Origin of the sequence: Streptomyces sp. NPDC052236 (assembly GCF_044548015.1) — a bacterium.
Taxonomy (GTDB): Bacteria; Actinomycetota; Actinomycetes; order Streptomycetales; family Streptomycetaceae; genus Streptomyces.
The window spans coordinates 55339-113009 of record NZ_JBIUBL010000008.1 but is presented as its reverse complement, the minus strand read 5'-3'; the positions used below and the strand labels follow the sequence as shown (position 1 = coordinate 113009).

Annotated in this window: 43 protein-coding genes (2 of these 43 only partly in view); 30 read left to right on the top strand and 13 right to left on the bottom strand. The window is 69.2% G+C overall.

Going from position 1 to position 57671, the window contains the following annotated elements; translation table 11 throughout:
• From ACIHCQ_RS15820 to ACIHCQ_RS15775, 10 genes are all read left to right on the top strand, one after another.
• Nucleotides 1-384, top strand: the 3' end of a protein-coding gene (locus tag ACIHCQ_RS15820) for a dihydrodipicolinate synthase family protein (protein WP_399662240.1). The gene continues 558 nt to the left of window position 1, outside the view; 384 of the gene's 942 nt are visible here — the last part of the coding sequence; its start codon lies beyond the left edge, outside the window; it ends in the stop codon at nt 382-384.
• Nucleotides 381-2126 carry an L-arabinonate dehydratase gene (gene araD, locus ACIHCQ_RS15815; protein WP_399662238.1) on the top strand — a complete coding sequence of 582 codons (1746 nt, stop codon included), beginning with the start codon at nt 381-383 and terminating at the stop codon, nt 2124-2126. Before ACIHCQ_RS15820 ends, araD begins: the two co-directional genes overlap by 4 nt.
• Before the next feature lie 82 nt (nt 2127-2208).
• Complete coding sequence (locus tag ACIHCQ_RS15810) at nt 2209-3168, top strand: carbohydrate ABC transporter permease (protein WP_399662236.1); 960 nt, start codon at nt 2209-2211, stop codon at nt 3166-3168.
• Nucleotides 3165-4070: a carbohydrate ABC transporter permease gene (locus ACIHCQ_RS15805; RefSeq protein WP_399662234.1), complete on the top strand. Its 906-nt coding sequence runs from the start codon at nt 3165-3167 to the stop codon at nt 4068-4070. Before ACIHCQ_RS15810 ends, ACIHCQ_RS15805 begins: the two co-directional genes overlap by 4 nt.
• Nucleotides 4067-5245, top strand: a complete 1179-nt coding sequence (locus ACIHCQ_RS15800) for a Gfo/Idh/MocA family protein (RefSeq protein WP_399662232.1) — start codon at nt 4067-4069, stop codon at nt 5243-5245. The genes ACIHCQ_RS15805 and ACIHCQ_RS15800 overlap by 4 nt, the downstream gene beginning before the upstream one ends.
• Nucleotides 5242-6102, top strand: a complete 861-nt coding sequence (locus ACIHCQ_RS15795) for a PmoA family protein (protein ID WP_399662230.1) — start codon at nt 5242-5244, stop codon at nt 6100-6102. Before ACIHCQ_RS15800 ends, ACIHCQ_RS15795 begins: the two co-directional genes overlap by 4 nt.
• Nucleotides 6099-7643: a glycoside hydrolase 43 family protein gene (locus ACIHCQ_RS15790; protein WP_399662228.1), complete on the top strand. Its 1545-nt coding sequence runs from the start codon at nt 6099-6101 to the stop codon at nt 7641-7643. Before ACIHCQ_RS15795 ends, ACIHCQ_RS15790 begins: the two co-directional genes overlap by 4 nt.
• A gap of 83 nt (nt 7644-7726) precedes the next feature.
• Complete coding sequence (locus ACIHCQ_RS15785; protein WP_399662226.1) at nt 7727-9064, top strand: ABC transporter substrate-binding protein; 1338 nt, start codon at nt 7727-7729, stop codon at nt 9062-9064.
• Nucleotides 9065-9195: 131 nt separating this feature from the next.
• Nucleotides 9196-9930 (top strand): rhamnogalacturonan acetylesterase, encoded by a 735-nt coding sequence (locus tag ACIHCQ_RS15780; RefSeq protein WP_399662224.1) that lies wholly within the window; start codon nt 9196-9198, stop codon nt 9928-9930.
• A gap of 12 nt (nt 9931-9942) precedes the next feature.
• Nucleotides 9943-11289 (top strand): polysaccharide lyase family 1 protein, encoded by a 1347-nt coding sequence (locus ACIHCQ_RS15775; RefSeq protein WP_399662222.1) that lies wholly within the window; start codon nt 9943-9945, stop codon nt 11287-11289.
• A 371-nt stretch (nt 11290-11660) separates the two neighbouring features.
• Here the strand turns inward: ACIHCQ_RS15775 and ACIHCQ_RS15770 are convergent, their stop codons facing one another.
• Nucleotides 11661-12125, bottom strand: a complete 465-nt coding sequence (locus tag ACIHCQ_RS15770) for a GNAT family N-acetyltransferase (RefSeq protein WP_399662584.1) — start codon at nt 12123-12125, stop codon at nt 11661-11663.
• 281 nt (nt 12126-12406) lie between these two features.
• On the opposite strand from ACIHCQ_RS15770, the gene ACIHCQ_RS15765 reads away from it, so the two are divergent.
• The gene (locus ACIHCQ_RS15765; RefSeq protein WP_399662220.1) at nt 12407-14707 is read left to right on the top strand and encodes a M4 family metallopeptidase; all 2301 of its coding nucleotides are present in this window, start codon (nt 12407-12409) and stop codon (nt 14705-14707) included.
• Nucleotides 14708-14781: 74 nt separating this feature from the next.
• Here the strand turns inward: ACIHCQ_RS15765 and ACIHCQ_RS15760 are convergent, their stop codons facing one another.
• Together ACIHCQ_RS15760 and ACIHCQ_RS15755 are read right to left on the bottom strand one after the other, a co-directional pair.
• Complete coding sequence (locus ACIHCQ_RS15760; RefSeq protein WP_399662218.1) at nt 14782-14937, bottom strand: hypothetical protein; 156 nt, start codon at nt 14935-14937, stop codon at nt 14782-14784.
• Nucleotides 14938-15040: 103 nt separating this feature from the next.
• Nucleotides 15041-17893, bottom strand: a complete 2853-nt coding sequence (locus tag ACIHCQ_RS15755; protein WP_399662582.1) for a glycoside hydrolase family 48 protein — start codon at nt 17891-17893, stop codon at nt 15041-15043.
• Nucleotides 17894-18216: 323 nt separating this feature from the next.
• Between ACIHCQ_RS15755 and ACIHCQ_RS15750 the strand changes: the two genes are divergently transcribed.
• The 3 genes from ACIHCQ_RS15750 (at nt 18217) to yicI (ending at nt 23907) form a co-directional block, all read left to right on the top strand.
• Nucleotides 18217-19692, top strand: a complete 1476-nt coding sequence (locus tag ACIHCQ_RS15750; RefSeq protein WP_399662216.1) for a cellulase family glycosylhydrolase — start codon at nt 18217-18219, stop codon at nt 19690-19692.
• Between the two features lie 13 nt (nt 19693-19705).
• Nucleotides 19706-21442, top strand: coding sequence for a glycoside hydrolase family 6 protein (locus ACIHCQ_RS15745; RefSeq protein WP_399662214.1), 1737 nt, complete (start codon nt 19706-19708; stop codon nt 21440-21442).
• A 197-nt stretch (nt 21443-21639) separates the two neighbouring features.
• The gene (gene yicI / locus ACIHCQ_RS15740; protein WP_399662212.1) at nt 21640-23907 is read left to right on the top strand and encodes an alpha-xylosidase; all 2268 of its coding nucleotides are present in this window, start codon (nt 21640-21642) and stop codon (nt 23905-23907) included.
• Nucleotides 23908-24113: 206 nt separating this feature from the next.
• Here yicI and ACIHCQ_RS15735 read toward each other — a convergent pair whose 3' ends face one another.
• Nucleotides 24114-26957 (bottom strand): glycoside hydrolase family 3 C-terminal domain-containing protein, encoded by a 2844-nt coding sequence (locus ACIHCQ_RS15735; protein WP_399662210.1) that lies wholly within the window; start codon nt 26955-26957, stop codon nt 24114-24116.
• A gap of 446 nt (nt 26958-27403) precedes the next feature.
• Here ACIHCQ_RS15735 and ACIHCQ_RS15730 point away from each other — a divergent pair, with 446 nt between their 5' ends.
• The 6 genes from ACIHCQ_RS15730 to ACIHCQ_RS15705 all read left to right on the top strand — a co-directional run bounded on the left by ACIHCQ_RS15730 (nt 27404) and on the right by ACIHCQ_RS15705 (nt 36215).
• Nucleotides 27404-29071 (top strand): Tat pathway signal sequence domain protein, encoded by a 1668-nt coding sequence (locus ACIHCQ_RS15730; RefSeq protein ID WP_399662208.1) that lies wholly within the window; start codon nt 27404-27406, stop codon nt 29069-29071.
• 5 nt (nt 29072-29076) lie between these two features.
• On the top strand, nt 29077-30150 hold the full coding sequence (locus tag ACIHCQ_RS15725; protein WP_399662207.1) for an ABC transporter permease: 1074 nt from the start codon (nt 29077-29079) through the stop codon (nt 30148-30150).
• Complete coding sequence (locus ACIHCQ_RS15720; RefSeq protein ID WP_399662205.1) at nt 30147-31106, top strand: carbohydrate ABC transporter permease; 960 nt, start codon at nt 30147-30149, stop codon at nt 31104-31106. The genes ACIHCQ_RS15725 and ACIHCQ_RS15720 overlap by 4 nt, the downstream gene beginning before the upstream one ends.
• Nucleotides 31107-31215: 109 nt before the next feature.
• Nucleotides 31216-33417 carry a WD40/YVTN/BNR-like repeat-containing protein gene (locus ACIHCQ_RS15715; protein ID WP_399662203.1) on the top strand — a complete coding sequence of 734 codons (2202 nt, stop codon included), beginning with the start codon at nt 31216-31218 and terminating at the stop codon, nt 33415-33417.
• Nucleotides 33417-35396: a beta-galactosidase gene (locus tag ACIHCQ_RS15710; protein WP_399662201.1), complete on the top strand. Its 1980-nt coding sequence runs from the start codon at nt 33417-33419 to the stop codon at nt 35394-35396. The genes ACIHCQ_RS15715 and ACIHCQ_RS15710 overlap by 1 nt, the downstream gene beginning before the upstream one ends.
• Before the next feature lie 111 nt (nt 35397-35507).
• Nucleotides 35508-36215, top strand: coding sequence for a hypothetical protein (locus tag ACIHCQ_RS15705; RefSeq protein ID WP_399662199.1), 708 nt, complete (start codon nt 35508-35510; stop codon nt 36213-36215).
• A 1-nt stretch (nt 36216) separates the two neighbouring features.
• On the opposite strand, the gene ACIHCQ_RS15700 is transcribed toward ACIHCQ_RS15705, so the two are convergent.
• The 3 genes from ACIHCQ_RS15700 to ACIHCQ_RS15690 form a co-directional block, all read right to left on the bottom strand.
• Nucleotides 36217-36927, bottom strand: coding sequence for a hypothetical protein (locus tag ACIHCQ_RS15700; RefSeq protein ID WP_399662197.1), 711 nt, complete (start codon nt 36925-36927; stop codon nt 36217-36219).
• On the bottom strand, nt 36915-37460 hold the full coding sequence (locus ACIHCQ_RS15695) for a SigE family RNA polymerase sigma factor (protein WP_399662195.1): 546 nt from the start codon (nt 37458-37460) through the stop codon (nt 36915-36917). The genes ACIHCQ_RS15700 and ACIHCQ_RS15695 overlap by 13 nt, the downstream gene beginning before the upstream one ends.
• Before the next feature lie 78 nt (nt 37461-37538).
• The gene (locus ACIHCQ_RS15690; protein WP_399662193.1) at nt 37539-38546 is read right to left on the bottom strand and encodes a LacI family DNA-binding transcriptional regulator; all 1008 of its coding nucleotides are present in this window, start codon (nt 38544-38546) and stop codon (nt 37539-37541) included.
• A gap of 235 nt (nt 38547-38781) precedes the next feature.
• Between ACIHCQ_RS15690 and ACIHCQ_RS15685 the strand changes: the two genes are divergently transcribed.
• From ACIHCQ_RS15685 to ACIHCQ_RS15675, 3 genes are all read left to right on the top strand, one after another.
• Entirely contained in the window at nt 38782-39189 is a 408-nt protein-coding gene (locus ACIHCQ_RS15685; protein ID WP_399662191.1) for a CoA-binding protein, read from the top strand.
• Entirely contained in the window at nt 39186-40001 is an 816-nt protein-coding gene (locus ACIHCQ_RS15680; protein ID WP_399662580.1) for an aminoglycoside N(3)-acetyltransferase, read from the top strand. Before ACIHCQ_RS15685 ends, ACIHCQ_RS15680 begins: the two co-directional genes overlap by 4 nt.
• Nucleotides 40002-40107: 106 nt before the next feature.
• Nucleotides 40108-40971: an alpha/beta fold hydrolase gene (locus tag ACIHCQ_RS15675; RefSeq protein WP_399662189.1), complete on the top strand. Its 864-nt coding sequence runs from the start codon at nt 40108-40110 to the stop codon at nt 40969-40971.
• 312 nt (nt 40972-41283) lie between these two features.
• Here ACIHCQ_RS15675 and fxsT read toward each other — a convergent pair whose 3' ends face one another.
• The 5 genes from fxsT to ACIHCQ_RS15650 form a co-directional block, all read right to left on the bottom strand.
• Complete coding sequence (gene fxsT, locus ACIHCQ_RS15670) at nt 41284-45249, bottom strand: FxSxx-COOH system tetratricopeptide repeat protein (protein WP_399662187.1); 3966 nt, start codon at nt 45247-45249, stop codon at nt 41284-41286.
• Nucleotides 45246-46625 (bottom strand): TIR-like protein FxsC, encoded by a 1380-nt coding sequence (locus tag ACIHCQ_RS15665; protein WP_399662185.1) that lies wholly within the window; start codon nt 46623-46625, stop codon nt 45246-45248. The genes fxsT and ACIHCQ_RS15665 overlap by 4 nt, the downstream gene beginning before the upstream one ends.
• Before the next feature lie 158 nt (nt 46626-46783).
• On the bottom strand, nt 46784-49249 hold the full coding sequence (locus tag ACIHCQ_RS15660) for an FxsB family cyclophane-forming radical SAM/SPASM peptide maturase (protein WP_399662184.1): 2466 nt from the start codon (nt 49247-49249) through the stop codon (nt 46784-46786).
• A 462-nt stretch (nt 49250-49711) separates the two neighbouring features.
• A complete protein-coding gene (locus tag ACIHCQ_RS15655) occupies nt 49712-50266 on the bottom strand; it encodes a YbaK/EbsC family protein (protein WP_399662182.1) in 555 nt (184 codons plus the stop codon).
• Between the two features lie 43 nt (nt 50267-50309).
• Entirely contained in the window at nt 50310-50882 is a 573-nt protein-coding gene (locus ACIHCQ_RS15650) for a helix-turn-helix domain-containing protein (RefSeq protein WP_399662180.1), read from the bottom strand.
• Nucleotides 50883-50975: 93 nt separating this feature from the next.
• Here ACIHCQ_RS15650 and ACIHCQ_RS15645 point away from each other — a divergent pair, with 93 nt between their 5' ends.
• On the top strand, nt 50976-51842 hold the full coding sequence (locus ACIHCQ_RS15645) for a DMT family transporter (RefSeq protein ID WP_399662178.1): 867 nt from the start codon (nt 50976-50978) through the stop codon (nt 51840-51842).
• Nucleotides 51843-51855: 13 nt separating this feature from the next.
• Here the strand turns inward: ACIHCQ_RS15645 and ACIHCQ_RS15640 are convergent, their stop codons facing one another.
• Nucleotides 51856-52599 (bottom strand): acyltransferase, encoded by a 744-nt coding sequence (locus ACIHCQ_RS15640; protein WP_399662176.1) that lies wholly within the window; start codon nt 52597-52599, stop codon nt 51856-51858.
• A 250-nt stretch (nt 52600-52849) separates the two neighbouring features.
• Between ACIHCQ_RS15640 and ACIHCQ_RS15635 the strand changes: the two genes are divergently transcribed.
• From ACIHCQ_RS15635 to ACIHCQ_RS15610, 6 genes are all read left to right on the top strand, one after another.
• On the top strand, nt 52850-54586 hold the full coding sequence (locus ACIHCQ_RS15635; protein WP_399662174.1) for a sensor histidine kinase: 1737 nt from the start codon (nt 52850-52852) through the stop codon (nt 54584-54586).
• Nucleotides 54587-54709: 123 nt separating this feature from the next.
• The gene (locus tag ACIHCQ_RS15630) at nt 54710-55129 is read left to right on the top strand and encodes a roadblock/LC7 domain-containing protein (protein ID WP_399662578.1); all 420 of its coding nucleotides are present in this window, start codon (nt 54710-54712) and stop codon (nt 55127-55129) included.
• The gene (locus ACIHCQ_RS15625; protein WP_399662172.1) at nt 55126-55485 is read left to right on the top strand and encodes a DUF742 domain-containing protein; all 360 of its coding nucleotides are present in this window, start codon (nt 55126-55128) and stop codon (nt 55483-55485) included. The genes ACIHCQ_RS15630 and ACIHCQ_RS15625 overlap by 4 nt, the downstream gene beginning before the upstream one ends.
• A complete protein-coding gene (locus ACIHCQ_RS15620; RefSeq protein WP_399662171.1) occupies nt 55466-56107 on the top strand; it encodes a GTP-binding protein in 642 nt (213 codons plus the stop codon). Before ACIHCQ_RS15625 ends, ACIHCQ_RS15620 begins: the two co-directional genes overlap by 20 nt.
• Nucleotides 56104-57363, top strand: coding sequence for a cytochrome P450 (locus ACIHCQ_RS15615; RefSeq protein ID WP_399662169.1), 1260 nt, complete (start codon nt 56104-56106; stop codon nt 57361-57363). The genes ACIHCQ_RS15620 and ACIHCQ_RS15615 overlap by 4 nt, the downstream gene beginning before the upstream one ends.
• Nucleotides 57364-57449: 86 nt before the next feature.
• A protein-coding gene (locus ACIHCQ_RS15610) for a gamma carbonic anhydrase family protein (RefSeq protein WP_399662167.1) crosses the window boundary here: on the top strand, nt 57450-57671 show its beginning. Its footprint extends 309 nt past the window's final position; only the first 222 of its 531 coding nucleotides appear in the window; the start codon lies at nt 57450-57452; the stop codon falls past the right edge of the window.

Here is a 57671-nt window from a genome sequence, read left to right as displayed (position 1 = left end):
CGGTTCGCGGCGTTCGCGCGCGACGCCGGTGGGGACCGCTTCGTCTGGGTCGCGGGACTCGCCGAGCTGTACGCGCCCTCCTACTGGTCCGCCGGAGCCACCGGCTTCACCTCCGGTCTGGTCAATGTGGCGCCGGAGGTCTCGCTCTCCATGCTGGCCGCGCTCCGTGCCGGGGACTACACCGCCGCCATGAAGGTGTGGGAGCTGATCAGGCCCTTCGAGGAACTGCGCGCCGCCGAGCAGTCCGCCAACAATGTGACCGTCGTCAAGGAGGCGCTCGCCTCGCTCGGCCTGTGCCGCCGCGATGTCCGCCCGCCGAGCCGCACACTGCCCGACGAGCAGCGCGCCCTGATAGCCGGCCAGGTCCAGGGATGGGCCATATGACTCCGCCGACGAGCCCCAGGATCGTCAAACGCCCGGAAGAGCTGCGCAGCCACCAGTGGTACGGAACGGACGGGCTGCGCTCCTTCAGCCACCGCGCCCGCACCCGCCAGCTCGGCTACCTCCCCGAGGAACACCTCGGCAAGCCCGTCATCGCGGTCCTCAACACCTGGTCCGACATCAACCCCTGCCATGTCCATCTGCGCGAGCGTGCGCAGGCGGTCAAGCGCGGGGTGTGGCAGGCGGGCGGCTTCCCGCTGGAGTTCCCGGTCTCCACCCTCTCCGAGACCTTCCAGAAGCCGACCCCGATGCTCTACCGCAATCTGCTGGCGATGGAGACCGAGGAGCTGCTGCGCTCCTATCCGGTGGACGGCGCGGTGCTGATGGGCGGCTGCGACAAGTCCACACCCGCGCTGCTGATGGGCGCCGCCAGCGCCGACCTGCCCGCTGTCTTCGTGCCGGCCGGACCGATGCTGCCGGGCCACTGGCGCAATGAAGTCCTGGGCTCCGGCACGGACATGTGGAAGTACTGGGACGACAAGCGGGCCGGGCTGATCGGCGACGCGGAGATGGCCGAGCTGGAGAACGGTCTGGCCCGCTCCCCCGGCACCTGTATGACCATGGGCACCGCCGCCACCCTGACCGCCGCGGCCGAGGCGCTCGGCGTCACCGTCCCCGGGGCCTCCTCCATACCGGCCGTCGACTCCGGGCACGAGCGGATGGCCGCCGCGTCCGGGCGGCGGATCGTCGACCTGGTGCACCAGGACCTGAAGCTGTCGAAAATCCTCACCCGCGAGGCGTACGAGGACGCGGTCGTCACCGTCCTGGCACTCGGCGGCTCGACCAACGCCGTGATCCATCTGATCGCGATGGCGGGCCGCTCGGGTGTGACACTCACGCTGGATGACTTCGACCGCATCGCGCGTACGGTGCCGGTGCTCGCCAACCTCCGCCCCGGCGGCCGGTATCTGATGGAGGACTTCCACTTCGCGGGCGGACTGCCCGCGTTCCTCTCCCAGTTGACCGACGTACTGCATCTGGACCGGCCCACCGTCGCGCACGACACACTGCGCGAGCAGCTCGACGGCGCCCTGGTGCACAACCCGGATGTCATCCGCCCGCGTGAGAACCCCCTGGCCGAGGAGGGTGGCGTGGCGGTGCTGCGGGGCAATCTCTGCCCGGACGGCGCGGTGATCAAACACATCGCCGCCGAGCCGCGCCTGCTCAAGCACACCGGTCCCGCCGTGGTCTTCCCCGACTACCGGACGATGCAGCGGACCATCAACGACCCCGAGCTCGGCATCACCGCCGACCATGTGCTCGTGCTCCAGGGCTCGGGCCCCAAGGGCGGCCCCGGCATGCCGGAGTACGGGATGCTGCCGCTGCCCGACCACCTCCTCAAGGAGGGCGTACGCGACATGGTGCGGCTCTCCGACGCCCGGATGAGCGGCACGAGTTACGGCACGTGTGTGCTGCACATCGCCCCCGAGTCGTACGTCGGCGGGCCGCTCGCGCTCGTCCGCAGCGGGGACCTGATCACGCTGGACGTCGCGGCGCGCACGCTGCGGCTGGAAGTCACCGACGAAGAGCTGGAGCGGCGCAGGGCGGCCTGGACGCCGCCGCCCGAGCGGTACGAACGCGGCTACGGCGCTCTCTACAACGAACACATCACCCAGGCGGACACCGGCTGCGACTTCACGTTCCTGGCCCGCCAAGGCACCACTCCCGAACCGTACGCGGGGTAGCACCACCCGACCCGCGACACTCCCCCGCCCGAGCTTTCGATCAACTCTGCGAAACACTTCACAGAGGAACGGAGACGCAGTCATGGCCTCAGCTGTGGCGCAGGACTCTTCAGGGGCCCCGCCCCGGGCACCCAAGTCGCCCAAGGCGCCCAAGCGCCGTACCGGATCAACGCCACGCCGTCTCCCGTACCTGCTGATCGCGCCCGCCGGACTGCTGATGCTGGGCTTCATCGCCTACCCCATGCTCAGCGTCTTTTACTACAGCCTGCAGAACTACAACCCCACCAAACCCTGGCGCAACGGTTTCGCGGGGTTCGACAACTTCACGAAGATCTTCACCGACGATCCGCTGTTCTGGGACAGCCTCATCTTCAGCGGCAAGTGGGTCGTCACCGAGGTCACGCTCCAACTGGCGCTCGGCCTGGTGCTCGCCCTGCTGGTCAATCAGACCTTCGTGGGCCGCGGCATCGCCCGCGCCCTGGTCTTCTCGCCCTGGGCCGTGTCCGGTGTGCTGACCACCACCATCTGGCTGCTGCTGTACAACCCCTCGACGGGCGTCGGCCGCTACCTCGCCGACGCGGGAATCGGTTCGTACGGATCGTCCGTGCTCTCCGACACCGGCACCGTCTTCTGGGCCGCCGTGCTCGCGGAACTGTGGCGCGGTGTGCCGTTCTTCGCGATCCTCATCCTCGCCGACCTCCAGTCCATACCCGGGGATCTGTACGAGGCGGCTTCGGTCGACGGCGCGGGACGGATGCGGCAGTTCGTCCACATCACGCTGCCGCACATCAAGGACGCGATCGTACTGGCCACACTGCTGCGGGCGGTGTGGGAGTTCAACAACGTCGACCTGCTCCTCACCCTCACCAACGGCGGACCGGCGGGCATGACCACCACACTGCCGCTGTATGTCGCGGTCACCGGCTTCGAGGGACACGACTTCGGCTATGCCACCGCGCTCACCACAGTTGCCTTCGTGATCCTCCTCTTCTGCTCGATTCTCTATCTGCGCCTGAGCAAGTTCGGAAAGGACGACAAGTGACTGCCGCACTCGCCGAGAAAGGCGCACACGCGGGGCCCGCGGCCGGCAACCCGAAGCGTCCGTCCGTACGGAGGGGGAGGCGCGAGCGCGCCTTCGACGAAGTGCCGCGCTGGCAGATCTATCTCCCGCTGGGGCTGTATCTGCTCTTCACCCTCATCCCGTTCTACTGGATGCTGCTGTTCGCGGTGCGGCCGGCGGGTTCCGACTCGCTGGTGCCGTGGCCCATGACCTTCGACAACTTCGAGAAGGTCTGGAACGAGCGCAGCTTCTCGCTCTTCTTCCAGAACAGCGCGCTGGTCGGCGTGTGCACGCTGATCACCACCACGACCGTCGCGCTGGCCGGCGGGTACGCGCTGGCCCGCTTCAACTTCCGTATCAAGAACGCGTTCATGCTGGCGCTGCTGTGCTCGCAGTTCATCCCGGGCGCGCTGATGCTGGTGCCCCTGTTCCAGATCTTCAAGAACCTCCAGCTGATCAACTCGCTGACCAGTGTCGTCATCGCGGAGACCGTCTTCCAGCTGCCGCTGTCGATCATCCTGATCAGCGGGTTCATCAAGAATGTGCCCTACACGCTGGAAGAGGCGGCCTGGGTGGACGGCTGCTCACGGATGCAGGCCTTCCGGATCGTCGTCCTGCCGATGCTGCGGCCCGGACTGATCGCCGTGGGCTCCTTCGCCTTCGTGCACAGCTGGAACCACTTCCTCTTCGCCCTGATGTTCCTCAGCGACCAGGACAAACAGACGATCCCGGTCGGTCTCTCCACCCTGATCGGTGCGGACAGCGTCGACTTCGGCGCGCTGGCGGCGGGCGGCGTCATCTCCGCCGTGCCGGTCGTCATCGTCTTCGCCTTCATCCAGAAATGGCTGATCACCGGCTTCAGCGCGGGGGCGGTGAAGGGATGAGCGTGCCCGACGCAGGCGTGCCCGTCGTACTGGCCGGTGCGCGCGGCCACGGCCGCTGGCATCTGCGCAATCTGCACCGTCTCCAGCAGGCCGGTCTGGTACGGCTCGCGGGGATCTGCGAGCTGAAGCCGCTGAGCGACGAGGAGCTGAGCGAGGACGGGGTGAGCTTCGGAAGACCCGAGCAGTCCGAGGACTTCGCCGGGCTGCTGGAGCGTACGGGCGCCCGGATCGCCGTCATCTGCACCCCCATCCACACCCACGCCGATCTCGCGCTGACGGCCGCCGCCCGCGGGGTGCACATCCTGCTGGAGAAGCCGACAGCACCGTCGTACGCGGAGTACGAACGGCTGCTGGCCGGTCTGGACGAGAGCGGCACGGTCTGCCAGATCGGTTTCCAGTCGCTGGGCTCCCATGCCGTCGAAGCGATACGGGAGCTGATCGCGGACGACGTGATCGGGCCCGTACGCGGCATCGGCGCGGCCGGAGCCTGGGTGCGCGACGAGGCGTACTACACCCGGGCCCCCTGGGCCGGGCGGCGCACCCTGGACGGGCGGGACGTCGTGGACGGGGTGCTCACCAACCCGCTCGCCCACGCCGTCGCGACCGCGCTGCGCATCGACGGCAGCGACCGGGCCGAGGACATCGCAGAACTGGAGGTGGAGCAGTTCCGGGCCAACGACATCGAAGCCGACGACACCACGTGTCTGCGGCTGCGGACCGCCCGCTCCACTCCGGTCACGGTCGCCGTCACCCTCTGCGCGCGTAAGTCGGCGGAGCCGTATCTGCTGATCCACGGGGCCAGGGGCCGGATCACCTTCTGGTACAAGGGCGACCGGGTGCTGGTGCAGCGCACCGACCAGGGGCCGGTGGAAACCGTGCACGGGCGCACCGACCTGCTGGAGAACCTCGTCGCGCATCTGGACGGGCGCGCGGAGCTCCTCGTACCGCCGCGGCGCACCGGCGCCTTCATGCGGATCGTCGAACACGTCAGGACGGCGCCCTTGCCCCGGCTGCTGCCCGCCGAAGCCTGGTACTCCGAGCCCGGCGCGAACGCGCCGCGCCGGATCGTCAAGGGCATCGACGGTCTGGTCGCGTCGAGCGCCGACACCCTCTCCACCTTTTCCGAGCTGGGCGCGAGCTGGGCCCTGCCCACAGCGGAGGTGTACTCCCGATGAGCGTCGCACAGCCTTCCCGAACCGACGGAGCCACGGTGCTGTCCTGTGGCGGCCGGCCCGTGGCCGGTTATGTACACAGGCCACAGCTGCCGGCGGTACTCTCGCCGCGCCCCTATCTGCATCCCGTACGTACGCTCGGCGGCGTCGTCGTCACCGAACTGCGGCCCGCCGACCACGGCCACCATCTGGGGGTGTCGATGGCGGTGCCGGACGTGTCGGGCGGCAACTTCTGGGGCGGACGCACCTTTGTCCGCGACCGCGGCTCCGTCGAGGTCGACAACCACGGCACACAGGAACACACGGGGTGGCTGTTGCGGGACCCCGACGGCTGTGTGGAGGAGCTGTCCTGGAGCCGCGAAGGACGCGTACTCCTCCAGGAGCGGCGCACGATCAGTACGTTCACGCTCTCCGGCACCTGGGCGCTCGACTTCTCGTCGGCGCTGACCAATGTGTCCGGCGAGGACCTGTCCATCGGCAGCCCGGCGACCAATGGCCGGCCCGGCGCGGGATACGGCGGATTCTTCTGGCGCGCGCCGAAGGAGGACGTGGCCACGGTCGCGTTCACCGAGGCGGCGGAGGGCGAGGACGCGGTGCACGGCCACCGGGCCGACTGGCTGGCGCTCGCCGGACGGGACTGGACGCTGATCTTCGCAGGGGCCAACGAGGAGACCCGTAAGGACCCGTGGTTCGTGCGCACCTCCGAGTACCCGGGCGTCGGATCGTCGCTCGCCTGGCAGGAGCGGCTGCCGGTCCCGGCGGGCGGGACGGTGGCCCGCCGTATCGTCACCGTCGTCGCGGACGGCCGGCTGGACCGGCCCGCGGCGGCGGCACTGGCCCGTAAGGCGGTGGCGGCATGAGCGATACGCCGGGTTTCCCCTGGGCCGCGGACCTCGGGGACGGCACCTACCGCAACCCCGTACTGAACGCCGACTGGTCCGACCCGGACGTGGTCCGCGTCGGCGACGACTACTACCTCACCGCCTCCAGCTTCGGCCGCGTACCCGGGCTGCCGCTGCTGCACTCCCGCGACCTCGTCAACTGGTCACTCGTCGGGCACGCGCTCCAACGCCTCGAACCGGCGGAGGACTTCGCCGCGCCCCGTCACGACTGCGGGGTATGGGCCCCTTCGTTCCGCCACCACGACAACCGGTTCTGGATCTTCTGGGGCGACCCCGACCACGGTGTCTACCAGATCAACACACCCTCGATCGGCGGCCCGTGGAGCACCCCTCATCTCCTCAAGGCGGGCAAGGGACTGATCGACGCCTGCCCGCTGTGGGACGAGGAGACGGGCGAGGCGTATCTCGTCCACGCCTGGGCCAAGTCCCGGTCGGGCGTCAAGAACCGGCTGACCGGTCACCGGATGAGCACGGACGGCCGGGAGCTGCTCGACGCCGGGCGGATCATCATCGACGCGGACCGGCTGCCCGGCTGGTTCACGCTGGAAGGCCCCAAGCTCTATCTGCGGGACGGCTGGTTCTGGATCCTCGCCCCCGCCGGTGGGGTGGAGCACGGCTGGCAGGGCGCGTTCCGGTCACGGGAGTTCTTCGGCCCGTACAAGGAGCGAGTCGTGCTCGCCCAGGGCCGTACGGAGGTCAACGGGCCGCACCAGGGGGCCTGGGTCTCCTCGGCCGCCGGCGAGGACTGGTTCGTACACTTCCAGGCGCGCGGCGCGTACGGGCGGGTGGTGCACCTCCAGCCGATGCGCTGGGGCGCGGACGGCTGGCCGGTCATCGGGAACGACGGCGAGCCCGTCCTCGTACACACCAAGCCGAAGGCGGCGGAGCAGCCACCCGCGGCACCGGCGACCGACGACGACTTCCCCGGCGGGCACTTCGGGCCCCAGTGGCAGTGGACCGCCAACCCCCAGCCCGGCTGGTCGGTCCGCCACCCGGGCGAGGGGCTGCGGCTGGCCTGCCGGCGCACGACCGACGCGCACGATCTGCGCAAGCTGCCCAGCGCGCTGGTCCAGCGGCTGCCCGCCGAGACGTTCACGGTGACCGTCGAACTCGCCCTGACGGGCGAGGACAAGGGCGCCAAGGCGGGCCTGGCCGTGCTCGGGGACGCCTTCTCCTGGATCGGCCTGGAGCACGGCGCCGACGGCCGTACGCATCTGGTGCACCGCTTCGCCGAAACGGTCGCCGAGCTGGAGCGGGACGCGGCACATCCGCGCGAGGCCCCTGACGGGCGGGCGCTGCTGCGCATCGAGGTCGCGCCGGGAGCACGCTGCCGGTTCTTCGCCGACACCGGGGACGGAATGCGGCCCTCCGGTCCGGTCTTCGCGGCGACGCCCTGGCGGTGGGTCGGGGCGCTGCTCGGACTGTTCGCCACCGCGCCCACGGGGGAGGGCGACTCGGCCGGAACCGCGTCCTTCACCCGTTTTCGTATCACTGCCTGATCTGCCTGATCTGCCTGACTGCCTGACCTGCTGACCTGCTGACCTGCTGACCACACACTCCACACAAGAGAGAAGAGCCGACGATGAGAATCTCGAAGACCTACAGAGGGCGTATCGCACCAGCGATCTCCCTGGTCGCGGCGCTCGCCCTGACGGCGACCGCGTGCGGTGACGACGGAAGCGGCGGGAGCGGCGACGAGGGCTCCGGCAAGGGTGAGATCACCTTCTGGGACAACAACACCGGTGACCGCCGTGAGATCTGGACGGAGATCATCAAGGACTTCACCAAGGAAAACCCGGACATCAAGGTCAAGTACGTCGGCATCCCGATCGACCAGGTCCAGGCGAAGTACGACACCGCGATCGACGGCGGCGGGCTGCCGGACGTCGGCGGCGTCGGCACCGCCTACCTGTCCAACCTGGTGATCCGGGACGTCCTGGAGCCGGTCGGCGACCGCATCGAGAAGAGCAGCCTCAAGGGCAAGCTGGTCGCGGGCATGGTCGACAGCGTCAAGGGGGCGGGCAGCTCCACCGATGAGATGTACTCCGTGCCGACCTCGGCGAACAACGGCACGCTGTGGTACCGGACTGATCTGTTCACCCAGGCGGGACTTGAGCCGCCGACCACCTGGTCAAAGTTCTACGCGGCGGCCGAGAAGCTCACCGACGCGGACAAGAACAAGTTCGGCTACACCATCCGCGGTGGCGGGGGCTCCATCGCGCAGGCGCTGGACGCGATGTACGGACAGTCCGGCATCACCTCGTTCTGGAAGGATCACAAGACCACGGTCAACGATCCGAAGAACGTGGAGGCGCTGGAGAAGTACGTCGCTCTGTACAAGAAGGCGACGCCGTCCGCGGACGTCAACAATGACTTCATCAAGATGGTCGCCCAGTGGGACAAGGGCCAGATCGGGATGCTGAGCCACAACCTTGGCTCGTACCAGGATCATGTGAAGGCGCTCGGCGAGGACAAGTTCAAGGGCATACCCAACCCCTCGATGGACGACGGCAAGCGCGTCCAGATCTCGTCGCCGGTGGACGGGCTCGGGCTGTTCAAGAACAGCAAGAACAAGGCCGCTGCCTGGAAGTTCATCGAGTTCGCCGCCTCGCACCAGTCGAACAGCAAGTGGAACGAGTCGGCCGGCTCCATCCCGGCGAACACCGACGCGGCCGGGGACGCCTGGATCCAGAAGGCCGAGCCGACGAGCGCGGCCATGAAGGCGCTGAGCGACGGCACCACCACGATCGTCAACCTGCCGTACTACCTGCCCGACTGGAACACGCTCAGCAAGAAGGGCAACGAGCCGAACTTCCAGAAGGTGCTGCTGGGCCAGATGACGGCGAAGGAGTTCGCGGACAAGCTCGCGGAGGGCCTCAACGCGGCCGAGACGGAGTGGGAGGAGCAGAAAAACAAGTAGGCGCCCCTCCCGCCCCCGCCTCCTCCTCCCCCGCCTCTCCCGCCTCTCCCGCCTCTCCCGCCTCTCCCGCCTCTCCCGCCTCTCCCGCCTCTCCCGCCTCTCCCGCCGCGTACGAAAGAGAGCACACCGTCATGTCGTCCCTCACCAGAACGCTGTATCTGGCCGGTGACTCCACAGCCGCGAACAAGTTCCTCACGGCGACCCCGGAGAGCGGCTGGGGCATGGCCCTTCCCTTCTTCCTCGGAGAGGGCCTCTGGTTCTCCAACCACGCGGTGAACGGCCGCAGCACGAAGAGCTTCATCGATGAGGGGCGGCTCACCCCGATTCTCGAGGCCATCGAGCCCGGGGACCTGCTGCTGATCCAGTTCGGGCACAACGACGAGAAGAGCGACGACCCGACGCGCTACACCGAGCCGTGGAGCGGCTACCGGGACCATCTGCTGCAGTACGTGAAGGGTGCGCGGGACAGCGGCGCGCACCCGGTGCTGCTGACCCCGGTGGAGCGCCGCGAGTTCGACACCGCGGGCAACGCCGTACCGACGCACGGCGAGTACCCGGCGGCGATGCGGGCACTGGCCGCCGAACACGAGGTGCCCCTGCTGGACATCCAGGCGGCGTCCCTGGCGGAGTGGCAGCGGCTCGGGCCGGAGAAGACGCTGGCGTACTTCCACTGGCTGCGGCCGGGCGAGTCGCCCAACTACCCCGACGGTGTGCAGGACAACACGCACTTCCATCCCCCGGGGGCCGTCGCGGTCGCCCGGATGGTGGCTCGTGCGCTGGTGGACGAGGGGGTGCTGGTCCCGCAGGACCTGCACGGTCTCGATGAGGAGGTTCAGCTTTCCTTGCTCAGCTGGCTCGAAGACTGAGGAGCGAACGACATGCACAGAGACAGATACAGATTCAGTAACCACGTCACGGGTGCGGTGGCGGTGGCCGTGGTGTGCGGTACGGCGCTGGCGCTGACGGCCGTACCCGCGTCGGCGCAGGGGAGCTTCGTACCGCCGTCCCTGGAGCGGGCGGTGCTCGCCGCGAACGACGGCTGGGCCTCCGCGAACGGCGGCACCACCGGCGGCTCGGCGGCGGACCGCAGCCATGTCCACACCGTCACCACGTGGGCAGAGCTCAGGACGGCACTGGCCGCGGCGGCGGCCACCTCCCCCGCCCCCTCGATCATCCGGGTCAAGGGAACACTCGACGCCCTGTCGGACGGCGCGGGCAACGAACTCGCCTGCACCGACTACGCGGCGGAGGGCTACTCCTTCGACAAGTACCTCGCCGACTACGATCCCGCGGTCTGGGGTTACGAGAACGAGGTGAGCGGCGAACAGGAGGACCTGCGGGCCGCGTCCGCCAAGCGCCAGGCGGCGCAGATCACGGCGTTCGTCCCGTCGAACACCACCATCGTGGGCGTGGGCAGAAGCGCGCGCATCCTCGGCGGCAGCCTCCAGGTCAAGAACGTCGACAACGTCATCGTCCGCAACCTCACGTTCGAGGACGCCTTCGACTGCTTCCCGCAGTGGGACCCGACGGACGGTGTCGGCGGCGCGTGGAACTCCGAGTACGACAACATGGTGGTGTACGGCTCGACACATGTGTGGGTGGACCACAACACCTTCACCGACGGGCGCCGCCCGGACAGCGAACAGCCGCTGCACTTCGGCCAGTTGTACCAGCAGCACGACGGCGAACTGGACATCGTGCGCGGCGCGGACCTGGTCACCGCGTCCTGGAATGTGTTCGCCGACCACGACAAGACGCTGATGATCGGCAACAGCGACAGCGCGGGCGCGAGCGACCGCGGCAAGCTGAATGTCACCCTGCACCACAACCAGTTCAAGAACATTATCGAACGCGCGCCGCGAGTCCGCTTCGGCAAGGTGGACACGTACAACAACCACTATGTCGTCCCGAAGGCCGGCTTCGCCTACTCGCTCGGCATCGGCATCGAGTCGCAGCTCGTGGCCGAGAAGAACGCGTTCACGGTGCCCACGGGCGTGAGCGCCGCGGCGATCCTCAAGAAGTGGAAGGACGCGCCGGTCACCACCGCGGGCAACTACGTCAACGGGAAGTACGTCGACCTGCTGGCCGTACACAACGCGGAGATCCCGGAGGAGACCCTGCGACCGGATGCGGGCTGGACCCCGGCCTTGCGCACGAAGGTCAACGACCCGCGATCGGTCCCGTACCTGGTGACCGCCCTCGCGGGCGCGGGCAAGGTCTGCTGACCGCCCACACATAATGGCCGGTGGCGGCCCCCCGCACGGTGCCCACCATCCCAGGGCCCTTCCGCCCCGGCCTTTCCCGGCTGCCTCCTGCCCTTCCTGCCCTTCCTGCCCCAGACGCCTACAGGATGTTCCACCTCTGGTTGAGGTCCCCTGCTCGGAGGCCCGTGATACGCCCCACGACTTCGGCAACCTTTGCGGGCGCGGCCGAAGTGATGCTGGACAAGGTCCTGACCGTTGCCCGGCGGCCGGTGGGGTGCCAGGACCCGGCTCTGGTTCTTTCTGCGGCTCAGGCAACCCGGGGTTGCGGTGAGCGAGGAATTCACAGGACTGCGCCAAGCCGGCGACTTGCACGCCGCCGGCCTGGGCTGGGGCTACTGCTGATTCGGGTCCGGCGCTGCGGTGCTGAACCGGGTTATCGTTGCGTCGCTGCTCCAGCGGTGCAAACCGGCTTTCTTCAGTACGCGGATCGAGGCCTGGTTCGACAGTTCCGCATCTGCGTACACCGTGTGGACGTCCGGCGAGGTCAGGGCGAACTCCACAAGGGCCCGGGTGGCCTCAGGGGCGTAGCCGTGGCCTCGTCGCGATGGCACGATGCCGTATCCGCATTCGAGTGCTCCGTCCCTCGGCGGCCAGAGCAGGCTGATGGTGCCGACCACCAGGCCGCTCGCCCGCTCGATGATCTGTCGGTGGCCGTACTCTCCTGCGGGATCCAGCTGTTCGGCAATGACACCGGCGATGACGCGGTCACCCTCGGCGGGGAAGTCCTCCGCCCAATGCGCCAACTGGCCATCGCCCACGACGGCGGCGACGTCATCGGTGGGCCACTCCCGCAGCACAAGGCGGTCCCAAGACGCCGCCCGGATACAGGCCTCCGCCAAACCTCCTGACGTAACGTCAGATGTGGCCGAAGTGCCACCATTTCCGGCACGTTCCAGCCACGTAAAGGGGCACGTGGCCAACGCCGGCCGCGCCGAGGTCCGCCAAAGTCCAAGATCGAGTTCCGGTCAACCATTTGTTCAACCGATGACAATAAGCACACTCCCCTGGCAATATCTTCACACCGCACGGCAGCAGCCCTCTCATGTGACCGCCATCAGCGGTCAGAAGGAGACGTGGAGTGACGAGCACCTTTCGTGCCCGCAAGCCCCGATCCCCCCGCGAAAGACGCCTCACCGCGGCAAGCACCATCGTCGCCCTGAGCGCTCTGTTGACCGCCGGTCTCCCGGCCTCCGGCGCAAGCGCCGAGCCGGACCCGGCGGGGGCCTCACCGCAGATCACCGCCACCATGCGAGCGGGCGCGGCGCCCGTCGGCCTCACCCCCGCACAGCGCAACAAGCTCCTCAAGTCCGCCGCCACCGCCGGTGCCGCCACCGCCGCTTCCCTGGGCCTTGAAGCCAAGGAAAAGCTTGTGCCCAAGGACGTCATCCAGGACGCCGACGGCACCGTGCACACCCGTTACGAACGCACCTTCGCCGGAATGCCCGTCCTCGGCGGCGATCTGGTCGTCCACGCACGCGTCGGCAGCAAGACCGTCAGCAAGGCGACGAGCGCGCGGATCACGGTGCCCAGCACCAAGGCCGCCGTCCCCGCCGCAACCGCCCAGAAGTCCGCGCTGCGCACCGCGCAGGCCGAAGGCACCGAGAAGGCCACGGCCGATGGCGCGCCGCGGCTGGTCGTCTGGGCCGCCGACGGGACGCCGACTCTGGCCTGGGAGTCCGTGACCAGCGGCACCCAGGAGGGCGGCGGCCCCAGCAGGCTGCATGTGATCACCGACGCCACCTCCGGCAAGCAGCTCCAGAAGTTCGAGAGCATCCTCCCGGGCACCGGCCACGGCCAGTTCAACGGCACGGTGAATCTCGGCACCAACCGCAGCGACGCCCTCTACGAACTGAACGACACCCAGCGCAACAACAAGGTGTACGACGCGCACAACAGCGAAGTCGGCACCCCGACCCTCTTCACGGACGACAACGATGTCTGGGGCGACGGGCTGCAGAGCAACCGCCAGAGCGCGGCCGTGGACGCCGCCTATGGCGCGCAGCAGACCTGGAACTTCTACCACGACCAGTTCGGCCGCAACGGCATATCGGGTGACGGCAGGGAGGCGAAGTCCGTCGTCCACTACGGCGATGAGGTCATCAACGCCTACTGGGACGACGACTGCTTCTGCATGCTCTACGGTGACGGCGCGGACAACCTCAACCCACTCACCGCGCTGGATGTGGCCGCCCATGAGATGTCGCACGGCGTCACATCCGCCACCGCGAACCTCATCTACCGCGGCGAGTCCGGCGGCCTCAACGAGGGATCCAGCGACATCATGGCCGCCGCCGTGGAGTTCTTCACCAACAACCCCAACGACACCCCCGACTACGACCTCGGCGAGCTGATCGACATCCGTGGCGACGGCACACCGCTGCGCTACATGGACAAGCCGTCGAAGGACGGCGTCTCGCAGGACTACTGGACCCCCACGACCGCCGGTCTCGACCCGCACTTCAACTCCGGTATCGCGAACCACTTCTTCTACCTGCTCGCCGAGGGCAGCGGGAAGAAGACCGTCAACGGCGTGGCCTACGACAGCCCCACCTACGACGGCCTCCCCGTGCCCGGCATGGGCATACACAACGCACAGAACGTCTGGTACCGCGCGCTGACCACCTATATGACATCGACCACCAACTACGCGGGCGCCCGCGCGGCGACCCTGCAGGCCGCCACCGACCTGTTCGGCCGGTCCAGTGAGGCGTACGAGGCCGTCGGCAACGCCTGGGCGGCCGTGAACGTCGGCCCGCGCTTCGTCAACCACATCGCGATGACCGAGCCCGAGGCGCAGACCTCGGCCGTCGGCCAGCCGGCCACCATGCGCCTCGAAGCGTCGACCAGCCGGCCGGGAAGTCTTTCGTTCTCCGCCACCGGTCTGCCGGACGGGCTGACCATCGACTCGGCCACGGGCGTGATCTCCGGTCTCCCGACCAAGGCGGGCGACTACACGACGACGCTCAAGGCAACCACTTCCGCCGCGGAGTCAACGGAAAAGACCATTCCCTGGACCGTCGTACAGTCCGGCGGTGACTTCTTCGTCAATCCGGGAAACGTGACCATCCCCGACGCGGGGCCCGCCGCCGAGTCGGCGCTCATCGTGACGGGTCGTAGCGGCAACGCCCCGAGCGCGCTCCAGGTTTCGGTAGACATCGTCCACACCTACCGCGGTGACCTGGTCATCGACCTGGTCGGGCCCAGCGGCGCCACGTTCCGGCTGAAGGAGTCGAGTTTCTCGGACTCGGCCAACGACGTGCACGCCACCTACACCACTGACGCGTCCGCCGAAACGGCCGACGGCACCTGGAAGCTCCGCGTCCGGGACGTCTACTCCGCTGACGTCGGATACATCGACAACTGGAAGCTCAGTTTCTGACGAGTCCCGCCACCACCACACGTCAGGTGACATGAGCGCGGCACGGCGGGGGAGAGCCCGCCGTGCCGTACCGCTCAAGGCCGGCCGCCGTTGGACGGCGGCCAGCCAGTCGCCGCGTCGGCGGACGACACCATGGAGCTGGTGAAGAGCGCACCGCCCGTCAGCGCGATCGCTGCGGTCAGGGCCACGATGAAGCGTGCCCGCGACGCTCGCCTCTTGTGTCGGCTCATCTGTCCCGTTCCCTCGGTGGGGGTACCTTGCGCCTACTGGTCGTCACCGACTCAGAAAACGTTGCCGCCCCCACCGAAGAAACTCCGAGAGACTTGCGGAGGACTATTCAAGCAGCTCCGCGTACGAGCCCATCGCCAGCGCGATGTCCGCCTGCGCCCAGAACCGGTGGTACGTGAAGACCGGCACCGTGCCGCTCGTCAGGTACGCCTCGATCTTCGACCAGGCCGGGTCGTCCTCGTAGAAGGACCGGATCGACTCGAACGTCGACGAGGAGTTCACCGCGTCACCGTTCGGCATCTTGCCGGTCCAGCCGCCCGGTACGTACACCGAGTCGTCGAAGCGGTTGTAGTCCGCACGGGTCTCCTGGACCGCGACGCCCAGCGGGTCCTGGTGGTGCTGCCACATACCGTCCAGCAGCGCCTTCGCCGTGGTCTTCGCCGCCGCGTTCCCGGACTTGGCCGCGTAGTACGACAAGGTCTTGGCGTAGGCCGCGGCCACGCCCACGTCGTTGGTGTAGTCGGCGACGGTGACATGCAGTCCCGTGTTGCCCCCGGGGCTCGACGCGTTCCAGGTGTCGGGCTTGCCGGTCCACTGCAGTGTGGACGGGATGCGGTAGGTGCCGTCCGGGTTGACGGTGGTCTTGGACAGCGCCCAGGAGACCCACTTGTCGAGCACCGCCTTGGCCTCCGCGTTGCCCGTCTCGTGGTAGTACTCCGCGACGCGCTCCATCGACCACGCCTGGAAGCCGAACCACTGGTTGGACGGCGGGTCGTGGTAGACGGGCTTCTCGTCGTAGAACATGCCGTAGAAGGTGGGTGTGCCGGAGGGCGGGGTGGCATGGTTGCCCTGCCAGCTGTTGGTCGCGCCGCCCGCGATGGCGCCCTCGCTCGACTGGAGCCAGCGGTAGAACTCCAGCTGCCGGTCCAGGCTGGCAGCCCAGTCCGCCTGTCCTGTCGTCGACTTGGGCTTCAGCGGCGCGTACTCGCTCAGCGCGTACGCGGCCAGCGGATTCTGATATCCGCCGTGCGCGTGGCTCGATCCGATACGCCAGGCCCAGCCGGCCGACGTGTCAGTGGCGCCGCCCCAGGCGTAGTACCAGGACATCAGGTAGTGCGAGCTGTTCTTGCCACTGCCCGCCGGGCAGGTGGACGGGCCCACACAGTTGCCCACCTTCTTGAAGTACTTGTCGAACATGGCATACCGCAGATAGTCGCCCATCTTGGCTGCCTTGCCGACGGTCGCGGTGACCTCTCCGCCCTTGCCCTGCTCCTTGGCCCAGATGTCCGCCCAGTACGCGGCCTGGACGGCGCGCGCGTCGGCGTCGGGGGCGTTGGTGTACTTCCACTGCTTGGCGTACGAGACGTCCTTGGTGAACAGGTCCAGGTAGCCGTTCGTCCCGCCGTAGCCGAACTTGTCGCAGGTCGGGTGGGGGACGGTCTCCCAGACGGACTCCTGCGGGCCGCGCTGGAAGGTGTTGATGTACGACGGTCCGGTGTCGGCGGGCCCTGCCGAGCACTTGCCCGGTGAGTTGCCGAAGCCGTAGACGTTGTCGACATCCTGCAGCCAGTGCATGCCGTATATGTCGTCCGTGCCGTACGCGCTCTTCAGCTCGCCTGCGATCGGGTCGGCGCCCGCGGTGACGCCGGTGTCGAGCTGCGACGGGTACTGCGAGGGCAGATCATACTCGGGCGCGTAAGTGGCGGGCTTTGAGGCGTTGTAGTACGAGTTGGTGGGCTGGTCGGCGTGGGTGGGGATCATGAACTTCTCCATGATGTCCCAGGCGCCGTTGAACTTGGTCCAGTCACCGGTGATCTTGCCGTACATCGCCTGGAGCCAGATCAGATAGCTGTACGCCTCCGAGGTCGTCTCATGCCCATGGTCCGGGGCCTCGACGATCAGGGTCTCGACGGAGTGGTACGGGATGCCCTCGGGCGAGAAATAGCCGTTGGCGGGGTTGGTGATCTTCCCGTAGAGGTCGAGGAACCGGGCGTCGTACGTCTTCGCCGCGGCCAGCTGGGTCACGTTCACGTCCGCCTTCGCGTGACCGGCGGCGGTCGCGGAGAAGGTGGCGGACCCGGTGCCGGTGGCGTTGGCGCTGATGGTGACCGGCTGGGCGGTGTTCCAGTTCTGCGTGGTGAAGGTCAGGCTCGCGCCGCCGGTGACCGTGAGGCCGGTATTGCCCGCGGTACGGGCGACGGCGACCGTCGTGGTGGCGGTCGGCTGCGTGGAGAGCTTGACGTCGAAAGTCCCCGACTTGCCCTGCTGTACGGCGAGTTGGGCGGGGGTGGCGACCAGCGCGGGACCGGCGGCGACATGGATGCCGACGGGCGCCGACTCGGCCGACGCGCCCTGGCTGTCGTACGCCTTGGCGTAGAGGGAGTAGTCGCCCGCCGCGATGCCGGTGCGGTTGAAGGTGTACGGCGAGGTGGTGTCCGTGGCCAGCAGCGTGGTGTCGCTGTAGAACTCCACCTTGCTGATGGTGGCGCCGTCGGCGGCGGCCGCGGTGGCCGCCATCGGTACGGTGGCGCCCGCGGTGAAGACCGCGCCGGGGGCCGGGCTGGTCAGCAGGGCGACGGGCGGCTGATGGGCGCCCGCGCAGCTGACGCCGTTGACCGCGAAGGAGGTGGGGGCGGCGTTCGCCCCGCTGTAGGTGAACTGCGCCCCGGTCGTGACAGCGGCCCCTGCGGCGACCGTCCCGTTCCAGCCGGCGCTCTTGGCGGTGACGGTCTTGCCCGACTGCGACCAGGTGCCGTTCCAGCCGTTGGTCAGCTGCTGATTGCCCGCGTAGGCGTAGGTCAGCGTCCAGCCGTTGATCGGCTCGGTGCCACGGTTGGTCAGGGTGAGGTCGGCCGTGAAACCCGACCCCCAGTCATTGGTCTTGTAGTCGACACTGCACTGGACTGCGGCAGCTTGGGCGGCGGGGACGGTGCCCGTCGTGGCTATGGCTATGGCCATGGAGATGGTCGCGGCCAGTCCTGCTATGAGGTGCGGCGGGTGTCGCATGAGCGGTGTGCCTCCTCGCGGCTCGGCGTGGGGGTGGAGTTAACACAACTCTTGAACCAGTGGGAGCGCTCCCACGGTGCTGGAGGTACTGACTGGCTGTCAAGACCCGTGCCAAGACCATCGAAGGAATCCCTCCGATGGACTTCGATTGATGAATTTGACGCCACCCCTGTGCACTTCGACTGCTGGGCGCTAACGTCTGAACACACCAGTGGGAGCGGTTCCATCAGTCGACGCGTCGTTCATGGCGCGTCTGAGCTGTAAGGACTCGCTTCATGCGACACCCCCCACGCTTACTCGCCGTGCTGGCCGGAGCCGCTGTCCTAGCGTCCGGCACGGCCCTGACTTCGCTCGACATGGCCTCCGGGGCCGCGCCCGTCTGCACCGTGGAGTACTCCTCCTCGAACCAGTGGGACAGCGGTTTCCAGGGCTCCGTCAAGATCACCAACAACAGTACGCCGCTGAGCAGTTGGTCCCTGACCTTCGATTTCACCGGCGGCCAGAAGGTCACCCAGGGCTGGAACGCGAAATGGACCCAGTCCGGGACGACCGTCACCGGTGCCAGTGAGGGCTGGAACGGTTCGCTCGCCACGGGCGCGAGCATCACCGCCGGCTTCCTCGCGTCCTGGTCCGGATCGAATCTCGCGCCCACCGCCTTCAAACTCAACGGCGTCCTCTGCAACGCCGATCCCGGCCCGGGACCGACCGATCCGACCGACCCGCCACCGGACCCGGTGGACGGGGCGCCCACCCTGCACGCACAGGGCAACAAGCTCGTCGACGAGAACGGCACCACCCGCCGCATGCTGGGCGTCAACCGCTCCGGCGGTGAATTCATGTGCGTACAGGGCCACGGCATCTTCGACGGTCCTGTCGATGACGCGTCCGTGCGCGCCATAGCCGGCTGGGAGGCCAATACCGTACGTATCCCGCTCAACGAAGAGTGCTGGCTCGGCCTGGACAACATCGAGCCGGAGTACCGCGGCACGAACTACATCAACGCGATCAAGGGGCTGGTGCAGCGGGTCGAGGCGAACGGGATGACGCCGATGATCGAACTGCACTGGTCGTACGGGCAGTACACGGGCAACTCCGCGGGCTGCGCCGACGTCCATGCCAGCTGCCAGAAACCGATGCCCAACGCGCAGTACACCCCTGCCTTCTGGACCTCGGTGGCGAACACCTTCAAGGCCGACCGCAAGGTCGTCTTCGACCTCTTCAACGAGCCCTATCCGGACCGGGCCACCTCCACCGCCGCGCAGGCCTGGTCCTGCTGGCGGGACGGCGGCACCTGCCAGGGAATCGGCTATGAGGTCGCCGGGATGCAGGATCTGCTCGACGCGGTACGGGCGACGGGCGCGACCAATCTGGTGCTGATCCCGGGCATCGCGTACTCGAACGATCTGAGCCAGTGGCTGCGGCACAAGCCTGTCGACCCGGCGAGCAATCTCGCCGCCGCCTGGCACATCTACAACTTCAACTCCTGCAACAACGAGAGCTGCTGGGACGCGCAGCTCGGTCCGGTCGCCGCCCAACTCCCGCTCGTCGCGGGCGAGATCGGCGAAAACACCTGCTCGCACTCCTTCATCGACCGGGTCATGAAGTGGTTCGACGACCACAACCAGTCGTATCTCGGCTGGACGTGGAACACCTGGGACTGCTCCTCGGGACCGTCCCTGATCAGCGACTACAACGGCACACCCACCGCATTTGGCACTGGGCTGCGCAACCACCTGCGCGCCCTGAACTGAGAGGAACGACCGAATGAGCCGCACGACCACCTCACCACCGCGCCGTCGAGCGCGTACCGCCCTGCTGGCGGCAGCCTCGCTGCTGGTCGCAGGCGCGGGCGCGATCACCGCGATGCAGCTGCCCGCATCGGCGGCGGCGTTCGCGTGCAGTGTCGACTACAAGGCGAACGACTGGGGCTCGGGCTTCACCACCGACCTCACGCTCACCAACCGTGGCACCGACGTGATCAACGGCTGGACGGTGACGTACTCCTACGCGGGCAACCAGCAGCTGGGCAACGGCTGGAACGGGACCTGGTCGCAGTCGGGCAAGACGGTGACGGTCAAGAACGCCGGCCACAACGGGACGGTCGCGGCGGGCGCCGCGGTCACGACCGGGGCTCAGTTCTCCTACAGTGGGTCGAACGCGGCCCCGACCTCCTTCGCGGTCAACGGCATCACCTGCACCGGCGCGGGCGGCCCGACCACACCGCCGCCGACCACCCCGCCCCCGGCCGGTAACAAGGCGGACAACCCGTTCGCCGGCGCCAAGCTCTATGTGAACCCGGAGTGGAAGGCGAAGGCCACCGCCGAGGCAGGCGGCAGCCGGATCGCGAACAACTCGACCTCCGTCTGGCTCGACCGCATCGCCGCGATCGAGGGCGTCGGCGCCGGCATGGGCATACGGGACCACCTCGACGAGGCGCTGCGGCAGGCGGGCGGGCAGCAGCTCGCGATCAACTTCGTCGTCTACGACCTCCCGGGCCGTGACTGCTCCGCGCTCGCGTCCAACGGGGAACTCGGCCCGACAGAGCTGCCGCGCTACAAGAGCGAGTTCATCGACCCGATCGCCGCGATCTTCGCCGACCCGAAGTACGCGTCGCTGCGGATCACCACGATCGTCGAGATCGACTCCCTGCCCAACCTGGTCACCAACGCCGGCGGCCGTCCGACCGCCACCCCGCAGTGCGATGTGATGAAGGCGAACGGCAACTACGTCGCCGGCGTCGGCTACGCACTGTCGAAGCTGGGCCCCATCGCCAACGTCTACAACTACATCGACGCCGGCCACCACGGCTGGCTCGGCTGGGACGACAACCTCGGCCCGTCGGCCGAACTGATCGCGCAGGCGGCCCAGGCCTCCGGCTCCAAGCTGGAGTACGTCACCGGCTTCATCACCAACACGGCGAACTACGGCATCCTGAAGGAGCCGTACTACACCATCAACGACAGTGTGGGCAACGTCTCGGTCCGTACCTCCAAGTGGATCGACTGGAACCGCTACGTCGATGAGCAGTCGTACGCCCAGGCGTTCCGCGAGAGGGCCGTCCAGGCCGGGTTCCGCTCGGACGTCGGCATGCTGATCGACACCTCCCGCAATGGCTGGGGCGGCGCCGCACGGCCCACCGGTGCCGGCCCGCAGACGAACGTCGACACCTATGTCAACGGTGGTCGCCTGGACCGCCGTATCCACCTCGGCAACTGGTGCAACCAGTCCGGCGCCGGCATCGGCGAGCGTCCCCAGGCCGCTCCGGCCGCGGGCATCGACGCCTACCTGTGGGTGAAGCCTCCGGGCGAGTCGGACGGGGCCAGCTCGGTGATCCCGAACGACGAGGGCAAGGGCTTCGACGGGATGTGCGACCCGACGTACAAGGGCAACGCGCGCAACGGGTTCAACATGTCCGGTGCGCTGGGGAACGCTCCGCTGGCGGGCCACTGGTTCCCGGCACAGTTCCAGGAGCTCATGAAGAACGCCTACCCGGCGCTCTAAGCGAATGACGGACACCGTCCGGCGGCACCCTCGGGTGTCGCCGGACGGTGGCGTGCGCGGGCACCATGTGGCGCACTTGATCGCGGGGCGAGCTACGCGGAAGCCACCTCGTCCCGTAATTTGTTCGGGAGCAAGCACAATTCCGCCACAGTCCGCCGGCGAAGGCCGTCCACGCCCGCACCCATCCGAGGATCCCGATGAAGTTCACCGACGGCTTCTGGCTCATGCGCGACGGCGTCCACGCCTCGTACGCGACCGAAGTGCGCGACCTCCACGTCAGCGACGACCATGTCACCGCGTACGCCGCCGTGAAGCACGTCGCGGCCCGCGGAGACACTCTCAACTCCCCGCTGATCACCGTCGAGTGTTTCTCCCCCGCCGAGGGGGTGATCGGCGTCCGGTTCACCCACCACGCGGGCAAGGCCCAGCACGGCCCCGACTTCCAGCTGCCGGGCGCCGACACCTCAACCGCCGCGCGCACCCGCCGCGAGGGCACCGTCACCGAGCTGGCCAGCGGACCGCTGACGCTGCGCCTTGACACATCCAAGCCCTGGGGCCTGGAGTTCCTGGACACCGACGGCCGGAGCCTGACCACGGTCGACCGCAAGGGCACGGCGTTCGCCACCACCGCGGACGGCGCGCACCACATGATCGCTCAGCTCTCGCTCGCCGTGGGTGAGCAGATCTACGGTCTTGGCGAGCGCTTCACTCCGTATGTGAAGAACGGCCAGTCCGTCGACATCTGGCAGTCCGACGGCGGCACCAGCAGCGAACAGTCCTACAAGAACATCCCGTTCTATCTCTCGTCGCGGGGCTACGGCGTCTTCGTCAACCACCCCGGCAAGGTCTCCTTCGAGCTGGGCACGGAGTCGGTCGGCCAAGTGCAGTTCAGCGTCGAGGACCAGTCGCTGGAGTACTACATCGTCGCGGGCCCCACGCCGAAGGACGTGCTGCGCCGCTACACCGCCCTGACGGGCCGCCCGGCGCTGCCGCCCGCCTGGTCGTTCGGGCTGTGGCTGACGACGTCCTTCTGCACCACGTACGACGAGAAGACCGTCACCTCTTTCGTGGACGGCATGGCGGAGCGGGACATCCCGCTCTCCGTCTTCCACTTCGACTGTTTCTGGATGCGCGAGTACCAGTGGTCGGACTTCCAGTGGGACCCGGAGGCCTTCCCGGACCCGCGCGGTATGCTGGCCCGGCTCAAGGAGCGAGGGCTGCGCGTCAGTATGTGGATCAATCCATACATCGCGCAGAAGTCGACCCTGTTCACGGAGGGCGCGGCAGGCGGTTTCCTGGTGAAGCGGCCGAATGGCGACATCTGGCAGTGGGACCTGTGGCAGCCGGGGATGGCTCTGGTGGACTTCACCAATCCGCGGGCGTGCGAGTGGTTCGCGGGCAAGCTGCGGGTGCTGCTCGACCAGGGCGCGGACTGCTTCAAGACCGACTTCGGCGAGCGCATCCCCATCGATGTGGTCTGGCACGACGGATCCGACCCGGAGCGGATGCACAACTACTACACGCATCTTTACAACCGGACGGTCTTCGACCTGCTGGAGAAGGAGCGGGGCGCGGGCGAGGCGGTGCTGTTCGCGCGGTCGGCGACGGCGGGCGGCCAGCAGTACCCGGTGCACTGGGGCGGCGACTGCTTCGCTTCCTTCACGGCGATGGCGGAGTCACTGCGCGGCGGGCTCTCGCTCTCCCTGTCGGGCTTCGGGTTCTGGAGCCATGACATCGGCGGTTTCGAGGGCACCCCGGATCCGGAGGTCTTCAAGCGCTGGCTGGCCTTCGGGCTGCTGTCCTCGCACAGCAGGCTGCACGGCAATGTGTCGTACCGGGTGCCGTGGGAGTTCGGCGAGGAGGCGGTGGCTGTGGCGCGGCAGTTCACGCTGCTCAAGCACCGTCTGATGCCGTATCTGTACGGGGCGGCGGTGGAGGCGCATGCCACGGGCGTGCCGGTGATGCGCCCGATGCTGCTGGAGTTCCCCGGCGACCCGGCGTGCCGCCCGCTGGACCGCCAGTACATGCTGGGCCCGGACCTGCTGGTGGCTCCGGTCTTCACGGCGGACGGCGAGGTGGAGTACTACGTCCCCGAGGGCGAGTGGACCCATCTGCTGACGGGCGAGACGGTCACCGGACCGGTCTGGCGCACCGAGGTCCACGGCTTCGACAGCTTGCCGCTGTTGGTGCGGCCGGGGGCGCTGCTGCCGTGGGGGGCGGATGATCAGCGGCCGGACGGGGACTGGCTGGACGGACTTACGCTGCGGGTGTTCGCTCCCGGGGACGTGTATGAGGCTGCCGTCACGGTGCCGGACCTGACGGGTGCCGTGGCGGCCGAGTTCCACGCGGTACGGGAGGGGGCGGAGCTCCGGGTTACGGCGCGGGGCACGGAGCGGCCGTACCGGGTGGAGGCGGGGGGCGGCGCGGCGGAGGGTACTGGAAAGGTCACGGTGCCGCTGCGCTAGCAGTACCCCACCCCGCCCCTTCCCGTAACTGGGGCTTCGCCCCAGACCCCGTACCGCCCTTCGGGCGGTGTCCTCAACCGCCGGACGGGCTTGAGTTGCCGGGCTCGCCCGGCAACTCAAGCCTCGCCGGCGAAAACCCAGCCTCGCCGGCGTTTGAGGCGCGGGGGTTCGGGGCGGAGCCCCCGACCAGGGCCCGAGGGCAAAGGTCAGCCCGAGAAACCGACCCGGGCCAGGCGCACCGCACCCCGCAAGGTGACCCGCAGGTCAGCGACGCCCGACGCGCGGATCGGCGCCTCGGCCGTCGCGTACTCGTATGGCCCTCCGGTCGCGGCGATGTCCACCGTGGCCAGCACCTCGCCCCCGTCCAGCGCCAGCTCGACCGTGCCCTCGCCCGCCGCCTCCACGGTGATCCGGGACGTGTGGTCGCCGAAGTCGCAGCTCCGGAAGACCAGCTCCCCCGCGGCATCACCCGCCGGAGTCACCGCGTCGCCCGAGACCTTCGTACGGTCCACGATCAGCGTCCCGCGCTGCTCGTCGTAGTCCGCCGCCGCGAGACCGCGGTCCCGCACCGGCCGGGGCGCCGCCGGCTCTCCCGCCAGCTCGATCCCGGCCACCAGCCGGATGTCCGCGCTGGACGCGCCCGCCAGGAGTTCGTGCGCGCCGGCCGGGACCGTCCAGCGGCCGTGCGCCACGTCCCAGTGGCCCAGTGTGGCTGCCGGAAGGGTGAACTCCACCCGCTCGGCACCGCGCGCCGCCAGCCGCAGCCGCCGGTGCGCGACGAGCTTGCGTACCGGCTGAGGAACCGGCTGAGGTACCGGCGAGCCGACCGCGCGCGTGTACAGCTGGGCGACCTCGTCCGCGTCCACCGAACCGGTGTTGGTGACTGTGAAGGCGACCCGTACGCTCTCGCCGTCCACCACCGCCGTCAGGTCCTCGTAGCGGAAGGACGAGTACGACAGGCCGTGGCCGAAGGGGTAGCGGGGCGTGCCCTCGTAGTAGAGGTACGTCTGGCGCGAGCCGATGATGTCGTAGTCGAACAGGTCGGGCAGGTCCGCGTCATCGGCGTACCACGTCTGCGGCAGCCGTCCCGCCGGGGACACGTCCCCGGCCAGGACACGGGCGAGGGCCCGGCCCGCCGCCTGGCCGCCGTGCGCGGTCCATGCCACGGCGGGCAGCTCCGTGTCGTCGATGGCGTACGGGTAGGCGGACACCAGCACCAGCGCGGTACGGGGGTTGGCCGCGAGGGCCGCCCGCCACAGCCTGTCCTGGTGCGGGGGCAGCGCCAGTGTGGTGCGGTCCTCGGTCTCGCGGCCGTTGATGTGCGGGTCGTTGCCCGCGACGACGATCACCACGTCGGCGGTCGCCGCGGCAGCCGCCACGGCGTCCTCGCCGCGCTCGGTGAATTCGATCCGGAAAAGTTCGCCTTCGTCGGCAACCTTCACGCCATCGGTGGCGACAGTGACATAGCGGCCTGTTCCGGTGTGCTTGAGGAGGTGGCCACCGTCGTGTTCTTCGAGGGTGAACGTCTCCTGGATGACCCAGCCGCCCGGCTGGTCCGCGGAGGCGCGGACAAAGCCGTCCTCGGCGACCGACAGATAGCGGCCGTCGGCGGCGCGCAGCGTCAGTACGCCGTCGCCCCAGTCGATGAGCCCGAAATCGTCCGGGTCGTCGCCGCAGGTCAGCGGTGCCAGGTCGGTGCGTCCGGCGAGCAGCGCCGGGTCCAGCGCGCCTTCGGTGCCACGCGCCGTACTGTCCGCTTCGGGAACCGCCACCGGCACCTGGAGCCAGCCGGCCGTGGCGCGCAGCCGGATACGGTCCACGCCCTCGGCGCAGACGACCTGGTCGGCGCCGAAGCGCGTCCGCAGCCCGTCCAGCGGGGTGGAGCGGTGCATGAGGGTGCCGCTGTACCAGTCGAGCTTGCACTCGTCGGCGAGGAGGCCGACGACGGCGATCCGCGCGCCGGGCGCGAGCGGCAGCAGCCCGTCGTTCTTGAGCAGCACCACGGCCTGTTCGGCGGCCTCCCCCGCGAGCGCGCGGTGGTACGGGGTGTCGAACCCTGTGGAGGCCTTGATTCCGGCGTACGGATCGAGCTCCGGGTCGAACTCGCCGAGCGCGAACCGCAGGGCGAGCAGTCGGCCTACGGCGGTGTCGATGTCGTCCTCGGCCAGCAGACCCTGGTCGAGGGCGCGGCGGATGCGGCCGGTCATCACCGAGGAGTCGGTGCCGTGGTCGGTGAAGCTGTCGACGCCCGCCTTGAGGGAGGCGGCCGTGGCCTCCTCGTGCGTGTCGAAATAGTGCTCCGAGTCGACCAGGTTGGAGGGCGCGCCCGCGTCGGAGCAGACGACCAGGGGGTGGTCGGTCCAGGACCTCAGCTGTTCGCCGAGATGGGGCGAGAGGTGGTTGGGGCGTCCGTTGACGAGGTTGTACGCGGGCATCACACCGGCCACGGCGCCCGCCTGGACCGCGCCGCGGAAGGCCGGCAGGTCGTACTCGTGCAGGACGCGCGGTCGCACGGAGGAGGACGCGGTGTCGCGGTCCGTCTCGTTGTTGTGCGCCAGCCAGTGTTTGAGTACGGGGGCCGTGCGCCAGTAGACGGGGTGGTCGCCGCGCAGTCCGCGGGTGTAGGCGGTGGCGATCGCGGAGGTGAGGTGCGGGTCCTCCGCGTACCCCTCTTCGCCGCGCCCCCACAGGGGGTGGCGGAGCAGGTTCACCGTGGGGGCCCAGACGTTGAGGCCGACCCGGTCGTCGCGGGCGCGCATGGCGCGTACTTCGGTGGACACCGCCTCGCCCACCTGGCGTACGAGGTCCTCGTTCCAGGTGGCGCCGAGGCCGACCGCCTGAGGGAAGACGGTCGCGGGGCCCATCCAGGCGACGCCGTGCAGAACTTCCTGGCCGGTGCGGAAGGCGTCGAGTCCCAGCCGTTCGACGGCGGGGGCGAACTGATGGAGCATCGCGATCCGCTCGTCGAGCGTGAGCCGCGCCAGCAGGTCGTCGACGCGTATGGCGAACGGCAACCGCGAGTCGCGGAAGGGGTACTGGTCCTCGGTCACGTACGGAGCCCCTCAAAGAGTATGAAGAGTGGGAAATCTGCTGGGAAGGTCGGAGCTTTGATCTTTCGAAGCGCTTCGATGCTCTGCGTCACCGGACCCGAGTGTCAAGACACAGCCCGGACACAATGGCCAAAGCCCATGTTCCGCCTGATGGCCGAAGGAGCCCCGAACAGCCCGGAATTAGCCACTCATCCGAGGAATCTTGAAATCGACTCTTGTGTGGCTGGAAGCGTTCACTTAACCTCACAGCAACATCGAAGCGCTTCAACATCCGCGAGGCCCCGGGAGCCGCCGGGACTGCCGCCTGCTCTCCAAGTCCGCTTCTGCTGTGCCCGTAATGCCGGTTTCCGCACGACCAGTTTCATCAACGCCAGTCTCATCTCAGACGCAGGAGCCGACCGACGGCTCCCGCCGTGTGTCCTGGCGCGCCACGAAGGGTTGACGCAATGACGCCGAACTCCCCCTCCGCACCCAGCCGGAGAAGCTTCCTCGCCTCCACGGCGGTCGCTACGGCCGCGGTAGCGGGCGGGATACCCCTGCTGGCCGCCTGCGGCGGCACGGACACCGCGAAGAAGGAGGGCACCACCTCCGAGAAGGACGCGAAGAAGCTCCTTCCCACCTTTGTGGCGCAGAACGTGGTGACACCGGACATTCCGTCGAAGAACGGCTCCTCGTCCGGCTTCACGGGCAAGCTCGACCTGGCGACGCTGAAGTCGGCTGTCCCCGAGAAACTCGGCAAGGGCAACACCGTCCGGATCATGTCTCCGTTCTGGGGCGCGCCGCCGAAGAGCGACAACCCGTACTACAAGGCGATGGACGAGGTCATCGGCGCGAAGATCCAGTGGCAGAACCAGGACGGCAACACCTATGACGAGAAGCTGGGCGCGGTCCTCGCCTCCAGCGACATCCCGGACATGGTGGTCGTCCCCGGCTGGAACATGGGCGGCAAGATACCCAGCGCGATCATCAACAAGTTCGCCGACCTGGGCCCGTACCTCTCCGGTGACAAGATCAAGGCCTACCCGAACCTCGCCGCCATCCCGACCGACGCGTGGAGCCGCTCGGTCTTCGGCGGCAAGCTGATGGGCCTGCCGATGCCCTCCGCGTACACACCCAACATCGTGCCGTACTACCGCAAGGACATCTTCGAGGCGAAGGGCTACCAGCTGCCGAAGACGGCGGACGAGTGGCTGGCACTGGCCAAGGAGATCACCAACGCCAAGGCCAAGATCTGGGCCTGCGACGACCTCAAGTGGACCGCGTTCAACATGTTCGGCTGCCTGGGCGGCGGCGAGAAGCCGCTCGGCTGGAACCTCGTCGACGGCAAGCTGATCTACCGCGTCGAGACCACCGAGTACCTGGAAGCACTGGAGTGGACGCGCAAGCTGTACGCGGCCAATGTGGTCCACCCGGACGCCAAGGCGAGCACGCAGACCGACCCCGCCACCCGCTTCGCCTCCGGTCAGACGCTCTTCTACAACCAGGACATCTCGCAGTGGTACGGCCGCACGGTCGAACAGGCCGCGCAGAACCCTGACTTCGAGATCGGCGGGATGGACATCTTCGACCACGCCGGCGGAGACCCCACCCTGTGGGCCGGATCCCCCGCCGGCATCTGGTCGTTCATCAGCAAGAAGGCCTCCAAGGCCGTGATCCTTGACGCCCTGGCCGCGGCCAATGCCGCCGCGTCCCCGTACGGCACCAAGGAGTACATGCTCACCAAATACGGGGTCGAGGGCACGCACTACACCCTCAAGGACGGCGCGCCGGTCAAGAACGACAAGGGCAACACCGAGGTCCTCAACGCCTACGAGATGCTGGCCAGCCCCGCCTCGACCATCGCGCACCCCGATGTCCCCGACGTCGCCAAGCTCCAGGTCGAGTGGCAGCAGCGGATGGGCGCCTTCACCAAGAAGACCTCCTTCTACGGGATGCAGATCACCGAGCCCGCCAAGTGGACCAACCTCTCGAACGACTTCGAGCAGTTGGAGGACGACGTCGTCCGCGGCCGGAAGAAGATCAGCGACATGCAGCAGGCAGTCTCGGACTGGAAGAGCAAGGGCGGCGACCAGTTGCGCGACTGGTACATGAAGCTGCTCGACGGCAAGGAGTAGAGAGCGTGTCGCACCACACGGTGCCGGACGCCGCGACGAGCCAGGCCGGCGACGGCCCGGCTCGCTCGGCGGAAGACTCCCCACCCGCACCGCCCACCCGGTCGAAAGCCGCCCGGTCGAAAGCCGCCCGCGCCAAGGCCGGGCAGCCCGCGAAGGTCCCGTTCCGGCGCCAGCTGCGGCAGGACCGGACGCTGATCCTGATGACCTTGCCGGCAGTGCTGCTGGTCCTGGTCTTCAACTACATCCCCATCCTCGGCAACATCGTCGCCTTCCAGGAGTACGACCCGTACATCAGCGAGAACGGCATCACGGCGATCCTGCACAGCCCCTGGGTCGGCCTGGAGCAGTTCAACCGGATCTTCGAGGACTCGGCCTTCTGGAGCGCGGTCCAGAACACCCTGGTCCTCTTCCTGCTCCAACTCGTCCTGTTCTTCCCCATCCCGATCCTGCTCGCGCTGCTCATCAACAGCGTGGTCCGTCCTCGCGTCCGGGCCGTCTCCCAGGCGATCCTGTACCTGCCACACTTCTTCTCCTGGGTGCTGGTCATCACCGTCTTCCAGCAGATCTTCGGCGGCGCGGGCATCATCGCGCAGACCCTGAGGGAACACGGCCACGAGGGCTTCGACATCATGACCGACCCGGGAATCTTCAAGTTCCTGGTGACGGCCGAAGGCGTCTGGAAGGACGCCGGCTGGGGCATCATCGTCTTCCTCGCGGCGCTGGCCTCCGTCAGCCCCGACCTCTACGAGGCCTCCTCGATGGACGGAGCCGGACGATGGCGCCGCATGTGGCACGTCACACTGCCCGCCCTGCGCCCGGTGATCGCGCTGCTGCTGGTGTTGCGCGTCGGTGACGCGCTCACCGTCGGCTTCGAACAAATCCTGCTGCAACGTGACTCGGTGGGTCCCGGCGCATCAGAAGTCCTCGACACCTATGTGTGGTGGAACGGTGTACGCAACCAGGACTTCAGCTACGCGGCGGCAGCCGGTCTGATCAAGGGGGTGGTGGGCCTCGGGCTTGTACTCGCCGCGAACAAGGTGGCCCACCTCATGGGAGAGCAGGGGGTGTACAAGAAATGAGCACCGCGACCGAACAGCAACCCGACCAGCATTCCGTACCGCGGGTGCCCACTCCCAGCCGATGGGCGGCACCGCCCCGGCCGGTCTGGGAGGAGAAGCCGAATCCCGCCGGACTGGCCTCCAAGGGGCTGGTCCTGGGCATCGCCTGCTTCGCGATCCTCTTCCCGCTGTGGATCGTGATCGTCACCAGCGTCTCCTCCAAGCAGACCATCACCGAGGCGGGCGGCCTGGTGGTGATCCCCAAGGGCATCACCTTCGTCGCCTACCAGGAGCTCCTGAGCGGCGGCCAGGTCACCCGCGCGACACTCGTCAGTCTTGGTGTGGCCCTGGTCGGCACGCTGTTCTCGATGACGGTGTCCGTCCTCTGCGCGTACGGGCTCTCCCGGTCCGGCTCCCTCGGGCACCGCGGGATGCTGATGACCCTGCTCGCGACGATGTTCTTCGGTGCCGGTCTGATTCCCACCTATCTGCTGGTGCAGACGCTGGGGCTGACCGACACCTATCTCGCGCTGATCCTGCCCAGCGCGATCAGTGTCTTCAACATCCTGGTGCTGCGCGGGTTCTTCATGAACATCTCGCAGGAACTTGTCGACAGTGCCCGGATCGACGGCGCCGGAGACTTCCGGATCCTCTGGCAGATCGTCATGCCGCTCTCGCGCGCCGTCATCGCGGTGATCACGCTCTTCTACGCCGTGGGCTACTGGAGCGCCTGGTTCAACGCGTCGCTGTATCTGACCGACCAGGACATGATGCCGCTGCAGAACGTCATGATCCAGCTCGTCCAGAAGCAGCAGCCCCCCGTCGGCATGGGGCAGGCCATCAAGACCGGCCAGCTGTCGGCGCTGGCCGTCCAGATGGCGGTCATGGTGCTGGCGCTTCTGCCGGTGGCCTTCCTCTCCCCCTTCGTCCAGAAGCACTTCAAGAAGGGCATGCTCACGGGCGCGGTCAAGGGCTGAGCCGCCCCCCAAGCGACCCGTGCCACCCGTGCCACCCGTGCATGCCCCCGACCGAGCGGCGCGCCCCTCCCCGTAACGACCGGCCTCTCCCCACAGGAGCGATTCCGTCATGCCTTACGAAGCCCTGCGCAAGCCCAGTCGCCGGACCCTGCTCGCCGGTGCCACAGCCGCCGCGGCGATCAGCGCGCTGCCGCTCACGTCCGCCCGCGCGCACGCCGCCGGGGCGGCCGAGGATGCCGAAGATGCGGAAGCCGCCCAGGCGTACCGCTGGCGCACCGCCGCCATCGGCGGCACCGGGTTCATCACCGGGGTCCTGTTCCACCCCCAGGTGAAGGGGCTCGCCTACGCCCGTACCGACATCGGCGGCGCCTACCGCTGGGATGCCTCGACCGCGCGCTGGGTGGCACTGACGGACCATCTCGGGTGGGACGACTGGAATCTGCTGGGCGTCGAGGCCATCGCGCTCGACCCGTCCAACTCCTCCCGCGTCTACCTCGCGCTCGGCACGTACTCGCAGTCCTGGTCGGGCAACGGAGCGGTCCTGCGCTCCGACGACCGGGGCGCGACCTGGACCAGGACCGATCTGACCGTGAAGCTCGGCGCGAACGAGGACGGCCGCGGCAGCGGTGAACGTCTGCTGGTCGACCCGCGCAACAGCGCCACCGTGTGGCTCGGCACCCGTCATGACGGGCTGCTGAAGTCCACGGACCGTGGCGCGAGCTGGGCGCCCGCCACCGACTTCCCCGCGCAGGCGTCCGCGACCGGCCAGGGCGTCACCTTCCTCGCCGCCGCGGGCCGGGTGCTCTACGCGGGCTGGGGCGACGGTGACGGCGCGCTCTACCGAACCACGGCGTCCGGCGGCTGGGAGGCCGTGCCCGGCCGCCCCTCCGGCGACGCCGCGAAGGTGCCGATCCGTGCCGCGTACGACGCGGGTACCCGCGAGCTCTATGTCACGTACGCCAACACCCCCGGGCCCAACAACCAGACCGCGGGTTCGGTCCACCGGCTGAACACCGTGACCGGCGCCTGGACCGCCGTGACCCCGCAGACGGGGGCCTTCGGCTACGGCGGGGTCGCCGTCGACGCGCGCCGGCCCGGCACCGTCGTCGTCTCCACCAACAACCGCTGGTCCGAGGTCGACACCCTCTTCCGCTCCACCGACAGCGGCCGTTCCTGGACCTCCCTCAAGGACACCGCGGTCCTCGACGTCGCCGAGACCCCGTACCTGAAGTGGGGCGGCACACCGAAGTTCGGCTGGTGGATCCAGGCGCTGGCCATCGACCCGTACGACTCACGCCATATCGTCTTCGGCACCGGCGCGACCCTCTACGCCACCCGCGACCTGGTCCGCTGGGCCCCGCAGATCCGGGGCCTGGAGGAGAGCGCCGTACGCCAGTTGATCTCACCGCCCGCCGGTGGGGCCCCGCTGCTGAGCGGTCTCGGCGACATCGGGGTCATGTACCACGAGTCGCTGACCGCCTCCCCGTCGCGGGGCATGGCCGCGAACCCGGTCTTCGGCTCCGCGACCGGTCTCGCCCTGGCCGCCGCGAACCCCTCGTACGTCGTACGGACGGGCTGGGGCGACAACGGCAACGGCGCGTCGTCGACGGACGGGGGCCGCAGCTGGCAGCCGTTCGCCGCGCAGCCCGCCATCGCCTCCTCCGCGCCGGGACCGATCGCGGTGAGCGCCGACGGCCGCACGCTGCTCTGGTCGTTCGTGCACTGGGACGGTACGAGATACGCGGCGCACCGCTCCACCGACAACGGCGCCACCTGGACGGAGGTGGCCACCTTCCCCAAGGGCGCGACGCCGCTGGCCGACCCGGTCGACTCCGCGCGGTTCTACGCGTACGACACGGACGCCGGAACGGTGTACGTGTCCACCAACTCGGGCGCGACCTTCACCGCGCGGGCCACACAACTGCCGCCCGGGGACGTGCAGTTCAAGCTGGCAGCCGCCCCCGGGCGCACCGGGGACATCTGGCTCTCGGCGAAGTGGAACGGTCTGTTCAGGTCGCGGGACGGTGGCCTCACCTTCAGCAAGGTGCCGTCCTGCTGGGCCTCGTACACCCTGGGCTTCGGCATGGCGGCGCCCGGCGCCGCGTACCCCGCCGTCTTCCAGGTCGGCTCGACCGAGACGATCACCGCCGTCTACCGCTCGGACGACGAGGGCGCGAGCTGGACCCGGATCAATGACGACGCCCACCAGTGGGGCTGGACGGGTGAAGTGATCACCGGCGACCCGCGGATCCACGGCCGGGTGTACCTCGGTACGAACGGACGCGGCGTCCAGTACGGGGACATAGCCTGATGCCGTCCCTCAACGACGCCGTCACGGCCGGAGGGGACCGCCGGATCCTCTTCGGCTGCGACTACAACCCCGAACAGTGGCCGGAAGAGGTGTGGCACGAGGACGTACGGCTGATGCGGGGCGCCGGCGTCAACTCGGTCACCCTCGGGGTGTTCTCCTGGGCGTCGCTCGAACCGCGCCCGGGGGCCCGGGAGTTCGGCTGGCTCGACCGGCTGATGGACCTGATGCACGACAACGGCATCGGTGTGGTGCTGGCCACGCCGACCGCCTCTCCCCCGCCTTGGATGGGCGCCCGCCACCCCGAGACACTGCCGCGCGACGAGAACGGCGCCATCGTCTGGTACGGCTCGCGCCAGCAGTTCTGCCCCTCGTCGCCGGTCTACCGGGGCTACGCCGCGGCGATCAGCGAGGACCTGGCGGCGCGCTACGGGAACCACCCGGCGCTGACGATGTGGCACATCAACAACGAGTACTGCACGCACTGCTGGTGCGATGGGACCGCCCTTCACTTCCGGCGCTGGCTGCGTGAGCGCCACGGCTCCCTGGACGCACTCAACGAGTCCTGGGGCACCGCCTTCTGGAGCCAGCGCTACGACGACTGGGACGAGATCCTCCCGCCGCGCCGCGCGCAGTACATGAAGAACCCGGGCCAGAGCCTGGACTTCCGGCGCTTCACCTCCGACGCGCTGCTGGAGTGCTACATCGCCGAGCGCGACATCGTGGCCCGGCACTCCCCGCACCTGCCGGTCACCACCAACTTCATGCCGTTCTGGACCGGCCAGGACGCCTGGAAGTGGGCCCGGGAGGAGGATGTCGTCTCCGTCGACATCTATCCGGACCCGCACGATCCACTCGGCGGACAGCATGGCGCGCTGATCCAGGACATGACCCGCTCCCAGGCGCGCGGCCCGTGGATGCTGATGGAGCAGGCGGCCGGGCCCGTCAACTGGCGCGGCGTCAATCATGCCAAGCCGCGCGGTCTGAACCGGCTGTGGTCACTGCAGGCGGTGGCGCGCGGCGCGGACGCCGTCTGCTACTTCCAGTGGCGCCAGTCCCGGCAGGGGAGCGAGAAGTTCCACTCCGGGATGGTCTCGCACGCCGGTGAGCAGGGCCGTACCTTCCAGGAGATCAAGCGGATCGGCGCGGAACTCGCGCTGCTCGGCGAGGCCGTGGCGGGCACGGACGTACCCGCCGATGTGGTGGTGCTGCACGACTGGGACTCCTGGTGGGCCGACCAGCAGGACGGCCGGCTCTCCTCGGAGGTCCAGTACCCCGAAGTGGTACGGGCCTGGCACCGGGCGCTGTGGGAGGCCAACCTCACCACCCGGTTCGCCCACCCCGAGAGCGATCTGAGCGACGCCCGGATGGTGGTGATCCCGCATCTGTATCTGCTCACCGACGCGGCGGTCGCCGGCCTGATCGCGTACGCGCGCGCCGGAGGCACCGTCGTCTGCGGGTTCCTGACGGGCATCGCCGACCAGGACGACCGGGTGCGCCCCGGCGGAATGGACGCGCGGCTGCGGGAGCTGTTCGGGATCCGCACGGTCCACGAGTGGTGGCCGCTGGACGCCGGGGCCGTGGTGGAGTGCGACGGCTTCCGCGGCACGCTGTGGTCCGAGGAGCTGGAGGCGGACGCGGTGCACACCGTCTCCGCGTACAAGGGCGGGGAGCTCGACGGGCTGCCCGCCGTCCTGCGCAACGGCCGTGCCTGGTACCTCTCCACGCTTCCGGAGCCCACCGCGCTGCGTGAGCTGCTGGAGGACGTGGCCGGCGAGGCCGGCGTACAGCCGGTGCTCGACGCGCTGCCCACCGGGGTCGAGGCGGTGCGCCGGGGCGAGCTGCTGTTCCTGCTCAACCATGGCCGCGAGCCGGTCGGCGTGCCGGTGCCCGGCAGCCATCACGAGCTGCTGACCGGTGTCCGTACGGAGTCGGTGGTGGAGCTCGACCGCTATGGCGTGGCCGTGCTCCGCACCCTGTAGTACCACCCCCACATTCCTGCGCCGGTGGCTTCGGCGACCGGCGAGGACCGCGCCCTCACCCCGGGTGCGCGGTAGCTCCCCCCACCGCATGAACCATGGAAAGGGACAACCATGGCACGTCGTACTCTCGGGCGGCTCCTGCTCGCCCCGGCCGTCGCCTTCGCCGCGCTGGTCGGTTTCGCCGCCGCCCCCGCCCAGGCCGCCGTTTGGTCCTCCTCGGACCAGTGGGGCAACTACAACACCTCCGACGGCTACACGCTCTACAACAACATCTGGGGCTCTGGCCCCGGTCCCCAGACCATCTGGGCCAACTCCTCCAGCAACTGGGGTGTCTGGGCCAACCACCCCAACACCGGCGGCATCAAGTCGTACCCCAACGCCAAGAAGGTCGTCGGCAAGAAGATCTCGGCACTGTCGTCGCTCACCAGCGCGTACAACGTCTCCGTGCCGTCGGGCGGCGCGTACAACACCTCGTACGACATCTGGGACACCGGCTACGACAACGAGATCATGCTGTGGGTCAACTACAACGGCGCTGTGGGGCCGCTCGGCAGCTCGGTCGGCACGGTGTCGCTCGGCGGGCACACCTGGAACGTGTACGTCGGCAGCAACGGCGCCAACAACGTGTACTCGTTCCTGCGCACCTCCGACTCATCATCGGGCACGGTCAACATCCTGCCGGTCCTCAAGTGGCTCAAGGACACCAAGAAGTACATCGGTGATCTGACCATCGGCGATGTGCAGTTCGGCTACGAGATCACCTCGTCGTCGGGCGGCCTGAACTTCAACACCAACAGCTTCAATGTGAAGTCCGGCTGACCTACTGGGACGTTGCCGGGGCGAAGCCGCCGCTCACCGTGGCGGCTTCGCCTCCGGCGGCGCGCCCGGTGGCGGTGTAGGTGTCGCCCTCGGCCTCCCGGCCGCCCTCCGCGTGGTTGTACTGGCCCGCGAAGGTGTGGCGCCCCGCCGGGACTGTTCTGCCGCTCTTGAGCGTCCAGCGGTAGACGAACACGCCGCCTTCCTCGCGTACGGAGACGGTGAAGTCCTCGGCGGGGCGCGTCGACCAGCTGCCGGTCGGGTCGAGTCCGCCGGTCTGCGCGACGCGCAGCTCGACCGTGAGCGAGGAGAGCCGCTGCTCACTGCGGACGGCCACCTCGCTCTGCGCCCAGTAGGGGTTGGACTCCGGATCGATGGAACCCTCGCCCTGGAGGTAGTCGGCCGGCCCGGGGCTCACGGGCGGCACGACGGCCGTCTGACCGCGCCCGTCGTCGTCCTGTGCGACGGAGGTCACCGCATAGCCGCCGACCGCCAGGATCCCGGCGACGGCGGCGCTCGCGCCCGCGACGCGCAGCCATGGCCCCGTACCGGCGAGCCGGAGCCGCCCATACCCGCGTGGGCGGCGGCGCGGCGCGCCCGCGGGCGGGGACATGCCCTGCTGGACGCGTGCGAGGATCCGTTCCCGGTCCGGGCGGTGCGCGTCGGCACTTTCGCGCAGCTCTCGTCGCAGTTGCCGTGTCGTCAGATCGTCCATCGGGGCCTCCCTCCCACCAGTTCCGTAGTAGTCGACGTGCCCAGCAGCCGCTGCAGTTCCGCCGTGGCCTTCGATGTCTGGCTCTTCACCGTACCGACCGAGATTCCCAGCGCGAGCGCGGTATCGCGTTCCGAGAGGTCGAAGGCGTGCCGCAGCACGACACAGGCGCGTTTGCGGAACGGCAGCCGCCGCAGCGCCTCGCGCACATCGATCACGACCGGTATGTCGGGGCCGTCCGTCCGCTCCGAGGACTGGGACCAGAAGAGGGCGATACGACGGCGCTCCCGCACCGCGCTGCGGATCCGGCTGCGCGCCATGTTCGCGACGACTCCGCGCACATAGGCGGCCGGGTGGTCGGCGGCGCGCACCCGGTCCCAGTGGTGCCAGACGGCGACCAGCGCGTCCGCCGCCAGGTCGTCGGCGCCATCGGTGTCGCCGGTCAGCAGATAGGCGAGGCGGGCGAGTTCGGCGTAGTGGCGCTCGAAGAACTCGTGGAACTCCGCACCACACGACTCGTCGGCGACTGTGCCCACGTGCGGCCTCCCTGACTCGTCCCCCGCCAGATGCGTGCGCTCCGGTGGCGCGCGGAGCGAGAGCTTAACAAGGCTTCGTCAAATCGGCGCCGGTCCCGAGCTGGCCCTGACCGTCAGCTCGGGTTCCAGCAGCTGCACTTCCGGCCGTCCACGGCCTTCCAGCTTGGCGACGATCCGCTCCACGGTACGCCGTCCCATCTCCTGTGCGGGGATCGCGACGGATGTGAGGCGTACGGACGCCTGAGTGGCGACCTGATCCGGACAGATCGCGACGACCGACACGTCCTCGGGGACGGCCCGGCCCTGCTGCCGGAGCAGGTTGAGCAGCGGTTCCACGGCGGCCTCGTTCTGGACGATGAACCCGGTGGTGCCGGGGCGCTCGTCGAAGATCCGGGCGAGGGTGCCGGCCATCGCGGGGTAACCGCCCAGGCAGGGCCGGTGGAGCGCCCGTACGCCCAGCTCACGCGCCCGTGACCGTACGCCGCTCAGCGTGCGCTCGGCGAAGCCGGTGTGGCGCTCGTACACGCCGGGGGCCTCGCCGATCACGGCGAGTTCGCGGTGTCCGAGGTTGGCCAGATACTCCACGCACAGCGCGCCGGTGGCGGTGAAGTCGAGATCGACGCAGGTGAGGTCGGTGGGGTCGCCGGGCAGTCCGATGAGCGCGACCGGCCGCTCGGCGCCGCGGACCAGCGGCAGGCGTTCGTCGTCCAGTTCCACGTCCATCAGGATCATGGCGTCCGCGAGCGCGCTGCCCTCGATGCGGCGCACGGCCGCCGGGCCCTCCTCGCCGGTGAGCAGGAGAATGTCGTATCCGTGCGCACGGGCGGCGGTGGCGACGGCGATGGCGATCTCCATCATCACCGGTACGTACATATCGGTACGGAGCGGCATCATGAGCGCGATGATGTTGGTCTTGCTGCTCGCCAGCGCGCGGGCGCCCGCGTTGGGGTGGTAGCCGAGATCATCGATGGAACGCTCGACCCGCTCGCGGGTGGAGGCGGAGATGGACCGTTTGCCACTGAGGACATAGCTCACTGTGCTGGCCGAGACTCCGGCATGCTTGGCGACCTCGGCAAGGGTGACCATTCAGCTCTCCATGACATTGGCATGCTGTTGCTGGTGAAGCGCTTCGACGCTGCATCGCCGACCCTAGACGGCCGCTGTAGGGGTGTCCATAGATTCATCGAAGCGCTTCGACACGCGTGAGCACACACAGTCATCGGGCGGGGCTCATTCGCCGGAATCGCCGGAGGCGGCCGCCGGTTGCACGGACACTGGGCTACCGACGGATTCACTGTCGCACTATCGCAGGAGGCAGGCCATGTACGGCGATCCGGCAACCATCCGCAAGATCCTGACCGCGACGGGCGACACCTGGGCGGTGGTCGGCCTGTCCAACAACCGGGCGCGCGCCGCGTACGGCGTCGCCCAGGTCCTCCAGCGCTTCGGCAAACGCATCGTACCCGTGCACCCCAAGGCCGAGACGGTCCATGGCGAGCAGGGTTACGCCTCCCTCGCCGACCTTCCGTTCAAGGTGGACGTGGTCGATGTCTTCGTCAATTCCAACCTCGCGGGCGCGGTCGCGGACGAGGCCGTGGCGATCGGCGCGCAGGCGGTCTGGTTCCAGCTGAGGGTGATCGACGAGGCGGCGTACGAGCGAACCCGCGCGGCGGGTCTCGACATGGTCATGGACCGCTGCCCGGCGATCGAGATCCCCCGGCTGGGCTGAGGGTCTTGAGCGCGATCCACAACGAAGAGCAGCTGGCCGCGCAGCTGTCCGGGCTGGGCGTCGAGCCCGGCGGCGTCCTCATGGTGCACGCGTCGCTGCACGCGGTGGGCCCGGTGGAGGACGGCCCCGGGGCGGTCGTACGCGCGGTGCGCCGGACGCTGGGGCCACGGGGCACGCTGGTGGTGCCCGCCTTCACCCCGGAGAACTCCGACACCTCCGCCGCCTACCGGGACCGGGTGCGCGGTCTGGGCGAGGAGGAGCGGGCGGCCGTACGGGCGGGCATGGCGCCCTTCGACCGGGCGAGCACGCCCGCGCCCCTGATGGGCGCGTTCGCGGAGACGGTCCGACTGGCCCCGGGCGCGCTGCGCAGCAGCCATCCGCAGACGTCGTTCGCGGCGCTCGGCCCGCGCGCCGGGCGGATCGTCGCGGACCACAGCCCCGACTGCCATCTGGGCGAACGCTCCCCGCTGGCCCGGCTGTACGAGCTGGGGGCCCAGGTGCTGCTGCTGGGTACGGGGTTCGACCGCTGTACCGCGTTCCATCTCGGCGAGTACCGGGTGGCGGGGCCGCCCCGACGCCTCTACCGGTGTGTGGTGTCCGCGAACGGCGGGCGACGGTGGTGGGAGTACGAGGACGTGGACCTGGACGACAGCGACTTCGGGGCCATGGGGGCGGACTTCGAGCGTGCCGCGAGTGGGGGGGCCGTGCGGACGGGCTTCGTAGGCCGGGCGGACAGCAGGCTGATCGGGCTCGCCGACGCCGTCGATTTCGCGCGACACTGGTTGCCTGTCCACCGGTCGGAGCGGAGCTGACCGGCGTGATCCCGTAGCGCAATCGGATTGCGTGGGTATATGTACGACGCACGCGCATGGGCTCATACTTGCCGCGTATCGGGGGCGCACTGGGGGGAGGCACCAGTTGGGGCAGCTGATTCGCACCGAGGACGGTCGCAGCCTGGCCGTGGAGCTACGCGGGAACCCGCGCGGGAGACCGGTCTTCCTGCTGCACGGCACACCAGGCAGCCGGCTGGGACCGGCTCCGCGCGGTGCGGTGCTGTACCGGCTGGGGGTGCACCTGATCACCTTCGACCGTCCCGGGTACGGCGCTTCGGACCGATTACCGGGACGGTCGGTGGCGAGCGCCGCGGCCGATGTCGAGGCCATCGCCAATGAGCTGGGGTTCAAGGAGTTCGCCGTCGTCGGACGGTCCGGCGGCGCGCCGCACGCGCTCGCCTGCGCCGCGCTGCTGCCGGAGCGCGCGGTGCGGACGGCGGCGCTCGTGGGGCTCGCGCCCCGGGACGCGCAGGGCCTCGACTGGTTCGAGGGCATGACGGAGTCCAATGTCCGCGAGTACGTCAACGCGGCGGCCGGGCACCACCAGCTGTCCGCCGCGCTGGAGTTCCGTACGGTGACGATCCGGGCCGATCCGAGGGCCTCGGTGGCCGCGATGCGGCACGGACTGCCCGCGTCGGACCGCGAGATCGTCGCCGACTCGGGCATCCGGGCCATGCTGGTGCGCAACTTCGCCGAGGGCCTGCGCAGTTCGGCCGCGGGCTGGATCGACGATGTCATGGCGTTCTCGTCCGCCTGGCAGTTCCGGCCCGAGGACATCGCCGCGCCGGTGCTGCTCTGGCACGGCGAGGACGATGTCTTCGCCCCTGTGCAGCACACCCGGTGGCTGGCGGAGAGGATTCCGGGCGCGCGGCTGGTGGTGGAGCGCGGGGCGGCGCACTTCGGGGCTCTGCAGGTGCTCACCCGCGTACTGAAGTGGGCCACTTCGTGAGCCGCCCGGCGCGCCAGCGGTACCCGCGCCTGCCCCAGTCCCGCCGCAGGCGGGCCCTGCGGGCTCCGGTGCGTGCCATGGCAAGGCGGTGGGGGTTCCTTCGGCTTCGCTCGGGGCCCCAGTGGGAGCTGGGGAGCGCGCGCCAGGCGTCGCGGGGCTGAGCCCCCGGACGAAGTTCCAGCGGTAGATCACCCTCGTACCGATGGTGGCACTCCCCCGGCTTCACCCGGGGGAGGTAACCGGGGAGCGCGTCCCAGGCGTCGCGGGGCCGGGGGTCCTCCCCCTGGCTTCGCCGGGGCACCCGAACACGCCCTAGACCGGCTGTGGTTCGAGGTCCCGGTTGACCCGCCGCCACGCACGCGCCGCCTCGGTGATCGTGTGCTCGACGCCCAGTTGCTCGGTGGCCAGCTCCAGTACCTCGGAGCGCAGTTGCTGTGCCTCCTGATCCCGGTCGGCGGCGCGCAGAGTGATCGCCAGGTTGTTCCGGCAGGCCAGCACATCGGGGTGCGCAGGCCCGTACCGCTGCGACAGGCCCTCCAGCGCGGCGCGTTCCCACAGCTCCGCCCGGTCGTGCTGGCCGAGGTCGCCGTAGGAGTTGGCGAGGTTGATCGCGGCGCACAGGGTGAAGGGGTGGCGCGGGCCCAGTGCGCGTTCCAGCGCCGTACGCACCTGTTCGCCCGCTTCCGCCGCCCGCGCCGCGCCGCCGAGCGTGCGCTGGTAGATGGCCACATTGTTGCGGCAGGCGAGTGTGAAGGGGTGGTCCTCGCCCAGTGTTTCCCGGTATCCGTCCAGGATCTGGCGGGCGAGGTCCAGGGCCGCCTGTTTGTCGCCGACCGCCGAGTAGTCGGCGGCCAGGTTGAGACCGCAGGCCAGCGCGTCGGGCACCTTGGTGCCGTACCGCTCCCGGTAGCGGTTGTACGTCTCCTCGGTGATGCGCTTCGCCTCGTGCGGGTGCCCTTCCTTGCGCAGCGAGACAGCGAGGCTTTTCGCGGTGCGCAGCACCTCGGGGACGTCGGCGTTCAGCACCCGCTCGAACGCGGCGACCACTTCCCGCAGGACCTGCACCGAGGACTGGTACTCGCCGATTTCCCGCAGGTCACGGGCGAGATGGCCCTTCGTCGTCAGGGTGAACGGGTGGTCCTCGCCCAGCAGTGCGCTGCGGCGCTCCACCGTCTCCTCGTCCAGCCGGCGCGCGCGCTCGCTGTCGCCGGTGAGCCTGTAGTCGATGGCGAGGTTGTTGGCCGCCATCAGGGTGCGCGGATGGTTCTCGCCGAAGATCTGGCGAAATCCGTCGTAGATCCGCAGGTCCCGCTCCAGCGCCTCGTCGAACTTCCCCAGCGCCCGCAGGTCGGCTGCCAGGCTGCCGGTGGTGATCAGAATATTGGGGTGGCCTTCATGAAGGACGTGGATCTGCCGGGCGAGTGTGTCCTCGTCCATGTCGCGGGCTTCTTGGTATTTGCCCTGCGCGCGCAGCGCGTTGGCCAGTTCGAAGCGGATGTTCAGGGTCTGGAGATCGTTTTCACCCAGCTCGCTGGTCCAGGCCTCGTTCAGCTGCGAGCCCAGGCGCCGCGCGTTCTCCAGTTCCCCGCGCTTGAGCAGAAAGCGGGTCCGGTCGACCATCAACTGCCGTACGTTCTCCTCGTCGCAGTCCGCGATGCCCGAGGCGGCGAGGTGCGGCCAGATCAGCTCGAAACTGGGCCAGCTCTTCGGGTCGTTCACCGGGTTGTCGCTGTCCACGTCCTCCCTGGGCCGGGCTTCGGCCAGTACGCGGTGCACTTCGTGCATCGCCTTGTCCTGCTCCTGAGGCGAGAGGCCCGCCCGCACCGCCGCCTGTACGAGCCGGTGGACCTGGATGGAGCTGTCCGCCGGGTCCACCTTGGCCAGCGCGAACCGGTTCAGCGTCTGGATGACCTTGCCCAGCATGTATCTTTCGCGCAGGTCGGGATCGTAGGGCAGGAGCGACTGGAACATGGCGTCGCTGCCGATCAGCCGCATCGAAATCGGCTCGGCGGAGAAGAACGAGCACAGCTCCAGCAGCCGCACCGCCGCACGGGACTCCTTGCGCAGCCGCGCGATGGAGAGGTTCCAGGTGGCGCCGATCTGCGTCGCGTAGTCCTCGGGCTTGCCGAGGGAGAGGACCTTGGTGGACTGCTCCTTCAGCTGCTCCACATAGGCGTCCACGGGAGTGGCCGTCTCGGCGAGCCAGGCGGCGGCCACCTCCACCGCGAGCGGGAGGTCGCCCACGGCCTCCGCGACCCGGTCGGCGTCCCGGGTGGGCAGTTTCGCCACCCTGTGGCGCAGATGCTCGACGCTCTCCGGGCGGGTGAAGACCTCCACCTCCATCGATTCCAGCCGCGTCGACATCGGCTTGTTGCGGCAGGTGACCAGGACATGGCCGTAGATGCCGTTGGAAATGGGGGCGGTGTCTCCGGGCAGCAGTTTCAGCGCCCGGTCGAGATCCTCCGCATTGTCGAAGATCAGCAGCCAGCGGGAGTACGGTGTGCCGCTCCGCAGCGCCTGGAGCGCCGCCCTGGCCGCCTCGCGCGACTCATCGCCCGCTCGCAGATCCAGCCGCGCGGCCAGCTCCGCCAGTGACGAGACCACCCGGTCGGGCTGTTCCGCCTCCACCCACCACACCAGGTCGTAGTCGGCCCGGAACCGGTGCGCGTACTCCCGGGCCACTTGCGTCTTGCCGACGCCGCCGAGCCCGTACAGGACTTGGGGGAAGCGCTGGGCGGAGCGGGGGTCGCCGCGCAGCTGGTCGCGCAGTCGGTCCAGTACGGGAGCGCGGCCGGTGAACCAGGCATGGCGCGGCCGTACGTTCCACACCCTGGGGACGCCGCCGGGGTAGCGCACGCCACCGGCCGCGGCGGTCGGCGGCAGCGAGGCGGCGTTCTCGCCCCGGTCCAGCGCGGACAGCAGCGCGTTGACCGCCTCGGTCTCGTCCAGCCGTACCAGGTCGACGATTCCGCGGCTGGTCATGGGCAGGCTGAGGCGCACATCGGCGACGCGTACGGGGACCAGCTGACGCCGGGAGCCGATGGAGTCGAAACTCATGAACGACTCCCAGAGGTTTCCGGCCCGCTGGGAGGAGAGGAAGGCCTGTGAGACGACGGGCAGCACCCGGTATGCCCCGCCCGAGGCGAATTCCCGCTCCGCACTGGAGGGATCGGCCGCGCGGACGTCCACCGGCACCACATGTACTCCGGTGCGGGTGAGTACCGCTGTCAGCCAGTCCGCCCACATCCGGTCCTCGGACACATAGGGCAGCACCACATTGGAGGGCGGGACCGGCCGTCGTCGCGTATAGGACGCCACATGGGTGAGCCGTTCCACCTCGTCTATCGGCGGCAGCGTGGAGATCCTGCCGTCGGTGAGTACGGAGGTGAGGCGTTCGCAGGCGGTGAGCATCGAGCTGGAGACATTGGGAGCGTCTCCGAACGTCGCAAGAATCTCCTCATAGGCGTAGAACGGCCGGTAGGGGATCTCGACAGAGCCCCAGTAATTGGCCAGTTCGTCACCGCTGAGACCGGCCGGAAGACCGGAGAAACTCTCCCTTGCCAGTGCGCGTCCGGCGTCGGCCTTCTCCTTTTCGCCGTCGTCTATCCGCATCGGCACCGGAAGAATGCGGATGCGCTTGTCGTCATAACGGTCGGAGATGTCCCGGGCCACGGAGGACGCGCCATCGATGGACTGGTCGCTGAGTGTGAAGCAGACCACCAGGACCTGCGGCATCTGGACGGTACAGATATCGGCGATGTCGCTGAGCCCGGTTCTGCTGTCGATCAGGGTGTAGTCGTAATGGCGGCGCATGTCCGCGCGCATCGCGTCGAAGAACTGGCCGCCGCCGAAGCGCTCGTAGAAATCGTCCCAGTCCATCCTTCCGACCGTCGAGGAATAGTCGCGGTTGCGTCGGCCGGCGGAGAGGAAGTCCAGGCTGCCGCTGCGCGGAAATGCCCAGTCGATGGATGTCGCGTGCGGCCTGACCCGCGCGTAATCACGGTGCCAGTCGGGTTCGCGCTCGGCGGGACGCCGCACCTCCTCCTGGTATTCGGTGATCAGATTGATCAGCCCGGGAGTGGCCTCCAGGACGGAGAGATCGAGAAACGGGTGGAAGAACCGGTGCAGCCCCGGCGCTTCCAGGTCCCAGTCGACGGCGAGTACCCGGCAGCCGTTCGCCGCCAGAATCCAGGCCACGTTGGCCAGCGCCATGGTGCGGCCCGTGCCGCCTTTGTACGAGTAGAAGGTGACGATGGTCCCTTTGCGGTCCTCTGTCATGAAAACCCCTCCCCGTTGTCGGCGTTGTCGGCGTTGTCCTTTGCCTGCTCCTTTGCCTGCTTCGCTGCCCGCTCCGCCGCCTGTTCCGTGTCACGAGCGGTGGACGCGGAAATGCCGGCGCCGTAGCCGACCCCCGACGGAAGCACCCGTGGCATCGGCCCGCTGGGGCCTTGCGGCGGAAAGGTCTGCGCATGAGCCGCGAAGTGCTTGCCCGCCGCCTTCACGGCGCCCGGCAGCTCCTGGCTGAACGCCTCCAGGGTGGGCAGACCGCCGCTGGGCGAGCGGTAGCCGCCGTCCTCTTCCCGTCGCGGGGCCAGGGACTCCTCGGTGGCCGTGCGTAACTCGTCCTCCCGCACCCGGCACTCGGGGTCCTCGCGGTTCCAGGGGATCATGACGCTGATCCACGGCCGGTTCTCGGCGCACAGCCGCCGCACCAGCTCCCGGCGGTGCGGGGCGTCGAGGGCCCAGCGGTCCAGCAGCAGCAGTCCCGGCGCGCGCGGCGAACCCGGGGCCAGCAGGCGTTCGGCCTCGGCCTCGAACTCGGCAACGCGCACCCGGTAATCCAGGTTCCGGACGAGATCGACGGCATGGTCGGCGATCGGCCTGGACGATTTCGGATGGTACGGATTCCAGTCGCGCGGGCGCGGGCCGTAGCAGTCGGGGCCGCGGTCCTCCGGCAGATCGGACCCGGAGCAGGCGAGCACCGAGACCTCCATCTCCCGCGCGGGTCCCGGCGGACCGAAGGCGCTGGGCATCGCCCCGTAGTCCTGGTGGGGGTCGCCCGCGGAGATCCGGGTCTGCTCCGCGACGTTCACGATGCGCTTCGCCAGCAGATAGACGGCGCGCTCGTACTGGTCGCGCAGGTATCTGAGCTTGATCAGCCCATAGAAGCCCTCGTCGGCGTAGTCGTCGCCGAAGGCGGCGTGGTTGAACTGGAGGCGCTCGGCGGGCTGCGGGAGCTGCTTGGCCGCTACGGGAACCCACAGTGCCGGTACGATCCCGCTCCCCGAGGAGCCGTTGGAGTGCGCGTGATGGTGCGCGGCGCGCGTGGAGAAGACAAACCATTCCCGGCCGCACTGCTCACTGAGGAAATAGCGCGGCGAATAGAGCGGCACAAAGACCCGGCAGGACGCGAGCGCCTCCGAAAGCCGCTCCTGCCAGCCCTCCCCCGGCTGCATCTGCTGGTCCATGAAACCGGCGGGCACCCCGGCCGGAAGCGAGGTCAGTTGGAGTACATGAGCGCATAAGTCTCGATAAAACCGCTCCACCCAGACGTTCGGGTCTTTGTCCTTGGGGTGATTCTTCGGTGTATGCGCATAACTGAGAAAGAAGTACGGTTCCGACCCATCTCTCCCTGCCCCCGCGTCTCCCAGCACTACATCTCCCCCGGTCCATGTGAATGGAGCCTCAGTGTAGGAAACGTCAATTACCGAGCGGAACAGCGCGAACACGCCTGCCGTGTCCTGATTGGACGATCACACGGAACGATCACACGGAACGATCACAGGAAATCGATCACATGCGTCGGCGGGGCTCAGGTGAGCGGATTACGGGTCAGCCAGTCGGCCCGGTGGCTGTCGGCGGCCCGACGGGCCTCGGCCAGTGCCGCCGCCGAGACCGTTTCCGCCGACCACGCGTGGGTTGTGCTCGCCATCCCGGCCACGAAACGCTCGCCCAAGGGTGTCAGCGCGCCGGATCCGGCCAGCACCTCGACCGCCTCGCAGGTCTGCTGTCGCCACCGGGCGAACTGCGCCTCCGCCGTCCGCGCCGCCGCCGCTCCCTGTGCCGCCGCTCCCTGTGCCGCTTCGCCCTCGGCCGTGAGCCGCCGTACGCGCCAGAAGTCCGTCACCGCGATATGCGCGTACGTCCCCTGGATCAGGCCCGCCAGCGGCCTGGGGTCGGGGCGCCAGGGCGCGTAGAACCTCCGGCTGTCCGCCGGGTCGTACAGGTCGTGGCTGTCCAGTACCGCCCCCAGCTTCACATGCTGGAACTCATGGACGATCAGCAGCGCGAGCAGGTCGGGCGTCAGGGGCCGGGCCGCCGCCACCGCCCCGAAGGCCTCCTTGGAAGCGGCGCTGACCTCGCTGCCCTCCGGGGCGTGCAGTGGCGTCAGGACGCGAAGACCGGCGGCCACGCCCGGCGCGTACTGGGGCAGTTCACGCTGGATCAGCGACCATGCCTCGGTCAGGTCCTCCGCCCACATCTTGGCCTCACCGGCGGACAGGCGCCGCGTCACCGGCCACTGGTGGGCGTCGCGCAGCGGGTCGGTGTCCTCCAGCGCCACGGTCCAGCCCGGCATTTCGGCGAGCCTGACGGGCTGCCAGTGCGGGGTGAGGCCGTCCACGCCTTCGTACCGGCCGAATCGCAGGGTCCGGCCCGCGGCCGTGACCGTGAAGCCGTCAGCGTCCGCGGTCACGTCGGCGTGGCCGGCGTCGGGGGTCAGCGTGACCGCGCCGAGGCCCGGCAGCCGCAGCAGCCCGTCGCGCAGCGGGACGCGGACAGAACCGCCGTGGCGCGCCCGCAGCGCGCCGGCGGCGGCGAGCTCGGCCAGGCCGCCCGTGACGGTCGCCGGGGCGCGGCCTTCCAGGACGCGCAGCGCCCATGGCCGCGTGTACGGGTGGGCGACCACCGCGTCCACCGCGTCGGGGGCGTCCTGGTCGAGTTCGGTCAGCAGCTCCCAGGCCGCGGCGGCCACCTTGTCGGTGCGCGGGGCGCGCTCACTCACGGCCGCCAGGAGTGCGCGGTCCAGGTCGAGTTGGGCTGCGGCCAGCCGCGCCACGGTCTCCGTACTGCCGAAACCCCTGGCCAGCTCGTCGAGTTCGGCCAGTTCGGCGGGCTCGGCGTTCTGGCCGGTCAGCTGGAAGCCTGTCGGGCGCGGCCGGGCAGCGGCTTCCTGGTCGCGGATATTCATGATCAGTTCCCTCAGGTCCGGGCAGAAGACGGAGGGGTTGTCGAATCCGTTGGCGGTCCGGTAGCGGTGGGCGTAGAGACCGCCGCCGCAGGAGGTGACCACGGGGCAGGCGCGGCACTGCTCACTCAGCTGCTCGATCCCCTGCTGGCGGGCGAGCATTCCGGGGTGCTGGACGACCTCGTCCAGGGTGTTGGCGAAGACATCCATGCCGGTGACGGGCGCGCCGTCGAACGCGGTCTTGAGGCTGTCGGCCTGTTCGAAGGTGCCGTCGGTCTCGATGACCACCAGGTCCGCGGGCGCCAGGCCCAGCGACTCGGTCAGGCTGCTCTCGCCGCGCAGCGTGCGCAGTACGGAGTCGAAGAGCCGCACCGGGACGGGCCGCCCCGCACGGTCCCAGCGCCGGTAGACGGCGTCGAGCCAGTCCGCGTAGGGCGTCGCCGACTCACCCGGCCGGGGTGGTGGTACGTCCCAGGTGGCATGCGGCAGAAGAAAGTCGATGCGCGGCGGATCGAGGGCGACCAGCGCGTCGTACACGGCGACGGGGTCATTCTCCACGTCGATCGTACACAGCAGTCCCGCGAATAACTTCCGGTATTCAGGCCGCTGAAGCAGCTCCACCGCCCGCAGCACCTGCGGATGACTGCTGCGGCCGTCGGCATAACGGCGATGCCGGTCATTGGAAGCCTTGTCGCCGTCGAGCGACACGCCGACCTTGATATTCATCTCGGCAAAGAGGTCACAGAATTTACTGTCGAGCAGTACGCCATTGGTGTGAATGCGCAGATCGAGCGCGCATACGCCGTCCAGCGCCCCGTACAGCGCTTCGGCAACCTTGCGTAACCGTACCCGCCCGGCAAGCAATGGTTCGCCCCCGTGCAGCACCACATGGACCGCGGAAAGCCGGTGCCCGGCGGCATGTTCGGCGATCCGCTCCGCCGCTTTTTCCATGGCCTTCTCGGGCATTACCCTGGGCCGACCACGCCAACTGGTGTCCGCGTGCTCATAGACGTAGCAGTGATCACAGGCGAGATCACATCGACTATGGACCTTGAGTACAAATTGGCTCAGCGATGGCAGTGGCCGGTCCATGGCTCGTATCCGTCCGTCCAGTCCTCAGTCAGTCACTCAGACCGACGACTGAAAGGCCGCGACGACCAACGGACTCGGCCCTTCACTGGCCGACAGCAGTCTGCTGACCGGGGCCGGAAGATCTCCACCACGCCGGTGGGCCTCGGCTTGTTTGGCCAGCGGCACCCGGTGGGTAGCCTGGCGGACGGGTGTGGACCCGGGCCTGCCGACCGCGGAGACGAGAGCAGTGTCCATTGGAGCGCCTTTCGATACGGTGACTCATGGCACGCGGGGCGCACGCCATGACATCTAGTGCGATCTAGTGTGGATAAATCCAAGCGATTCGGACATATCGTCCACGGCGTGCGCCTCCCAGCGCAAACGAGGAAACGGGCGCAAAGGTTCTGCTTCCGTATGCTCAGGCACTCCTTCGAGCGACGACATGCCCGGTAGTTATGTCAGAGCATTCTGCCGCCGAGGTGCTCAAATGCCCAGTCCTTCCAGCACTTCGGCGCCCGGCAGCTGGGCGAACGCCTTGCCCGGAACCATCAGTTTCCCGCGGCGCCGGCCGCTGCCGATCAGGACCCACTCGGTATCGACCACGGTGGAGTCGACCAGCAGCGGCCAATCGGCGGGCAGCCCGATGGGCGTAATGCCGCCATACTCCATTCCGGTTTCCCCGGTCGCGGTGTCCATGGAGGCGAACGAAGCCTTGCGGGCGCCCAGCTGTTTGCGCACCACGCCGTTCACATTGACGCGCGTGGCCGAGCGGACGACGCACGCGGCGAGCGTCGATTCGCCGCCGCGCTTGCCCGCGACGACCACGCAGTTCGCCGAGACGTCGAGCATCTCCTGCCCGTAGTGCTCCACGAAGACGGCGGTGTCCGCGATCTCCGGGTCGGTGTCCACGTAGATCAGCTGTTCGGCGGGGACGTCACCGCGCCAGGCGCGGACAGCCTCTGCGACCGGCGCGGTGAGCAGGCCGAGGCAGTCCACGGCGGGCCGGGCATCGTTGAAGTTACCGATTGGTGCGCGCACGTGCGCCAGGCTAACAGCCCGTGCTGGAGCCTCGGTTGGGGGATCAGCGTACGGGCGGGATGGAGACCGCCATCGTCAGTTCGACCACACTCTCGCCGTCGTTGCGGTAGGCGTGCGGGACATTCGCCTCGAAGGTGGCGGAGGTCCCGGCCGGTACGGGGTGGGGCTCGCCGTCGACAACGAGCGTGAGTTCGCCCGCGGTGACATGGAGCAGCTCGACCGTGCCCTCCGGATGCGGGTCGGAGGCACTGCCGTCGCCGGGCATCAGCCGCCAGGCCCACAGTTCGAGGGGCCCGCGCTTCTCGGTGCCGACCAGCAGGGTGGTGTAGCTGCCGGTGGAGGTGGACCACATCCGTACGGCCTGCTCCGGCGGTACGAGGCGGACCTGCGGGCCCTGTTCGTAGTCCAGGAGCGTGGTGATGGAGACGCCGAGCGCGTCGGCGAGCTTCACGGTGGTGCCGACGCTCGGGTTCGTACGCGCCTGCTCGATCTGGATGATCATGCCGCGGCTGACCCCGGCGCGGGCGGCGAGAGCGTCCAGCGTGAGCCCCCGCTCGCCGCGCCAGCGCTTGAGGTTGCGGGCGAGCGACTGCGTGAGCTGATCGAGGTCCGTCACATTCCGTCCAATATCTTCAATGACAAAGTTCAATAGAGTGCACTACGGTGCGATGTACCCACCCGTTCACCACACCGTACTGCGAGGCACCCCATGACAGCCCTGTTCGCCCTGGCCACCAGCCTCCTGTGGGGACTGGCCGACTTCGGCGGCGGGCTGCTGGCGCGGCGCATCCCGGCCCTCACGGTCGTCGTCGCGTCGCAGTCGATCGCGGCCGTGGTACTCGGCGCGATCGTCGTCGCGACCGGTGGCTGGCAGGAGGCCGAACCGCTGCTCTGGTACGCGGTGGCGGCGGGCGCCGTCGGCACGGTGGCGATGCTGAGCTTCTACAAGGCGCTCGCCCTGGGGCCGATGGGCGTGGTCTCGCCGCTCGGTTCGCTGGGCGTCGCCGTGCCCGTGGGCGTCGGCCTGCTCGTGGGCGAGCGCCCGGGGCTGCTCCAGTTCGCCGGAATCGCCGTAGCCGTGGCCGGCATTGTCCTGGCGGGCGGGCCCGAGCTGCGGGGAGCTGCGGTGCGGCGGCAGGCGGTGCTGCTGACGCTGGTCGCCGCGTTCGGGCTCGGCGCGGTGATGGCCCTGATCGCGGCGGCCTCGACCACCCTCACCGGCCTGTTCCTCGCGCTCTTCGTCCAGCGCGTCACCAATGTCGCGGTCGGCGGCGCGGCGCTGTACGTATCGGTCAGGCGCGGCGGGCGGGTGCTTCCGGAGGCCGGCGGGATACGGCTCGTACGATCCGCGCTCCCGGCCCTCGCCTTTGTGGGACTCGCGGATGTCGCGGCCAACGGCACGTATTCCGTCGCCGCGCAGCTGGGTCCCGTCACCGTCGCCGCCGTACTCGCGAACCTCTACCCGGTGATCACGGTGCTCGCGGCGCTCGTACTCCTCAAGGAGCGGCTGCGCCTCGTCCAGGCCACCGGCGCGGGGCTCGCACTGGTCGGCACGGTGCTGCTCGCGAGCGGCTAGAGGCTTTTGACGGCTAAGGATTCTCCGGTTCCAGGTCGGCGAGGGCCAGCAGCTGTTCGGGCGTGACGCCTTCCGGGATCGGTACGGGAGCGGGCGTACGCAGCGGGGGTTCCCAGCCGCGGACCGGGTCCCAGCTCCGCACGATCCTCGCGGGGGCTCCGGCCACCACCGAGTGGTCGGGGACCTCGCCCCGTACGACCGCGCCCGCCGCGACCACCACATTGCGGCCGAGCCGCGCGCCGGGCAGCACGACCGCGCCCGTCGCCAGCCAGCAGCCGGAGCCGATCTCCACCGGCTCGGTCCGCGGCCATTGCCTGCCGATCGGCTGGTGGGGATCGTCGTAGCTGTGGTTGGTCGAGGTGATGTAGACGTACGGACCGCAGTACGTGTCCGGGCCTATGGTCACCCGGGCGTCGGCGACGACATGGCTGCCCCGCCCCAGGACCACGCCGTTGCCCAGCGTCAGAACAGGGTCGGGCCCAAGGTCGAGATCCGGCATCATCCCCGCGGTGAGAGAGACCTGCTCACCGATGATGCAGTGGTCGCCGAGCTCGATCCACGCCTCGCCGAAGACCGTGCCCTGCGGGAACGCGAGCCGGGTGCCGGGGCCGAGCCGCCGGAAACGCAGCCGTCCCGGCTGCTCCGCGGTGACGGCGCCCGTTGCCTGCACCCACCGCCATCCGCGGTGGACGGCGGACGCGAGGAGGCGCCGCCGCCAGGCGGTCAGCGATGAGAACGTGTTTCTGTTCTTCGGCACCCGCACACGGTAGTCGGCCGCGACAGGCGTGATCCGTACTGTCCGCTGTGACGTTCGCCCCACCGGTGCCGGGCGGACACCAGCGTCTACCACGCTGCCGGACAGGGGCGGTGCGGGTTCGGGAGGAAACCCTCCGTTCTGTGGGCAGTCCGGGCTCTCCGGTCACACCGGCTCCGCCACGTGGCTAGCATGAGCGCCACATGCGAGCGGGAGATCGCTTCCCGCACCCGACCCAGCGAGGGATCGCGGAATGTCAGTCCCAGTGGCCCCCACACCGCACCGGATACGCGCACGACGGTCGTTACCGCTCGCCATACCGCTGGTCTCCCTCGTGGTGGCCGCCGCGATCGGCGGCGCGGTCGTCGCGGCGGCTCCCAATGCCGCTCGTGCCTGGGTCGCGGCGACGGTCTCGGGCGGCTGGCTGTGTATGTCGGTGACGATCCTCGTTACCACGCTGACCTCGCGCCGGCTGCGCGCGGCGACCGCCGCGGCCAGTAGCGAAGTGCGGTCACTGCAAGGGCAGTTGGCGCGGACGGGGGCCGAGTCCGCCCATCTGGTCAATGTCACGCTCCCCTCGGTGGTCAAGCGACTGCGCGACGGCGCGAGCCCCGCGGACACTCTCGCGAGCACGCCCGCGCCGACGGATCAGCAACTGCGGCGCGTACTGGACGTGTTCGCCACCGAGGTGGGCGCGGGCGAGCGGCGGGCCGAGACCTCGGCCGCCCACAGTGCCGACGCGCTACGGCAGTTGACGCGTACGGCCGACGATCTCGACCTGCTGACGACGGTGACGATGCCTGCGGCAATCGCCCATCTGCGGCGGGGCGCGTCCGCGGAGACGGTCCTCGCCGGGCTGGAGCAGCCCGCCGACGCCCGGCTGCGGGTGCTGCTGGACTCGGCCGTACGGGAACTCGCCACCAGCGAGCGGCGATCCACGGCCGCCCAGGGCGCGAGCGCGAAGGCCCTGGGCCGGGTGCAGGCGAAGACCATGAGCATGCTCGCCGACCTGCGGGAGATGCAGGACCGGCACGGCGAGGAGGTGCTCGGGGACCTGCTCAGGCTCGACCACAACACCTCGCAGCTGGGCTTGCTGACCGACCGGCTCGCGCTGCTGATGGGCGGCCGGGCCAGCCGGGCGTGGAACAAGCCGATCGGCATGGAGTCCATCCTGCGCGGCGCGGTGGGCCGGATCGCGGCCTATCAGCGGGTCCGGCTGCACTCGTCGAGCAGCGCCATGGTCGCGGGGTTCGCGGCGGAGGACGTGATGCATCTGCTGGCCGAACTGATGGACAACGCCGCGAACTTCTCCCCGCCCATCGACGAGGTGCACGTCTATGTCGAGGAGCGGACCGCGGGTCTTGTCGTCACCATTGAGGACAGCGGTCTGAAGATGCCCGAAGCCGCGATGCGGCGCGCCAAGGAGGCCGTTTCCGGCCGGGCCACGGACCTCGCCACGCTGCAGGGCACCCGGCTCGGGCTGGCCGTGGTGGGGCGGCTGGCCGCCAAGTACCACATGAGCGTCAGCTTCCGGCCCTCGTCCCGGGGCGGGACCGGCGTCGTGGTGCTGTTCCCGCCGCAGCTGCTGGCACAGCAGCGCAGCCCGCTCCCCGAGCGGAACGCCGGACGTCAGACTGCCGATCCGGCGGTGCGCGCGCCCGACGCCCCGACGGTGTCCGGTTCGGGTGCGGGTACGACAGGCTCCGCTTCGGGTTCGGGTTCGGGTTCCGGCTTGCTCCCCTCCGTACCCGCTCCTCGCGCCGCGATCCCCTCGCGGGGCGCCCCCCGGGTGGCGACGGCCAACGGGCTGCCGGTGCGGCCCCGCGGCCGGACCATGGCCGCGGCCGACCGCGGCAGGGCCGACCCCGGCGCGCCATCCGCCGAGACCCGTGACGCGCCCGGGCGCGACGCGGGCGCGCAGTTCGGCGCCTTTCACCGCTCGCTCAAGGCCACCGGCGATCAGCCCGGTACGGACGGACCGGAGCGGTAACACAACCCACCCCGGTCGGCGCCCGGGGCAACGGCGCCACACCACCCCCCATACGAGAACGTGACGGACAGGAGGCACGGGCAGGTGACCGGATCACCGGGATTGTCCCGCCCCACGCACACCATGCAGACCACTGACAACAGCCTCACTTGGCTTCTGGAAAGCCTGTTGGAACGCACACCGGGCACACGCCACGCCCTGGTGCTCTCGCGCGACGGGCTGAAGCTGTGCTGGAGCCGCCATCTGACTCTGGACCAGGCCGACCAGCTCGCCGCGATCTGCTCGGGCATCCAGGCGCTCGCCCAGGGCGCCTCGGTCGAGTTCGGCGACGGCACCGGCGGCGTACGGCATTCGATGACCGAGTTCCACGGCGGACTGCTGTTCATCGTGGAGGCGGGCGACGGCGCGCATCTGGCCGTCGTGGCCGAGGACGGCGCCGACCCGGGTGTCGTGGGCCACCGGATGACCGAGCTGGTCGAGCAGATCGGCGAGCATCTGCGGGCCGAGCCACGGCTGCCTTCCCAGGAGAGCCCACTCTCATGACCCGGCGGCCCGTCGACACGGGTGATCCGGACCGGCTCTACACCGTCACCGGCGGACGCAGCCGCGCCGACGACGACTCGTTCGATCTGGTGACGCTGATAGTCAGCGAGTGCGAGCCGTCACCGGGCATGCAGTCGGAGCACGTGCGGATCCTCGACCTGTGCCGCCATCCGACCGCGGTGGTGGAGATCTCCGCGGAGATGAAGCTGCCGGTGACCGTGGTGCGCATCCTCCTCGGTGACCTCCTGGCGACGGGACGCATCACCGCCCGCCATCCGCGGGCGGCCAAGTCGCTCGCCTCCCTGCCCGACTCGGCCCTCTTGAAGGAGGTGCTCCATGGATTACGTAACCTCTGAGCAGGACCGTGAGCCGCCCTCTGGCCTGCCCTTCGCCCGTACGCCGCTGGGCGATGCCGCCGAGACCGGGCTGAAGATCGTCATCGTGGGCGGCTTCGGCGTGGGCAAGACAACTCTGGTGAAGTCGGTCAGCGAGATCCGGCCGCTGAACACCGAAGAGGTGATGACGCAGGCGGGCGTCGGCGTCGACGAGACAACCGGTCTGACCACGAAGAACACCACGACGGTGGCGTTCGACTTCGGCCGGATCAGCCTCAACGAGCAGATGGTCCTCTACTTGTTCGGAGCTCCCGGGCAGGAGCGGTTCTGGTTCCTGTGGGACCGGCTGTTCTCGGGCACGCTCGGCGCGGTCGTCCTGGTCGACACCCGGCGGATGAGTGACTCGTGGTACGCCATCGACCGCCTTGAGCACCACAACATGCCTTTCGTGGTCGCCGTCAACCGTTTCGACGGCGACGCTGCGGCGTTCTCGCTGGACGAGATCCGGCAGGCTCTGGCGCTGCCCGAGCACATCCCGCTCATCGACTGCGACGCCCGGGTCCGCTCATCCGGCAAACGTGTCCTGATCAGCCTGCTCCACCACCTTCGTGAACTGGCCATGGCCCGGGAGCTGACCCCATGACCGACGCCGATTCCACCCGGCCCGCGCCGCCGGGCTGCCCCGCCCACGGGGGCGCGATACCCCTGAGCGGTCTGGAGTTCCAGCAGACGCCGTCCGAGCTGTACCGCGCCATGCGCCGGGACCACGGCGCGGTCGCGCCGATCCTGCTCGACGGGGACATCCCGGCCTGGCTCGTGCTCGGCTATGCCGAGGTCGCCCATGTCACCGGCCACGACGAGCTGTTCGCGCGTGACTCACGGCGCTGGAGCCAGTGGGCGTCCATCCCCGCCGACTGGCCGCTGCTGCCGTACGTCAGCCCCCAGCCCGCCGTACGCTTCACCGAAGGCGCGGAGCATCAGCGGCGCGCGGGTGTCATCACGGAGGCTCTGGAGGCCGTCGACCAGTTCGAACTCGCCCTGTGGTGCCGGGAGACAGCCGAGCAGCTCATCGGCTCCTTCGCGGGCAGCGGGGAGGCCGAACTGATGGCCGCGTACGCGCATGCGCTGCCGGTGCGGGCCGCCGTCCAACTGTGCGGAATGCCCGCGCGCGGCGCTGACACGGAGGAGCTGGTGCGCGATCTGCGGATCTCGCTGGACGCCGCCGATGCCGACGACAACCCGGTGGCCGCGTACGGACGAGTCCAGGGGCGTATCCAGCGGCTGGTGAAGGCCAAGCGGGGCACGCCCGGCTCGGACGTCACCTCGCGGATGATCGCGCACCCGGCCGGGCTGACGGACGAGGAGATCGTCCCGGACCTGATCTCGGTGATCGTCGCGGCCCAGCAGCCGACCGCCAACTGGATCTGCAACGCGCTGCGGCTGCTGCTGACGGACGACCGGTTCGCGCTGAATGTCTCCGGCGGGCGGCTCAGCGTGGGGCAGGCGCTCAATGAGGTGCTGTGGCTGGACACCCCGGCCCAGAACTTCATCGGCCGGTGGGCGGTGTGCGACATCCAGCTGGGCGGCCGGCAGATCCGGGCGGGCGACTGCCTGGTGCTGGGCCTCGCGGCGGCCAACACCGATCCGCAGATATGGCCCGAAGGACACGTCGGCGCGGAGAACTCCGCGCATATGTCGTTCGGCAACGGCGAGCACCGCTGCCCCTATCCGGCGCCCCAGCTGGCCGATGTGATCGCGCGGACGGCCGTCGAGACGCTGCTGGAGCGGCTGCCGGATGTGGTGCTCGCGGTGGAGCCCGCGGAGCTGACCTGGCGGCCGTCGATCTGGATGCGGGGTCTGACCTCGCTGCCCGTGCGGTTCACGCCGTCCGCCCAGTGATCGTGGATCACGCGGTTGTTCGCCTACCGTGCAGGTCAAATACCGTGCAGGTCGAACGGGCGATCAGTGAGCATGAGGGAGAAGGCATGGCGGAGCGGGCATTGATCTCGGGCGTGGGCGGCAGGCACCCGAAGGTGGATCCGGCGGCGTTCACGGCGCCGACCTGTGTGGTCGTCGGCGATGTCACCCTGGCCGCCGGGTCGAGCGTCTGGTACCAGGCCGTGCTGCGCGCCGACTGCGGGCCGGTCGTCATCGGCGCCGACAGCAATATCCAGGACAACTGCACGGTGCACGTCGACCCGGGGTTC

Excerpts from the sequence above, each read along its gene's own strand:
- araD (WP_399662238.1), top strand. The coding sequence starts at position 381 with ATGACTCCGCCGACGAGCCCCAGGATCGTCAAACGCCCGGAAGAGCTG.
- ACIHCQ_RS15660 (WP_399662184.1), bottom strand. The coding sequence starts at position 49,249 with ATGGACCGGCCACTGCCATCGCTGAGCCAATTTGTACTCAAGGTCCAT.
- ACIHCQ_RS15685 (WP_399662191.1), top strand. The coding sequence starts at position 38,782 with ATGTACGGCGATCCGGCAACCATCCGCAAGATCCTGACCGCGACGGGC.
- ACIHCQ_RS15710 (WP_399662201.1), top strand. The coding sequence starts at position 33,417 with ATGCCGTCCCTCAACGACGCCGTCACGGCCGGAGGGGACCGCCGGATC.
- ACIHCQ_RS15750 (WP_399662216.1), top strand. The coding sequence starts at position 18,217 with ATGCGACACCCCCCACGCTTACTCGCCGTGCTGGCCGGAGCCGCTGTC.
- yicI (WP_399662212.1), top strand. The coding sequence starts at position 21,640 with ATGAAGTTCACCGACGGCTTCTGGCTCATGCGCGACGGCGTCCACGCC.
- ACIHCQ_RS15705 (WP_399662199.1), top strand. The coding sequence starts at position 35,508 with ATGGCACGTCGTACTCTCGGGCGGCTCCTGCTCGCCCCGGCCGTCGCC.
- ACIHCQ_RS15720 (WP_399662205.1), top strand. The coding sequence starts at position 30,147 with ATGAGCACCGCGACCGAACAGCAACCCGACCAGCATTCCGTACCGCGG.
- ACIHCQ_RS15810 (WP_399662236.1), top strand. The coding sequence starts at position 2,209 with ATGGCCTCAGCTGTGGCGCAGGACTCTTCAGGGGCCCCGCCCCGGGCA.
- ACIHCQ_RS15745 (WP_399662214.1), top strand. The coding sequence starts at position 19,706 with ATGAGCCGCACGACCACCTCACCACCGCGCCGTCGAGCGCGTACCGCC.
- ACIHCQ_RS15625 (WP_399662172.1), top strand. The coding sequence starts at position 55,126 with ATGACCCGGCGGCCCGTCGACACGGGTGATCCGGACCGGCTCTACACC.
- ACIHCQ_RS15780 (WP_399662224.1), top strand. The coding sequence starts at position 9,196 with ATGTCGTCCCTCACCAGAACGCTGTATCTGGCCGGTGACTCCACAGCC.
- ACIHCQ_RS15630 (WP_399662578.1), top strand. The coding sequence starts at position 54,710 with ATGCAGACCACTGACAACAGCCTCACTTGGCTTCTGGAAAGCCTGTTG.
- ACIHCQ_RS15620 (WP_399662171.1), top strand. The coding sequence starts at position 55,466 with ATGGATTACGTAACCTCTGAGCAGGACCGTGAGCCGCCCTCTGGCCTG.
- fxsT (WP_399662187.1), bottom strand. The coding sequence starts at position 45,249 with ATGACAGAGGACCGCAAAGGGACCATCGTCACCTTCTACTCGTACAAA.
- ACIHCQ_RS15800 (WP_399662232.1), top strand. The coding sequence starts at position 4,067 with ATGAGCGTGCCCGACGCAGGCGTGCCCGTCGTACTGGCCGGTGCGCGC.
- ACIHCQ_RS15645 (WP_399662178.1), top strand. The coding sequence starts at position 50,976 with ATGACAGCCCTGTTCGCCCTGGCCACCAGCCTCCTGTGGGGACTGGCC.
- ACIHCQ_RS15775 (WP_399662222.1), top strand. The coding sequence starts at position 9,943 with ATGCACAGAGACAGATACAGATTCAGTAACCACGTCACGGGTGCGGTG.
- ACIHCQ_RS15715 (WP_399662203.1), top strand. The coding sequence starts at position 31,216 with ATGCCTTACGAAGCCCTGCGCAAGCCCAGTCGCCGGACCCTGCTCGCC.
- ACIHCQ_RS15690 (WP_399662193.1), bottom strand. The coding sequence starts at position 38,546 with ATGGTCACCCTTGCCGAGGTCGCCAAGCATGCCGGAGTCTCGGCCAGC.
- ACIHCQ_RS15730 (WP_399662208.1), top strand. The coding sequence starts at position 27,404 with ATGACGCCGAACTCCCCCTCCGCACCCAGCCGGAGAAGCTTCCTCGCC.
- ACIHCQ_RS15795 (WP_399662230.1), top strand. The coding sequence starts at position 5,242 with ATGAGCGTCGCACAGCCTTCCCGAACCGACGGAGCCACGGTGCTGTCC.
- ACIHCQ_RS15790 (WP_399662228.1), top strand. The coding sequence starts at position 6,099 with ATGAGCGATACGCCGGGTTTCCCCTGGGCCGCGGACCTCGGGGACGGC.
- ACIHCQ_RS15700 (WP_399662197.1), bottom strand. The coding sequence starts at position 36,927 with ATGGACGATCTGACGACACGGCAACTGCGACGAGAGCTGCGCGAAAGT.
- ACIHCQ_RS15760 (WP_399662218.1), bottom strand. The coding sequence starts at position 14,937 with ATGAGCCGACACAAGAGGCGAGCGTCGCGGGCACGCTTCATCGTGGCC.
- ACIHCQ_RS15785 (WP_399662226.1), top strand. The coding sequence starts at position 7,727 with ATGAGAATCTCGAAGACCTACAGAGGGCGTATCGCACCAGCGATCTCC.
- ACIHCQ_RS15755 (WP_399662582.1), bottom strand. The coding sequence starts at position 17,893 with ATGGCCATAGCCATAGCCACGACGGGCACCGTCCCCGCCGCCCAAGCT.
- ACIHCQ_RS15615 (WP_399662169.1), top strand. The coding sequence starts at position 56,104 with ATGACCGACGCCGATTCCACCCGGCCCGCGCCGCCGGGCTGCCCCGCC.
- ACIHCQ_RS15635 (WP_399662174.1), top strand. The coding sequence starts at position 52,850 with ATGTCAGTCCCAGTGGCCCCCACACCGCACCGGATACGCGCACGACGG.